The 57,671-nt window shown below is 62.5% G+C and carries 48 protein-coding genes and 2 tRNA genes (2 of these 50 only partly in view); 17 read left to right on the forward strand and 33 right to left on the reverse strand.

Annotated elements, in window-relative coordinates:
• Both ACFOW7_RS13335 and ACFOW7_RS13340 read left to right on the forward strand, forming a co-directional pair.
• Window positions 1–18: the 3' portion of an ABC transporter substrate-binding protein gene (locus ACFOW7_RS13335; protein ID WP_378165030.1), read on the forward strand. 1,104 nt of this gene lie to the left of the window's left edge; 18 of the gene's 1,122 nt are visible here — the last part of the coding sequence; its start codon lies off the left edge, out of view; the stop codon is at window positions 16–18.
• Window positions 19–106: 88 nt separating this feature from the next.
• Window positions 107–1,213, forward strand: coding sequence for a patatin-like phospholipase family protein (locus tag ACFOW7_RS13340; protein WP_378165032.1), 1,107 nt, complete (start codon window positions 107–109; stop codon window positions 1,211–1,213).
• Between the two features lie 81 nt (window positions 1,214–1,294).
• Here ACFOW7_RS13340 and ACFOW7_RS13345 read toward each other — a convergent pair whose 3' ends face one another.
• The 3 genes from ACFOW7_RS13345 to ACFOW7_RS13355 all read right to left on the reverse strand — a co-directional run bounded on the left by ACFOW7_RS13345 (window position 1,295) and on the right by ACFOW7_RS13355 (window position 2,506).
• Window positions 1,295–1,945: a class I SAM-dependent methyltransferase gene (locus ACFOW7_RS13345; protein ID WP_378165034.1), complete on the reverse strand. Its 651-nt coding sequence runs from the start codon at window positions 1,943–1,945 to the stop codon at window positions 1,295–1,297.
• Between the two features lie 401 nt (window positions 1,946–2,346).
• Window positions 2,347–2,422: transfer RNA gene (locus ACFOW7_RS13350), tRNA-Lys, on the reverse strand.
• An 8-nt stretch (window positions 2,423–2,430) separates the two neighbouring features.
• Window positions 2,431–2,506: transfer RNA gene (locus ACFOW7_RS13355), tRNA-Lys, on the reverse strand.
• Between the two features lie 175 nt (window positions 2,507–2,681).
• On the opposite strand from ACFOW7_RS13355, the gene gloA reads away from it, so the two are divergent.
• Complete coding sequence (gloA, locus tag ACFOW7_RS13360) at window positions 2,682–3,077, forward strand: lactoylglutathione lyase (RefSeq protein WP_378165036.1); 396 nt, start codon at window positions 2,682–2,684, stop codon at window positions 3,075–3,077.
• Window positions 3,078–3,241: 164 nt separating this feature from the next.
• Here gloA and ACFOW7_RS13365 read toward each other — a convergent pair whose 3' ends face one another.
• The 6 genes from ACFOW7_RS13365 to rsmA form a co-directional block, all read right to left on the reverse strand.
• The gene (locus ACFOW7_RS13365; protein ID WP_378165038.1) at window positions 3,242–3,976 is read right to left on the reverse strand and encodes an amino acid ABC transporter ATP-binding protein; all 735 of its coding nucleotides are present in this window, start codon (window positions 3,974–3,976) and stop codon (window positions 3,242–3,244) included.
• A gap of 13 nt (window positions 3,977–3,989) precedes the next feature.
• Window positions 3,990–4,649, reverse strand: coding sequence for an amino acid ABC transporter permease (locus tag ACFOW7_RS13370; protein WP_378165040.1), 660 nt, complete (start codon window positions 4,647–4,649; stop codon window positions 3,990–3,992).
• Complete coding sequence (locus ACFOW7_RS13375) at window positions 4,649–5,419, reverse strand: amino acid ABC transporter permease (protein WP_378165042.1); 771 nt, start codon at window positions 5,417–5,419, stop codon at window positions 4,649–4,651. The genes ACFOW7_RS13370 and ACFOW7_RS13375 overlap by 1 nt, the downstream gene beginning before the upstream one ends.
• Before the next feature lie 94 nt (window positions 5,420–5,513).
• Entirely contained in the window at window positions 5,514–6,404 is an 891-nt protein-coding gene (locus tag ACFOW7_RS13380) for a transporter substrate-binding domain-containing protein (protein WP_378165044.1), read from the reverse strand.
• 70 nt (window positions 6,405–6,474) lie between these two features.
• On the reverse strand, window positions 6,475–7,209 hold the full coding sequence (locus tag ACFOW7_RS13385; RefSeq protein WP_378168035.1) for an amino acid ABC transporter ATP-binding protein: 735 nt from the start codon (window positions 7,207–7,209) through the stop codon (window positions 6,475–6,477).
• Between the two features lie 81 nt (window positions 7,210–7,290).
• On the reverse strand, window positions 7,291–8,088 hold the full coding sequence (rsmA, locus tag ACFOW7_RS13390) for a 16S rRNA (adenine(1518)-N(6)/adenine(1519)-N(6))-dimethyltransferase RsmA (RefSeq protein WP_378165046.1): 798 nt from the start codon (window positions 8,086–8,088) through the stop codon (window positions 7,291–7,293).
• Window positions 8,089–8,176: 88 nt separating this feature from the next.
• On the opposite strand from rsmA, the gene dapF reads away from it, so the two are divergent.
• From dapF to ACFOW7_RS13430, 8 genes are all read left to right on the forward strand, one after another.
• Window positions 8,177–9,010, forward strand: coding sequence for a diaminopimelate epimerase (gene dapF, locus ACFOW7_RS13395; protein WP_378165047.1), 834 nt, complete (start codon window positions 8,177–8,179; stop codon window positions 9,008–9,010).
• 293 nt (window positions 9,011–9,303) lie between these two features.
• Entirely contained in the window at window positions 9,304–9,693 is a 390-nt protein-coding gene (gene gcvH, locus ACFOW7_RS13400) for a glycine cleavage system protein GcvH (RefSeq protein ID WP_378165050.1), read from the forward strand.
• A gap of 91 nt (window positions 9,694–9,784) precedes the next feature.
• Window positions 9,785–12,652 (forward strand): aminomethyl-transferring glycine dehydrogenase, encoded by a 2,868-nt coding sequence (gene gcvP / locus ACFOW7_RS13405; RefSeq protein WP_378165052.1) that lies wholly within the window; start codon window positions 9,785–9,787, stop codon window positions 12,650–12,652.
• 81 nt (window positions 12,653–12,733) lie between these two features.
• Window positions 12,734–13,180, forward strand: coding sequence for a tetratricopeptide repeat protein (locus ACFOW7_RS13410; RefSeq protein WP_378165054.1), 447 nt, complete (start codon window positions 12,734–12,736; stop codon window positions 13,178–13,180).
• 81 nt (window positions 13,181–13,261) lie between these two features.
• The gene (locus tag ACFOW7_RS13415) at window positions 13,262–14,701 is read left to right on the forward strand and encodes an aminoacyl-histidine dipeptidase (protein ID WP_378165056.1); all 1,440 of its coding nucleotides are present in this window, start codon (window positions 13,262–13,264) and stop codon (window positions 14,699–14,701) included.
• 132 nt (window positions 14,702–14,833) lie between these two features.
• Complete coding sequence (locus tag ACFOW7_RS13420) at window positions 14,834–16,027, forward strand: AAA family ATPase (RefSeq protein WP_378165058.1); 1,194 nt, start codon at window positions 14,834–14,836, stop codon at window positions 16,025–16,027.
• The gene (locus ACFOW7_RS13425; protein ID WP_378165060.1) at window positions 16,024–16,605 is read left to right on the forward strand and encodes a DUF4276 family protein; all 582 of its coding nucleotides are present in this window, start codon (window positions 16,024–16,026) and stop codon (window positions 16,603–16,605) included. Before ACFOW7_RS13420 ends, ACFOW7_RS13425 begins: the two co-directional genes overlap by 4 nt.
• Window positions 16,606–16,781: 176 nt before the next feature.
• Window positions 16,782–18,416: an amidohydrolase family protein gene (locus tag ACFOW7_RS13430; protein WP_378165063.1), complete on the forward strand. Its 1,635-nt coding sequence runs from the start codon at window positions 16,782–16,784 to the stop codon at window positions 18,414–18,416.
• A 171-nt stretch (window positions 18,417–18,587) separates the two neighbouring features.
• On the opposite strand, the gene ACFOW7_RS13435 is transcribed toward ACFOW7_RS13430, so the two are convergent.
• From ACFOW7_RS13435 to ACFOW7_RS13480, 10 genes are all read right to left on the reverse strand, one after another.
• On the reverse strand, window positions 18,588–19,382 hold the full coding sequence (locus ACFOW7_RS13435) for a CsgG/HfaB family protein (protein ID WP_378165065.1): 795 nt from the start codon (window positions 19,380–19,382) through the stop codon (window positions 18,588–18,590).
• Between the two features lie 195 nt (window positions 19,383–19,577).
• A complete protein-coding gene (locus ACFOW7_RS13440) occupies window positions 19,578–19,772 on the reverse strand; it encodes a hypothetical protein (RefSeq protein ID WP_378165067.1) in 195 nt (64 codons plus the stop codon).
• A gap of 168 nt (window positions 19,773–19,940) precedes the next feature.
• Window positions 19,941–22,241 carry a S8 family serine peptidase gene (locus ACFOW7_RS13445; RefSeq protein ID WP_378165070.1) on the reverse strand — a complete coding sequence of 767 codons (2,301 nt, stop codon included), beginning with the start codon at window positions 22,239–22,241 and terminating at the stop codon, window positions 19,941–19,943.
• 468 nt (window positions 22,242–22,709) lie between these two features.
• The gene (fba, locus tag ACFOW7_RS13450) at window positions 22,710–23,774 is read right to left on the reverse strand and encodes a class II fructose-bisphosphate aldolase (protein WP_378165072.1); all 1,065 of its coding nucleotides are present in this window, start codon (window positions 23,772–23,774) and stop codon (window positions 22,710–22,712) included.
• 84 nt (window positions 23,775–23,858) lie between these two features.
• On the reverse strand, window positions 23,859–24,695 hold the full coding sequence (locus ACFOW7_RS13455) for a DUF4349 domain-containing protein (protein ID WP_378165074.1): 837 nt from the start codon (window positions 24,693–24,695) through the stop codon (window positions 23,859–23,861).
• 7 nt (window positions 24,696–24,702) lie between these two features.
• Entirely contained in the window at window positions 24,703–25,872 is a 1,170-nt protein-coding gene (locus tag ACFOW7_RS13460) for a phosphoglycerate kinase (protein ID WP_378165076.1), read from the reverse strand.
• Window positions 25,873–25,969: 97 nt separating this feature from the next.
• Entirely contained in the window at window positions 25,970–26,983 is a 1,014-nt protein-coding gene (gap, locus tag ACFOW7_RS13465) for a type I glyceraldehyde-3-phosphate dehydrogenase (RefSeq protein WP_378165078.1), read from the reverse strand.
• Window positions 26,984–27,187: 204 nt separating this feature from the next.
• Window positions 27,188–29,185: a transketolase gene (gene tkt, locus ACFOW7_RS13470; RefSeq protein ID WP_378165080.1), complete on the reverse strand. Its 1,998-nt coding sequence runs from the start codon at window positions 29,183–29,185 to the stop codon at window positions 27,188–27,190.
• Between the two features lie 302 nt (window positions 29,186–29,487).
• Entirely contained in the window at window positions 29,488–30,429 is a 942-nt protein-coding gene (locus tag ACFOW7_RS13475) for a lipase secretion chaperone (protein WP_378165082.1), read from the reverse strand.
• Window positions 30,426–31,364: a lipase family alpha/beta hydrolase gene (locus ACFOW7_RS13480; protein ID WP_378165084.1), complete on the reverse strand. Its 939-nt coding sequence runs from the start codon at window positions 31,362–31,364 to the stop codon at window positions 30,426–30,428. Before ACFOW7_RS13480 ends, ACFOW7_RS13475 begins: the two co-directional genes overlap by 4 nt.
• Before the next feature lie 393 nt (window positions 31,365–31,757).
• Between ACFOW7_RS13480 and ACFOW7_RS13485 the strand changes: the two genes are divergently transcribed.
• Window positions 31,758–31,988: a hypothetical protein gene (locus ACFOW7_RS13485; RefSeq protein WP_378165086.1), complete on the forward strand. Its 231-nt coding sequence runs from the start codon at window positions 31,758–31,760 to the stop codon at window positions 31,986–31,988.
• A gap of 25 nt (window positions 31,989–32,013) precedes the next feature.
• Here ACFOW7_RS13485 and ACFOW7_RS13490 read toward each other — a convergent pair whose 3' ends face one another.
• The 3 genes from ACFOW7_RS13490 to ACFOW7_RS13500 are packed head-to-tail and all read right to left on the reverse strand — an operon-like array spanning window position 32,014 to window position 34,596.
• Window positions 32,014–32,808 (reverse strand): inositol monophosphatase family protein, encoded by a 795-nt coding sequence (locus tag ACFOW7_RS13490; RefSeq protein WP_378165087.1) that lies wholly within the window; start codon window positions 32,806–32,808, stop codon window positions 32,014–32,016.
• A gap of 46 nt (window positions 32,809–32,854) precedes the next feature.
• Window positions 32,855–33,400 (reverse strand): response regulator transcription factor, encoded by a 546-nt coding sequence (locus tag ACFOW7_RS13495; protein WP_378165089.1) that lies wholly within the window; start codon window positions 33,398–33,400, stop codon window positions 32,855–32,857.
• Window positions 33,397–34,596 (reverse strand): ATP-binding protein, encoded by a 1,200-nt coding sequence (locus tag ACFOW7_RS13500; RefSeq protein WP_378165090.1) that lies wholly within the window; start codon window positions 34,594–34,596, stop codon window positions 33,397–33,399. Before ACFOW7_RS13500 ends, ACFOW7_RS13495 begins: the two co-directional genes overlap by 4 nt.
• Window positions 34,597–34,921: 325 nt before the next feature.
• Between ACFOW7_RS13500 and ACFOW7_RS13505 the strand changes: the two genes are divergently transcribed.
• Window positions 34,922–35,953, forward strand: a complete 1,032-nt coding sequence (locus tag ACFOW7_RS13505; protein WP_378165092.1) for a Glu/Leu/Phe/Val family dehydrogenase — start codon at window positions 34,922–34,924, stop codon at window positions 35,951–35,953.
• A gap of 331 nt (window positions 35,954–36,284) precedes the next feature.
• On the opposite strand, the gene ACFOW7_RS13510 is transcribed toward ACFOW7_RS13505, so the two are convergent.
• From ACFOW7_RS13510 to gshA, 9 genes are all read right to left on the reverse strand, one after another.
• Window positions 36,285–36,791, reverse strand: coding sequence for a GNAT family N-acetyltransferase (locus ACFOW7_RS13510; protein ID WP_378165094.1), 507 nt, complete (start codon window positions 36,789–36,791; stop codon window positions 36,285–36,287).
• A gap of 331 nt (window positions 36,792–37,122) precedes the next feature.
• Window positions 37,123–43,797: a hybrid sensor histidine kinase/response regulator gene (locus ACFOW7_RS13515; protein WP_378165096.1), complete on the reverse strand. Its 6,675-nt coding sequence runs from the start codon at window positions 43,795–43,797 to the stop codon at window positions 37,123–37,125.
• Between the two features lie 57 nt (window positions 43,798–43,854).
• Entirely contained in the window at window positions 43,855–46,083 is a 2,229-nt protein-coding gene (locus tag ACFOW7_RS13520) for a methyl-accepting chemotaxis protein (protein ID WP_378165098.1), read from the reverse strand.
• Between the two features lie 122 nt (window positions 46,084–46,205).
• A complete protein-coding gene (locus tag ACFOW7_RS13525; protein ID WP_378165100.1) occupies window positions 46,206–46,721 on the reverse strand; it encodes a chemotaxis protein CheW in 516 nt (171 codons plus the stop codon).
• A gap of 27 nt (window positions 46,722–46,748) precedes the next feature.
• On the reverse strand, window positions 46,749–47,114 hold the full coding sequence (locus tag ACFOW7_RS13530; RefSeq protein WP_449252231.1) for a response regulator: 366 nt from the start codon (window positions 47,112–47,114) through the stop codon (window positions 46,749–46,751).
• A gap of 61 nt (window positions 47,115–47,175) precedes the next feature.
• On the reverse strand, window positions 47,176–47,559 hold the full coding sequence (gene pilG, locus ACFOW7_RS13535) for a twitching motility response regulator PilG (RefSeq protein ID WP_378165102.1): 384 nt from the start codon (window positions 47,557–47,559) through the stop codon (window positions 47,176–47,178).
• Window positions 47,560–47,724: 165 nt separating this feature from the next.
• A complete protein-coding gene (gshB, locus tag ACFOW7_RS13540) occupies window positions 47,725–48,675 on the reverse strand; it encodes a glutathione synthase (RefSeq protein ID WP_378165104.1) in 951 nt (316 codons plus the stop codon).
• A gap of 47 nt (window positions 48,676–48,722) precedes the next feature.
• Window positions 48,723–49,547 carry an HDOD domain-containing protein gene (locus tag ACFOW7_RS13545; protein ID WP_378165106.1) on the reverse strand — a complete coding sequence of 275 codons (825 nt, stop codon included), beginning with the start codon at window positions 49,545–49,547 and terminating at the stop codon, window positions 48,723–48,725.
• 110 nt (window positions 49,548–49,657) lie between these two features.
• The gene (gshA, locus tag ACFOW7_RS13550; protein ID WP_378165108.1) at window positions 49,658–50,956 is read right to left on the reverse strand and encodes a glutamate--cysteine ligase; all 1,299 of its coding nucleotides are present in this window, start codon (window positions 50,954–50,956) and stop codon (window positions 49,658–49,660) included.
• Window positions 50,957–51,141: 185 nt separating this feature from the next.
• Here gshA and mgtE point away from each other — a divergent pair, with 185 nt between their 5' ends.
• Together mgtE and prmC are read left to right on the forward strand one after the other, a co-directional pair.
• Window positions 51,142–52,581, forward strand: a complete 1,440-nt coding sequence (gene mgtE / locus ACFOW7_RS13555; protein WP_378165110.1) for a magnesium transporter — start codon at window positions 51,142–51,144, stop codon at window positions 52,579–52,581.
• Entirely contained in the window at window positions 52,578–53,393 is an 816-nt protein-coding gene (gene prmC / locus ACFOW7_RS13560; RefSeq protein WP_378165112.1) for a peptide chain release factor N(5)-glutamine methyltransferase, read from the forward strand. Before mgtE ends, prmC begins: the two co-directional genes overlap by 4 nt.
• On the opposite strand, the gene ACFOW7_RS13565 is transcribed toward prmC, so the two are convergent.
• A complete protein-coding gene (locus tag ACFOW7_RS13565; RefSeq protein WP_378165113.1) occupies window positions 53,381–54,118 on the reverse strand; it encodes a hypothetical protein in 738 nt (245 codons plus the stop codon). The two genes, prmC and ACFOW7_RS13565, sit on opposite strands and share 13 nt — an antisense overlap.
• 170 nt (window positions 54,119–54,288) lie before the next feature.
• Between ACFOW7_RS13565 and grxD the strand changes: the two genes are divergently transcribed.
• A complete protein-coding gene (gene grxD / locus ACFOW7_RS13570) occupies window positions 54,289–54,603 on the forward strand; it encodes a Grx4 family monothiol glutaredoxin (RefSeq protein ID WP_378165115.1) in 315 nt (104 codons plus the stop codon).
• 466 nt (window positions 54,604–55,069) lie between these two features.
• Here grxD and ACFOW7_RS13575 read toward each other — a convergent pair whose 3' ends face one another.
• Window positions 55,070–57,091: an oxidoreductase gene (locus ACFOW7_RS13575; RefSeq protein ID WP_378165117.1), complete on the reverse strand. Its 2,022-nt coding sequence runs from the start codon at window positions 57,089–57,091 to the stop codon at window positions 55,070–55,072.
• Between the two features lie 479 nt (window positions 57,092–57,570).
• Between ACFOW7_RS13575 and ACFOW7_RS13580 the strand changes: the two genes are divergently transcribed.
• Window positions 57,571–57,671, forward strand: partial view of a carbohydrate-binding module family 20 domain-containing protein gene (locus tag ACFOW7_RS13580; protein WP_378165119.1) — the 5' portion only. Its footprint extends 1,675 nt past the window's final position; the window shows 101 of its 1,776 coding nt (coding positions 1–101); the start codon lies at window positions 57,571–57,573; the stop codon falls past the right edge of the window.

Raw genomic sequence — 57,671 nt, forward strand, 5'->3', positions numbered from 1 at the left:
GGCGAATTCCGCCAATAAGGCGGCTTGAGACCAGGACGGCGGCCGTTCCGGCCGCCGGGAGGATAGATCGGCCGTCGCCACGGCCATGCCATAGGAGGAGGAAGAAATGGAAGCACCGCGCGAGCATGTACCCGCCGGGAAAAAAGCGTTGCTGATCAGCGGTGGCGCCCCCAATGCAACCTTGATGGCCGGCGCCCTGGTGGCGTTCATCGACCAGGGCGTCGAATTCGATGTGGTATCGACCTCGGGCGCCGGCGCTCTGATCGGCCTGCTCTATCAGGCCCCCGTCGGCGGCGATCCACGCAAGGCCCTGTCGCAGACGGTCAATATGGGCATCTCCGACCTGATCTACCGGGCCCTGCCGATCAACTACAAGGTCTTTATGAAGCCCGGCACCGGGGCCGAGCTGTACCGCAAGCTGCTGGCGATGAATCCGTTCGCCCGCGAGTTGCAGGAGCAGCTGGGCGACAATCAGGCCGAGCGACTGCTGAACGACTGGCTGCAACTGTGGTGGCAGACTCTGTCGCCGAGCAATCTGGGGCCGCAGAGCCTCGGGCTGTGCGCCCATGTGCCGTTTGCCAGTACCGTGATCGATTTCGCGGCGATCAAGCAGGTCAAGCCGTACTTCTATATCAACGCCTTCAACGTCAGCAAAGGCCAGATGGAGATCTGGACCAAGGAGGAGCTGAGCCTCGACCATTTCCTGGCCGCCCTGTCCTTCCCGTTGATCTACCCGCCCTATCAGATCGGCGAGGACTACTACATCGAAGGCGCGGCCATCGATACGATCAACTTCCGCGCCCTGGTCAGCGACAACCCGGCCGAGCCCGGTCTGCATACCGATCTCGATACCCTGGTGGTGTTCGATATCCTGGGCAGCGACAAGCTGATCCAGAAGCCGCGCGATCTGTACGACGCCTGGGTGCGCTCGATCATCACGCCACTGGTCGAGATTTCGCGCGACGATATCAAGCTGTTCGAATACCAGTACAACCTCAACCCCGACGGCACGCCGAAACGGCGTCTGCTCAAGGTGCCGCTGATGGCTGATATTCCGGCCGACCATTGGCCCAAGGTGCTCGACTGGTCAAGCTCCAATCTCGAACTGCTCTATAAGGTCGGCTATAACGCCGGGCTTAAGTTCTGCCATGAACACGCCGACGCGCTCAATATTGAGTTCAACGGACGTATTCCGCCGATGCAGTTATCTTGATTTGATTATTTCTGTTGGTTTCCCGCTGTAGATCTTGCACCTGTTTTGCTGATTATTTTCTATCAGCTTAACCGGTGCAGCTCAGCGGCGACGCAGCAAGGTCATGCCGTCGCCGATCGGCAGCATCACCAGCTCGACGCGCGGATCATGCGCCAACTTCATATTGAGGGCGCGCAATACCCCGACATAGGTGGGTTCGTCGAGCGCCGGCCGGGCGACCAGTCCTTCGAGCAGCACATCGTCGAGTACGATCAGTCCACCGGGCCGCACCAGTCGCAAGGCGGTTTCGACATAGAAGGGGTAGCTTGGCTTGTCGGCGTCGATAAAGATCAGGTCGTAGCGGTCAGCCTCGTCTTCGGCCAGCATGGTGGCCAGGGTGCGCTGGGCCGGGCCCAGCCTGAGATCGATCTTATGGCTGATATTGGCCGCTTCCCAATGCTGCTGCGCCACGGCGGCGAAACTGGCCGACAGGTCGCAGCACACCAGCTTGCCGCCTTCCGGCAGGGCCAGCGCCATCGCCAGCGCGCTGTAGCCAAGGAAAGTCCCGACTTCGAGACAGCGACGGGCGCCGCTGAGGCGAATCAGAAACGCCAGCAGGGCCGCCTGCTCGGGTGAGGTGCGCAGATGGGCCAGTCGGTGACCGGCGGTAGCTTCGCGCAATGCCTTGAGTGCCGGCGGTTCGCGCGTGCCGTAGGCCAGCAGATAGGCGGCGATATCGGGTTCTAGCGGCATGTGCGTACTCTTGCGACGGAACAGCCGCCGCCGGAGCGACGGTAAAGGGAACGAACCAGGGCGACCACAAAGCTGCATGGGCGCCGCATTATACCTTGGGGCTGCCATACCGCGCCGAATCAGGCTCCAAACCATTGTCATGGCGCTGGCGGCCGCAGTTGGACCAGGTGGGCCGAGCGACGTTCTCCCCTGCTGGGACTTTGTTTGCGTCCCGATGGATTTTGCAGCGGGTTTGCTAAAGCGTAGTTCAATCAGCGCCGGACAAGGGGCCAATCGGCGACAACGACGGCGCTATAGGCGGGGAAAAGGCTGGAAGTGCTGGACGGGACGTCCGGACCGTGAGGAAAGACGGGCATAAAAGCAAACGGCCCGGCAATCTAGATTGCCGAGCCGTTGATGTCTGGTGGGGCGTCACAGATTCGAACTGTGGACCTACGGATTAAGAGTCCGCTGCTCTACCAGCTGAGCTAACGCCCCGTTTCTCCTGGTGGGTCGTGCGGGACTCGAACCTGCGACCAACGGATTAAAAGTCCGCTGCTCTACCGACTGAGCTAACGACCCGGAGAAGACGCGCATTATAAACAGGCGGGAGAAACTGTCAAGCCTGTTTGCATAAAAATCCTGCTGAACGGCCCAGTGCCACAGCCTGGGTAGGACCGGCAAAGCCCTTATAATAACTGGATTTCAGAACTGCCCAGCCGGGTGGCCCGGCTCTTTTCCCGAAAGGAACCCTGCGATGCGTCTCCTTCATACCATGCTTCGCGTCGGCGATCTCGACCGTTCGCTGCGCTTTTACACCGAAGTGCTCGGCATGCGGCTGCTGCGCAAGCAAGACTATCCCGAAGGTCGCTTTACCCTGGCCTTTGTCGGCTATGGCGACGAATCCGAGCACAGCGTGATCGAGCTGACCCATAACTGGGATACCGACCACTACGACCTCGGCACGGCCTTTGGCCATATCGCGCTCGAAGTCGACAACGCCCAGGCCGCCTGCGATGCCGTGCGTGCCCTGGGCGGCCGCGTCACCCGCGAAGCCGGTCCGATGAAGCACGGCACCACCGTGATCGCCTTTGTCGAAGACCCGGACGGCTACAAGATCGAATTCATCGAGAAGTCCAGCACTTCGGCGTGAGCCGTGGCCTGACCAGGTCAGGCCGAGGCCGGGATAGCCTGGCCATGCGTCGCCATGAAAAAACGGCCGGGTCACCCCGGCCGTTATTATTTATGCTTATTGCAAGATCTTTTGATTTTTCTTTTATAAAGAATCTGGCTCTTGCAAAGAATTTGCAGATTATTTTAGTGGTGCAGGATCTTCGACAGAAAGGCCTGGGCCCGGTCAGAGCGTTGGCTCAGGTCGCCAAAGAACTGCTCCTTGGGGCAGTCCTCGATGATGCGGCCCTGGTCCATAAAGATCACCCGGTGCGCCACCTTGCGGGCGAAGCCCATTTCGTGGGTCACGCACATCATGGTCATGCCTTCCTGGGCCAGTTCGACCATCACATCGAGCACTTCATTGACCATTTCCGGGTCAAGCGCCGAGGTGGGCTCGTCGAACAGCATCACGATCGGGTCCATCGCCAGCGCCCGGGCAATCGCCACCCGCTGCTGCTGGCCGCCCGACAACTGGCCGGGGAATTTGGCGGCATGGGCCTTGAGGCCGACGCGGTCGAGCAGCTTCATGCCCTTGTCGCGTGCTTCCTCGCGGCTGCGGCCCAGCACCTTTTCCTGGGCGATCGACAGATTGTCGGTAATGGTCAGATGCGGGAACAGCTCGAAATGTTGGAACACCATCCCCACGCGCGAGCGCAGCTTGGGCAGATTGGTGCCCGGGGCGGAGATCGAGGTGCCGTCGACCACGATATCGCCCTTCTGGAACGGTTCGAGCGCGTTGACGCACTTGATCAGGGTACTTTTGCCCGAACCGGACGGGCCGCATACCACCACCACATCACCCTTCTTCACTTCGGTGGAGCAGTCGGTCAGCACCTGGAAGCTGCCGTACCACTTGGAAACCTGCTTGATCGAAATCATCGGGGAACCCCTCTTAACGTATCACCGCGATCCGCGCATGCAGTCGCTTGACCAGGAAGGACAGCGAGAAGCTGACCACGAAGTAGACCACTGCCACCGCCATGTACATCTCGAACAGCGTGCCGTCGCGGTGGGCGACCTTGTCGGCCGCGCCGAGCAGGTCGGTGGCGCCGACCACATAGACCAGCGAGGTATCCTGGAACAGGATGATGGTCTGGGTCAGCAACAGCGGCAGCACATTGCGGAACGCCTGCGGCAGCACGACATAGCGCATGGTCTGGCGATAGGTGAAACCCATGGCATAACCGGCATTGACCTGGCCACGCGGAATCGACTGAATACCGGCCCGGATGATTTCGCAGAAATACGCGGCCTCGAAGATCGAGAAGGTCAGGTAGGCCGATTTCTCGGCGCCCACATCGACCCCGGTCAGCAAGGGCACCAGGATATAGAACCAGAAGATCACCAGCACCAGCGGCAGCGAACGGAACAGATTGACGTAAGCCGACGCCAGCATCGACAGCCACTTGATGCTCGACAGCCGCGCCATCGCCAGCAGGGTGCCGAAGAAGATCCCCACCACGGTGGCAAAGGCGGTCAGCGATACCGAATATTTGAAGCCCTGCCACAGGAAGTCCTGGGCACGGCCAATGGCGGCAAGATCGAATTCCATCATTTACCTCCGGCGATATAACCGGGCACCTGCACCCGCCGTTCAACCCAGGCCATCAGCCGGTTGACGCTGAACGCCACGGTCAGATAGAGCAGACTGGTGACCGTCATCACCTCGATCGGATTGGCCGGGGCGTACTCACCGGTGATCTGCCGCATCTGGAAGGTCAGTTCGGTCAGACCGATCGCCAGCGCGACCGCCGAGTTCTTGAACACGTTCATGAATTCTGAAGTCAGTGGCGGCACGATGATCCGGTAGGCCATCGGCAGCAGCACATAGCGGTAGGTCTGCGGCAGCGTGAAGCCCAGCGCCAGACCGGCGTTGCGCTGACCGCGCGGCAGCGCCAAGATGCCGGTGCGCACCTGCTCGGCCACCCGGGCCGAGGTATAGAAACCGAGCCCCAGCACCGCAAACACGAATTCCGGCAGATGGTCGGTGAACTCGACCACGAAACGCATATCCTGCTTGACCCAGGTCTTGAGCGGCTCGGGCAGCAGATCGGGCACAATCCAGTACCAGATGAACAGCTGCACGATCAGCGGGATATTACGGAACAGCTCGACATAGGCCGTCCCAAGGCCCGCCAGCCATTTCGACGGCGCGGTGCGGGCAATGCCGACCAGCGACCCGACCGTCATGGCAATCATCCAGGCCAGCAGCGCCGTCACCACGGTCCAGCCAAGCCCGGTCGCCAGCCACTGGTAGTAATGCTCACCAGTGCCAGCCACCTCCTCGAGGATCACGCCCCAGTTCCAGTTGTATTGGCTCACTGTCAATCTCCTTGGCCACCCACGGGCGGCCGACCGCCCCGAAACAACGGGGGGCCTGGCGGCCCCCCGTACAGAGCTGTCGATCTATTGAAACTCAGACACCCGTGTCATTGGGGTTCTTGATCGCTTCCTTGAGCTTGTCGCTCATCGGCAGATTGAGGTTGATGTTCTTCGGCGGGATCGGGCTCATGAACCACTTCTGGTACAGCTTCTCGACCTCACCGGACTTCATCAGGCCCTTGAGGGTATCGTCCACCAGCTGTTTGAACTCGGGATCATCCTTGCGCAGCATGATGCCGTAGGGCTCGACCGACAGGGCCGGGCCGACGATGGCGAATTCCTTGGGGTTCTTGGCGTTGGCGATCGCACCGGCCAGCAGCACGTCATCCATCACAAAGGCGGCGGCACGGCCGGTCTCGACCATCAGGAACGACTCGGCGTGGTCCTTGCCGTACAGGTTCTTGACGTCGATCGCCTTGCCCTGCTCGTTTTGCTTGATATAGCGGTCGGAAGTGGTGCCGGTGGTGGTCACCACGGGCTTGCCGTTGAGGTCGTCGAGCTTGCTGATGCCCGAATTGGCCTTGACGGCCATCCGCACCGAGGTGACGAAGGTGGTGACACCGAAGGCGACCTGCTTTTGCCGTTCCTTGCTATTGGTGGTGGAGCCACACTCGAGGTCGATGGTGCCGTTGACCATCAGGGGAATGCGCGTCTGCGAGGTCACCGGCACCCGCTTGACCACCAGGCTCGGCATCTTGAGCTTGGCCTTGACGGCCTCGACCACGCGCCAGCACAGGTCCATCGAATAGCCGATGGGCTGCTGCTTCTCGTCGAGGTAGGAGAACGGGGTGGACGATTCACGATGGCCGAGAACCAGGACTTTGCTGTCCTGGATCTTCTTGAGCGTACCGGTCAGCTCGGCGGCCTGGGACGGCAGGGCGAACGCGCCGGCGACGGCAGCGGCAAGAACGAGGGCTTTGCGCATTCCTGTTGACTCCTTGTTGTGATTGAAGCTGGTAGTTTCGCGGTTTATCGACTATAGGCCAGCCATCCGCTCAGTGCATGGGCGACAGCACCTGCTGCAAGAACTGGCGGGCGCGCTCGGACTTGGGCGCGCTGAAGAATTCGGCCGGCGGCGCCTGTTCGACCACCCGGCCCTGTTCGAGGAAGACCACGCGGTCGGCCACCTCGCGGGCAAAGCCCATTTCATGCGTGACGCACATCATCGTCATGCCCGACTCGGCCAGATCCTTCATGACCTTGAGCACCTCGCCGATCATTTCGGGGTCGAGCGCCGAGGTCGGCTCATCAAACAACATGATCTTGGGCTGCATCGCCAGACCGCGCGCAATCGCCACCCGCTGCTGCTGGCCGCCCGACAGTTGCGACGGATAGGCGTCCTTCTTGTGCGCCAGGCCGACCTTCTGCAACAGGGCCACCCCTTGCTCACGCGCCAGCTGCGGGTCGGTCTTGCGCACCTTGATCGGGGCCAGGGTCACGTTCTCCAGCACGCTCAGATGCGGATAGAGATTGAAATGTTGGAACACGAAACCGACATCGGCCCGCACCTTGTTGATATCGACCTTGGGACTGACGATGTTCTCGCCATTGACCCAGATCTCGCCCGAATTGATCTGTTCGAGCTGATTGGCGGTACGGATCAGGGTGCTTTTGCCCGAACCCGACGGCCCGCACACCACCACGACCTCGCCCTGCGCCACCTCCAGATTGATGTCCTGGAGCACATGCAGGTCTTTGAACCATTTGTTGACATTGACGAAGCGGATGATGGACATGGCGGTTTCCGGTTTAAGGACAAGTGTAACGGCGAGAAACAGGGTCGCAATCGGGGAAACCCATAACGCCCGTGTTCAGGCAGACGCGCGTGGCCCGAGATGGTTGGCCAGTCGCACATAGTCGGCCACGCTGACATTCTCGGGGCGCAGTCCCGGCTCCAGGCCGACGGCGGCGAAGTCGGCATCGCTCACCAGGCCCTTGAGGTTATTGCGCAGTGTCTTGCGCCGTTGGGCAAACGCCGCGGCCACCAGCTTGGCCAGGCCCTCTGGGTCGGCCGCTGTGACGTGGAACGGGCGCGGGATCATCCGCACGATGGCCGAATCGACCTTGGGCGGCGGATAGAAGGCTGTCGGCGGCACATCGAGCAGCTTTTCCATCTCGAACAGGTATTGCAGCATCACGCCCAGCCGGCCGTAGTCGGCGCTGCCGGGCTCGGCCACCATCCGCAGCACCACTTCGTTTTGCAGCATGAAGTGGGCATCCTCGATCCGGTCGGAGAACTCGGCCAGATGAAACAGCAGCGGGGTGGAAATATTGTAGGGAAGGTTGCCGACCAGCCGGATCTTGCTGCCCGGCGCCATCTGGGCGGCCAGGGCGCCGAAGTCGAACTGGAGCGCATCGGCGTTATGCAGCACCAGTTGTTCGGGACTAAAGCGGCGCGTCAGTTGCGCCACGATATCGCGGTCGATCTCGACGGCGTGCAGGCGGCCCAGGCGGGCGATCAGCGGCGCGGTCAGGGCAGCAAGGCCCGGGCCGATCTCGACCACGGCCTCGCCGGGACGGGCGCCGATGGCGCTGAGGATATCGTTGATCACGCCCTGGTCCTGGAGAAAGTTCTGGCCAAAGCGCTTGCGGGGTTGGTGGCTTTTCATCGCTGTACTCGAAATCAGAAAACTGCCGGCGCAGCGCTGCGCCGACGCCGCGCTATACTGCCGCATTCCTTTGGCGGATGTGCGGTTTATGCGATTGCCTTTTACCAAGATGCAGGGTCTCGGCAACGATTTCGTGGTGCTCGACGGCGTGCGTCAGACGCTCGCGCTGGACCGGGCACAGCTACGCCGGCTGGGCGACCGGCACTTCGGTATCGGCTGCGACCAGATCCTGCTGGTCGAGCCGCCAACGCGGCCCGATGCCGATTTCCGCTACCGTATTTTCAACGCCGACGGCAGTGAGGTCGAGCAATGCGGCAACGGCGCCCGCTGCTTTGCCCGCTTTGTGCGCGAGCAGGGCCTGAGCGATCAGGCCGAGATCCGGGTCGAGACCGCACGTGGTCTGATCGTGCCGCGGATCGAGGCCGACGGCCAGGTCACGGTCGATATGGGCCTGCCCGATTTCACGCCGGCCGCCCTGCCGTTCATCGCCGACACCGACCTGCCGCTCCATCCGATCGAAGCGGCCGGCGAACGCTTCGAGATCGGGGTGGTCTCGATGGGTAATCCCCATGCCGTGCTGCTGGTCGATTCGCTGACCAGCGCCCCGGTAGAGCGGCTCGGACCGGCCTTGCAGGCCCATCCGCGCTTTCCTCGTCAAGTCAATGTAGGCTTTATGCAGATTCATCACCGTGGCCGGATCGGGCTGCGGGTCTATGAACGCGGCGCCGGCGAAACCCTGGCCTGCGGCACGGGCGCCTGTGCAGCGGTGGTCAGCGGCATCCGGCGCGGGCTGCTCGACTGGCAGGTCACGGTCGAGACGCGCGGCGGCGAACTCAGCGTACGCTGGGCAGGTCCGGGCCAGCCCGTGGCGATGACCGGCCCCGCCGTCACCGTATTCCACGGCGTGATCGAGCTAGACTGAACGGCACTCCTAAAAAAAGAAAATATTCAGAAAAATAAGTACAAGATCTGGGGTAGATATAACAAGAAAATAGCCTTTTCAGGTCATATACTCTATTGATCTCCGCGCAGCGCGCTGCCAGGCGGCCTAAACTGGACGGATTCCCTGCAAGGCAGGGAGCTTTGGCCGCAATCTGGTAAAATCCGCGCCGTCGCGGCGGCCGCTTGTAGCGGACCGTGCGCGGACTACACGCAAAAATCGGGGCCGGCGCCACGGCGTCACCCACTCCCAGCCAAGGACAAGTCGAGGACGACATGAGTACCCACATCCCCAGCGATCTCAAGTATGTGACCAGCCATGAGTGGCTGCGCCTGGAAGCCGACGGCAGCGTGACCGTGGGCATCACCGACCACGCCCAGAGCCTGCTTGGCGACGTGGTATTCGTCGAACTGCCGACCGTGGGCGCCAAGCTGGCCCGTGATGGCGCAGCCGGTGTGGTGGAGTCGGTCAAGTCGGCTTCCGACGTCTACGCCCCGATCGCCGGTGAAGTCGTGGCCGTGAACCAGACGCTGACCGACGCCCCCGAGACCGTCAACAGCGCCCCGTACGGCGATGGCTGGTTCTTCCGGATCAAGCCGGCCAATCCGGCCGATCTCGATGATCTGATGGACGCAGCCGCCTACGCGGCGGAAATCGGCGCCTGAGCGCCGTCGCCCTGCCCGACGCGCAACGCATGCTTGTCACCGGCCGCCACGAGCGGCCGGTTTGCCATTGTCCGTATCCCAGAGGTCGCCCATGACATCGCTGTTCCAGCTCGAGAACCATCAGGAATTCATCCATCGCCATATCGGCCCTGACCAGGCCGAGATCGACGCCATGCTCCAGGTCGTCGGCGCCGAGTCGCTCGACGAGCTGACCCGCCAGACCATCCCCGCCGGCATTCTCGGCGGCAGCCCGTGCCGGCTGCCCGATGCCGTGGGCGAAGAGGCCGCGCTGGCCCGTATCGGGGCCATCGCCGCCAAGAACAAGCTGCCGAAGTCATTCATCGGTCTGGGTTACCACGAGACGGTCACCCCCAAGGTGATCCTGCGCAATGTGTTCGAGAACCCGGGCTGGTATACGGCCTACACGCCCTATCAGGCCGAGATCTCGCAGGGCCGGCTGCAATGCCTGCTCAACTATCAGCAGGTGGTGCTCGACCTGACCGGTCTTGAACTGGCCAATGCCTCGCTGCTCGACGAAGCCACTGCCGCCGCCGAAGCGATGGCCATGGCACGCCGGGTGTCGAAATCGGCCTCGAACCGCTTCCTGGTCGACCGCGACGCCCTGCCGCAGACCATCGATGTGCTCAAGACCCGCGCCAGCGCCTTCGGCTTCGAGCTGATCTACGGCACGCCGGCCGAGGCGGCCGAGCACGATGTGTTCGGTGCCCTGTTCCAATATCCCAATGTCGATGGCGAGATCGGCGACATCGAAGGCGCGATTGCCGCGGTCAAGGCCATGGGCGGCCTGGTCACGCTGGCCTGCGACCCGATGGCACTGGTGCTGCTCAAGTCGCCCGGCGCGCTGGGCGCCGATATCGCGATCGGCTCGATGCAGCGTTTCGGCGTACCGATGGGCTTTGGCGGCCCGCACGCCGCCTTCTTCGCCACCCGCGACGAATACAAGCGCTCGGTGCCGGGCCGGATCATCGGCGTCTCGGTCGACGCCCAGGGCAACCCGGCGCTGCGGATGGCGCTACAGACGCGCGAGCAGCATATCCGGCGCGAAAAGGCCAATTCGAATATCTGTACCTCGCAGGTGCTGCTGGCCAATATCGCCTCGCTCTACGCGGTCTACCACGGCCCGGAAGGACTGCGCCGGATCGCCCAGCGCATCCACCGGCTGGCGGCGATCTTCGTCGAGGGCTTGAAGCGCCTGGGCATCAAGGTGCAGACGCGCCGCTTCTTCGATACGGTGGTGGTCGATCTGGGCGCCCGCGCCCATGAAGCATTCGAAGCCGCGCAACAGGCCGGCTACAACCTGCGCCATGTGTCGTCGAGCCAGCTTGGCATCAGCTTCCACGAGAAGGCCGGCCGTGCCGATGTGATGGCGCTGTGGCGTGCCCTGGCCGGCGACGCCGCCCGGGCGCTCGACATCGACCAGCTCGACCAGGACTGGCCGGCCGCGCTGCCCGAGACGCTCAAGCGTCACGACGCCATCCTGACCCATCCGGTATTCAACGCCCATCACACCGAAACCGAGATGCTGCGCTTTATCAAGAAGCTGCAGAACAAGGACCTGGCACTCGACCATTCGATGATCTCGCTGGGCAGCTGCACCATGAAGCTCAATGCCACCAGCGAAATGATCCCGGTGACCTGGCCGGCCTTCGGCGATGTGCACCCGTTTGCCCCGACCGAGCAGACCAAGGGCTATCTCGAACTGATCGAGGGCCTGGCTGAACAGCTCAAGGCGATCACCGGCTTTGACGCGATCTGCATGCAGCCCAACTCGGGCGCCCAGGGCGAATACGCCGGCCTGCTGGCGATCCGCCGCTACCACGAGGCACGCGGCGAAGGCCATCGCAATGTCTGTCTGATCCCCAAATCGGCCCACGGCACCAATCCTGCCACCGCGCAGATGATGAGCATGCAGGTGGTGGTGGTCGAGTGCGACGCCAACGGCAACGTCGACGTCGAGGACCTCAAGGCGCGCGCGGCCGAGCATGCCGAGCGGCTGGCCTGCCTGATGATCACCTACCCGTCCACCCACGGGGTGTTCGAAGAGGCGATCCGCGAGATTTGCGAAGTGATCCACCGCCACGGCGGTCAGGTCTATATGGACGGCGCCAACCTCAACGCCATGGTCGGGCTGGTCAAGCCGGCCGAGATCGGTGCTGACGTCAGCCATATGAATCTGCACAAGACCTTCTGCATTCCGCATGGCGGCGGCGGCCCGGGCATGGGTCCGATCGGTCTGAAGTCGCATCTGGCGCCGTATATGGCCAACCATGTGGTGGTGCCGATCGACGGCCCGCACCGTGGCCAGACCGCCGTCTCGGCCGCCCCGTTCGGTTCGGCCTCGATCCTGCCGATCTCGTGGATGTATATCACCATGATGGGCGGCGAAGGTCTGCGCCGGGCCACCCAGGTGGCGCTGCTCAACGGCAACTACATCGCCACCCGCCTCGCCGAGCACTATCCGGTGCTCTACCGTGGCAAGAACGGCCGGGTCGCCCACGAGTGCATCATCGATCTGCGCCCGCTCAAGGCCACCACCGGCATCACCGAGGTCGATATCGCCAAGCGGCTGATGGACTATGGCTTCCATGCCCCGACCATGAGCTTCCCGGTGCCCGGTACCTTTATGATCGAGCCGACCGAGTCCGAATCGAAGGCCGAAATCGACCGCTTTATCGAGGCAATGATCGCCATCCGGATGGAAATCGCCTCGGTCGAGTCGGGCGAATGGCCGGCCGACAACAACCCGCTCAAGCATGCGCCGCATACCCAGTCAGTGCTGCTGGGTCAGTGGGAGCGGCCGTATAGCCGCGAACAGGCTGCCTTCCCGCTGCCGTGGGTGCGCGACAACAAGTTCTGGCCCAGCGTGGGCCGGATCGACGATGCCTACGGCGACCGCAATGTGGTCTGCTCGTGCCCGAGCATCGACGCCTATCGTTAGGCGGGGTCTATCCCCGTCCCTGGACCAAACCCGGCGCAAGCCGGGTTTTGTCCGTACTTCAGCCAGCCGGAGCGAATTCCCATGAGCATTCTCCCGAGCATCCTGCATGAACCGATCGAAGCGCTGTGCGAGCAGGGCGACAAGTTGTTCGAGCAAGGCAACTATGGTGCGGCCCTCCAGAAATATCAGGAAGCGGAAACCCTGCTGCCCAGCGACCGCGAGCGCTGGGAAGCCACCACCTGGGTAATGGCCGCCCTGGGCGATGCCCGCTTTTTCCTCGGCGATATCGAAGGCGCCGCCGAAGCCTTTGCCACGGCGCAGCGCTGCCCCAATGGGCTGGGCAATGCCTTTATCCATCTGCGTCTGGGTCAGTGCGAACTCGAACTGATGCGGCCAGAACGGGCGCTGGAGCAGCTGGCCGAAGCCTACCGCCAGGGCGGCATTGAGATCTTCGAGGATGAGGAAGACAAATACCTCGACTTCCTCAAGACCCGGGTCGATCTGCCCGAGTTTTCCGGTCAGGCCTGAAAATATTCATTTTTTGATGTAATTGGCTGCAAGTCTTGCAGAGTATTTTCCTTTTATTTTAATTAACGACTGCTTCGACCCATGACCTTTCCGCTTCCCAACGCCAATCCGGTCTGGCCACATTTCCAGGCGCTGTGCGCGATTCCGCGTCCCTCCAAACACGAGTCGCGGTTGCGCGACCATCTGTGTTCCTGGGCCAGGGCGCGTGAGCTTCACCACGAGGTCGACGCGGCCGGCAATCTGCTGATCCGCAAGGCGGCAAGCCCGGGTAAGGAAAACTGCCCCGGCGTCGCGCTGCAAGGCCATCTCGATATGGTGTGCCAGCAGAACGAAGGAACCGGACACGATTTTCATCGCGACCCGATCCGCCCAGTGATCGAAGATGGCTGGCTGGTGGCGCGCGATACCACGCTGGGCGCCGACAACGGCATCGGCGTCGCCCTGGCGCTGGCCGTGCTCGATAGCCGCGAACTCCGGCATGGTCCGCTCGAAGTGCTGTTCACCGTGGACGAGGAAGCCGGCATGGGCGGCGCGCGCGGTCTGGCGCCCGGCTGGTTGCAAAGCGCCATGCTGATCAATCTCGATACCGAGGAATGGGGCAGCTTCTATCTGGGCGCGGCCGGCGGGGTCGATGTGGTGGCGAGCCGGGGCTATGCCGAAGAGGCCATCCCGGCCGGACACGAGGTGCTGCGGCTATCGGTGTCGGGCCTGGTCGGCGGCCATTCGGGCGGCGATATTCATCTGGAACGCGGCAACGCCATCAAGCTGCTGGCCCGGGTGCTCGAACGGCTCGGCCACGACTGGCGACTCGCCCGTCTGCAAGGCGGCACCGCCCGCAACGCCCTGCCGCGTGAAGCCTGGGCGGTAGTGAGCCTGCCTGCGGCGGCGATCTCAACGGTCCGCGCCGACATTGCCGCGATCGAGACCGAATTCCGCGAGGAGCTGGCAGGCGTCGATGGCGGCGTCACGGTGCGGCTCGAACCGGACTGTGCCGACCAGGTCCTGGTCGCGGCCGATCAGGCTACCCTGCTCAACCTGCTGCGCGCCCTGCCGCACGGGGTACATCGGATGAGCCGGCGGGTCGAGGGTGTGGTCGAGACTTCCAATAATCTGGGCGTTGCCAGACTCGCCGAGGGCCGCTTCGACGCCACCTTGATGGTGCGCTCGCTGCTCGCTTCGGGCACCACGGCCCTGAGTGGCCAGATCGTCAGCATCCTCAAGCTCGCCGGCGCCAGTGCCGAATTGCGCGGGGCCTATCCTGGCTGGGCGCCCGATCCCGACTCCCGCCTGCTGACGCTGATGCGCGAAGTCTACCGGCGCGAATTCGCTGCTGAGCCGGAAATCCGGGTGATCCATGCCGGCCTCGAATGCGGCCTGTTGGCGACCAAGTACCCGCATCTGCAGATGGTGTCGTATGGCCCGGATATCCGTGGCGCCCACGCACCGGGTGAACGGGTCGAGATCGCTTCGGTCGACCGTTGCTGGCAGTTGTTGACGGCGACGCTGGCGGCGATCAGCTGACTTCAGTCCTAGCCATAAGTGGCGGATGGCCAGAACTCATAGCAGAAAAATTATTCTCCCTGAGTTTGAAGATTACCCGATCATTCAAGCCATGCAGCCTGCACCTAGCCATTGTGCGTGGAGGAAATCATCATGAAAATCGAATCCATTCGCCTGAAGAACTTCAAGGTATTCCGAAATGTCCACCTGAAGAATATTCCGTCCTTTCTGGTAGTGGTCGGTGCTAATGGCTCGGGGAAATCCACCTTATTTGACGTATTCGGCTTTCTGCACGATTGCTTAAAGGGCAATGTACGCCATGCACTCGATAAGCGTGGACGGTTTGGCGAGGTAATCAGCCGTGGCTGTGACCCCAAAAAAGATTCCATCCTAATAGAAATTCAATACCGGATGGAAATCAGCAATGTTGAACGCCTAGTCACTTACTCGCTAGAAATTGGCGAGCAAGGTGGAGCGCCAATAGTTCTGAAAGAACTGTTAAAGTATAAGCGTGGTCGTTATGGCAGCCCGTATCATTTCCTCAATTTCTCCAATGGGGAAGGATATGCAATCACCAACGAAGAGGATTTTCAGAAACCAGATGAGGAACTGGATCGAGAAACACAAAAAGTATCCCCTGATACCTTGGCAATCAAGGGGCTTGGCCAGTTCGAGCGGTTCAAGGCAGCCAATGCTTTTCGTCAATTGATCGAGAACTGGCATGTTTCTGATTTTCATATCAATGCTGCACGTGGACGTAAAGATGCTACCGGAGAAAATGAGCATTTGTCGGAAACAGGAGAAAATCTCCCCCTTGTAGCACGCTATCTTCATGAACAGCACGAGGAGGTTTTCCAGCGCATCCTGGATACGATGAAAGAGCGTGTACCTGGAGTCACTTCAGTAGAACCCAAGCTGATGGATGACGGTTATTTAACGCTACGTTTTCAGGATGGCTCATTCAAGACACCTTTTCTTGATCGCTACGTTTCTGATGGCACGATCAAGATGTTTGCTTATCTGGTCTTGCTATATGATCCAAAGCCTCATCCACTGTTATGTGTAGAAGAGCCGGAGAATCAGCTATATCCCAAGCTCATGGCCGAGCTCGCTGAAGAATTTCGTAGCTATGCCAATCGAGGTGGACAGGTTTTTGTCTCTACTCATTCACCGGACTTCTTAAATGCGATGGAATTGGAAGAAGTCTGCTGGTTGGTAAAGAAAGAAGGCCGTACAGAAATCCAGCGTGCCCAAGATGATCAGCAGATCGCCAGATATGTTGCCGAAGGAGATCAGCTTGGTTATCTATGGAAACAGGGTTTCTTTGAGGGAGTGGATCCGCAATGAGGGAGTTGGTGTTTCTTCTGGAAGAGCCTTCTGCTCGTGCCATGTTGGAATCTCTCTTGCCGCGAATATTGTCAGAAGAAATTAATTTTCGGCTGATAGCTTTCGAGGGCAAGCAGGATCTGGAGAAGCAGATTACCCGAAAAATTCGAAGTTATCTGAACCACCATGCTCGCTTTATCGTACTGCGAGATCAGGATAGCCACCCGCAATGTCAGAAATTAAAACAGAACTTGCTTGACCTATGCCATGCCTCTGGAAAAGGCACCCACTGTATGGTTCGGATCGCCTGCAGAGAGTTGGAAACTTTTTATCTTGCTGATCTCCAGGCAGTTGAACAAGGGCTGAAAATTAGAGATTTAGCCTCGAAGCAATCCTCCTCAAAATTCAGATCTCCTGATTATCTTGGCAGCCCGAGCCATGAACTTAAAACACTGACCAAGCAGCGCTATGAAAAAGTTTCCGGCTCAAGAGAAATTGGAAAATACTTGAAACTGGAAAATCACCGTTCACCCAGCTTCCGCAATCTGATTGCAGCAATTTATCGTCTCCAGCGGGATCTGCTAGCCATTGATCTTTAGTAAACTCCAGCCCATCATCGATTTCCCCTGGAAATCTCTGCATTCTCCTCAATAAGAAATTCAATCTCAAATCATCGAAAAGCCGTATAGACGTAACTGGCCAGCAATTTAGTAAATCGGTAAGTTCACACCACCCAAATTACAAGCAAATTATTCATCTCAAGGGAGAAACGCCCATGAACAAGTCCCTGCTGCTCACCCTGGCTGCCACGCTGGCCGGTTGTGCCCAGTTGCCGCGTCCACAGCCCGGTGTGGCGTTTGATGGTGCGGGATATCCGGTCGAAGTGTGCGATGCGGCCTATGCCGGTCGTGCGGCCCGCTGTGAATTGAGCGGCAGCGGGACGGCGCAGCGCTTCAAGGGGATGGTGCTGAGCGACGGCAAGCTGCTGGTGGGTGGTGAAATCCGGATCGAGGCCGACGGTCGGATCAGTGCCGTGGCCTGTCGGGTGCCGACGGAGCAGGCCGTGAGCATCGATTGCCCGGGTGCAGTGATTTCGGCTGGATTTATCAATCTGCACGAACACATCGATTACTCCTATCAACAGCCGCCACAAGCGCCGACCCTGCGCTGGGACCACCGTCATCAATGGCGCCAGCTGGCCGCCTCGGCACGTGGTTTCGAGGGCGATGCGCCCAAGGACGAGACGGTACGCACCGAAGTCAGCGAACGCGCCATGCTGCGCCATCTGCTCGGCGGCACCACGGCGCTGTCGGGAGCCAAGGACTACCGCGCCTTCACCCGCAATCTGAAGCTCGCCGACGGCGCACTGGGCGTGCCGGCCGGTCTGCCGGTGATCGACAATACCTTCCCGCTCAACGACGGCCGCACTTACGCCACCCCCACCGCGCCTTGCAATGCCGAGCAGGCCGGGGCGGTGAAGTTCAATCCGGCCAATCCCTTTGTGCCGCATGTCGGCGAAGGGGTGAATCCTGGCGCACGGTTTGAAGTCGATTGCCTGCTCGATGCGCTCCAGAGCAAGACCACGCCCAATGCCTTTATCCATGGCGTCGCCATCAGCGAAGCGCAGATCGAGCGGTTGAAGCAGCAGAATGTCGCCGTGGTGCTGTCGCCGCGCTCCAATCTGGAACTGTATGGCGCCACCGCCCCGATTCCCGCCCTGCGCCGCGCCGGCGTGACACTGGCGCTTGGTACCGACTGGTCGCCGTCGGGTTCGCTGTCGATGTTCGACGAGATGCGCTGCATGGCTCGCTACAACCAGCAGAATCTGAACGGTCTGCTGAGCTGGGCCGACATCCACCGCATGGCGACGGCCGGTGGCGCCGATGCAGTCGGGCTCAAGGGTCGGATCGGCCGCTTGCTGCCTGGCGAGAATGCCGATCTGGTGCTGATCGACAGCCAGGGCGCCAATAGCCTGGCCCGGGTGCTCGAAGGTGCCGCACTCAGGGAGACGCTGGCGGTGTTTATTGGTGGACGTGCCGCCATGTTCCCGACCGACTGGGATAGCCGCCTCACCGCCAAGCAGGAACGCTGCGAAACCGACCCGCGTCAGTTGTGCGGGCAGAGTCGGGTGGTATGCGGAGCCAATCCGCAACGGCCGCTGGCACGACTGCTGGCCCAGGCGACCTACAGCATCGACGACGCCCGTCTGTGCCGCCCGGCCCCGACCGATGATTGCGTGCCGCAACGGCCCGGCCAGTACGATGGCCAGCCGCGACCCGATGATCGCGACGGCGACGGCGTGAAGGATGCCGAAGACAACTGCCCGGCCCTGTTCAACCCGCCGCGTCCCGATGAAAACGGCCGCCAGCCGACCATGCAAGGTGTGGCGGGCTGTCAGACTCGCGGATAAGCAAGCTGTCGATGCCTTGCCTTGGCGGCGACGCTGGTAGTGGCTCTTCCTCGTTTCCGATCAGAGGATGGAAAAACGGCGCCCCATCCGGATAGAGGGGGCGCCGTGGTGTTGAGTGGGATCGGTGGTCAGCGCTGACCGGACCGTGCAGACACAGCCTTGATGGCTGACTCAGGGTTTGGCCGCATCGGCCCGGGTCGCCACCGGAGGCGGCATGGACTTGCGGGCCAGCACATCGGTCTGGGGCACCAGCTTGTTGATGGCGTCGAGCATGGCGGCGGCGATGACCTTGCCTTCGTTGGACGATTCCCAGCCCAGGGCGCCGGCACCACCGCCACCGATCGCCAGACCGCCGGCACCGAGATCAGTGATCCGCGCACTGCCCTCGGCGGCGCTGAGCTGCTCGGTGGTTTCGTTGTCGGTCAGGAACAGCACCACCTGGGCTTCCTTGATGGTGACGCCGGCCACCGCACCGGCGATTTCCGCCAGGCCCGGGATCATCCCGGCGATGCCGGCTGCCTGCTCGCCGGCCTTGGTTTCGCTGAAGGCCAGATTGGGCGTGATGCTGTACTGCGCTTCGATACCGCGCTGTTTACGCACGGTCTGACCCGGCCGCAGCACGCCCTTGTCGGCCAATTCCTGCTCGCGCTCGGCCGCAGCCAGACCGGCAGCGCGGTCAACCACACGGAAACAGCCGCTTTGCTGCATAAGCAGCCGCAACAGCGGCAAGGGCGACTCTGGCAGGTTGAAGCGCGACAACTGGCCGCCATAACGGTTGGGATCTTCGACCAGGGCCACCGTTGCCACCGGCTGCTGGCACTTGACCAGCTCACGGGCGGCCCCACGGGTACCGGCACTGCCGGCCGAACCGCTGATGATCGAGCCGCCCTGGCCCAGTTCGGTCTTCTCGCCACACGCGGTCAGCGCCAGGGCTGCCGTCAGCAAGATCATGCTCGGAACTCGCATCGTCGTTTCTCCTGCTCCATGTCAGGCGCATCGTAACAGGACCGCCCACCGCCCGGTGGTACAGCGACTGCGCCAAATTTTAGGCCACCGACCCGGACAGGTCGGTGGCCCAACGTATTCGACAGCGATTTGAAACTATTCCTCGGGTACTGCTTCGCTCACTACTTGATGACTACCTCGACGGATCAGACCCACTTAACCATGTTGACCACTGCCTTCGAGGCCGGACAGTTTCACCGTGGCGGGCGTCTGGGCTTCCAGAACCGGGCCGATGGCGACTGCCAGTTTGTCCATCGAACGATCGACGAAGTGGCCGAATCCTGCCAGCGCCGCCAGCGACAACAGCACTGCGGCGCTGAAGCGGACGATGCGGGTGGACAGGGTAGACATGGTTGGCTCCAAGGGTTGGTTGAAATTTGATAAGCGGAGTATGGCCAGTCGCCTCCGCTGCCGCGACCGGCTTGCGACCAACGACGGAGAAGCAGGCGTGAACGACGATAGGTGGAAACGAAAACGCCGCTTCAGAACCTGAAGCGGCGCTAGCGGCGCATGGACGGCTTAGCGGAAGGTATAGATGGTGTCGTACTTCTTATTGACCAGCATATCGTTGTCATCGACCCCATAGCCTGCCAGCACCGAGATACCGGCCAGCAGGCGGGCGTCGAACTCGCTCAGGATCGGGAATTCGATCCGCTCGGTCGCCGTCTCGGTCTTGGCGACACCCAGCGGCAGCTGGAACGGTTCCCAGCGGCCGTTATTGAGCACGAACAGCGCCCCGCCCGGCAGCATCGCAGCGATATACAGCCGGACCGGCTTGCCGACGTCGGTGCTAAGCGGGGTGAATACCGCTTTGAGGCTCAGCTTGTCGGACGTCCCGGTCGCCACGCCTTCGATCTTGGCCAGCGTCACACCGCTATTGACGGCCTGATAGGCCCGGTTGGCGTCGAGAATGCCGTAGCCCCAGGCATGGTTGGGATTGGCCGGCATCAACACCCCATGGCTGTACTGCGGCAGCGTGCCGGTGAACTGGTTGGTCTGCACATTACTGAACAGCACCCGTTTGACCTCATCGGGCGTGAGATTGGGGTTCTTCTGCAATAGCAGGGCAATCGCCCCGCTGACATGCGGGGTGGCCATACTGGTGCCGTTGTAGGCCACATGCTGGTCGTCGGCCTCGATCACCGTCTTGTCGTCGCGTTTGGCGTCATGGGCCAGCGAGGCCATGATCATGGCGCCCGGAGCGGCGATCTCGGGCTTCATGATTGCCGGGCATTTGCCCAGATTGCTGCAATTGCGCCGTGGACCACGGCTGGAGAAGGCGGCCACATCGCCGAGCGCACCGTGGTTGGTGTTGCTGCTGGGGCCGTTGAGGCTGTTCCAGTTGGTCTTGGTGACATAGGCCGCCACCGCGATCACCTGGGTGGCGCTCGCCGTGTCGGTCAGAATCTGATGCGTCACCGCCTCGGTATGGTCGGTAAACACTCCGTTATTGCCATCGTCCGCCCCGACCATGCTGAAGCTGCTGCCTGCCGCTGCCACCTTGGCGGTGAGCTGGATCGACCATTGGCCCGGCATCAAGGGGCTGCTGCCCGGATTGAAATTGACCCGGATCTGCCGGTCGTCATTGGTCGGATTGATATCGGTCGAAGTCATCACCAACTGGCCGCACGGGGTCTCTTTGGTGACGACGCCGCCGCCTGCGTCGAGGGTTTCGCTGGCGCATTCGGCCTGCGGGCCGACGATCTTGATCGAATACTGGTTGGTGCCCGGATACCAGATTTCCACCGTCTGTGCCTTGTCGTGCGGCAGCCGGTAACCCACGGTGACGGTCTCGCCCTGGGTGATATTGCCGAAGGCGCGGATCTTGTCGGTCGATTCGTTGCCGGCGGCGCCGACCAGGATAAACCCGGCACTGGCTGCATTACTGAGCGCCCGCTCATAGTTGGAAGTACCGTCGCGCGCGCCGTAGTAGCTGCCCAGCGATAGATTCACCACGGCCGGCTTACCGAGCGCCTTGGCTTTCTGCTTGATGTAGTTGACCGCATCGACCACCGCATTGCCGGTGCTGACGCCACCGCCGATCGAATTGGCCACGATCAGATCGGCCATCGGGGCCATGCCGACAAAGCGGTAATTCGACTGACTATTGCCCGAGGCCGCGCCATTGCCGGAGGCGATCCCGGCCACATGGGTGCCGTGGTTGCCGCTCGACGGTTGCCGACAGGCCATCGAGCTCACGCCTTCGCTGATCGCCTGATTGATCATCGCCTGGGTGCATTCGCCGCCATAGTCGAAACCGCTGGGCGGGCTGCCGGCAGTGCCGCTGGCGCGCTGGTCCCACAGGGCGAGAATGCGGCTGGTGCCATCGGGCTTGCGGAAGTCGGCATGGCGGAAGTCCACCCCGTCGTCGATCACCCCGACCACCACCCCCTGGCCGGTAACTCCGCCCCAGTTGGGTGCGCTGCCGGTGCGCAGAGTGTCGGCGCGGGTGGCCGGAACGCTGGCGTCTAACCTGGCGCGCATCTCGCGTGCCGCCTCGATATAGATCACCTCGGACAGGGCCGTGAGCGGCCTGAGTTTGGACAGCGGAATTTCCACGCTGGCCACGTCGCCCGATACCGAGCGCACCTTGACGCCCAACGATCGCGCGGCTTCGAGGCCGCGTCCTTGATAGCGCAGCAGCGCCAGCACCGAGGGTTCCGCCGCAAAGGCCGAGCGCGCCAGCGCCGCCTGCGGCAACACCCGACCAGCCAGCGCCGGTTGCTGCTGAACGGCCAACAGCGCCGCGTCGAGTTTCCCGGCATGCACTGCCGGGGCCAGGGCGGCCACAATGGCCAGACAGATCAGACGACGCTTCATGGTAGTCAGGACTCCCGGGGGTGGTCGGTGGATATCCACCGAGTTATAGGTCAAGCATTTGATAGCACCCAACCAAGGTTTGCCAGCCACGGCCCGCTGGCTTCGGCCGACAGCCTGTCGCGGGCTTGCGCCGAGCGGTCCACGGCGCTTATCTATCCCACTCCCTATGGGAAGTCATATTTATATGAAGACTTATTTTTATATTTTTCCTAAACATTGCCACCTATCTTGTGCTATTTAGTCCGAATAATTGATTTTTCTTCCAGAGGGAGAATCGGCTCGCGCGCCCAATAGACACCCAATAGAAAAAGCCCGCTTCTTATCAAAGCGGGCTTTTTTCGGCTCGGCGATTAAAGCCGACGGCTAGCGCATGTCCAGACCATTCGGTGTCCGCGGGTCCGGACCTCGACGCGCCGGCCAGGCTTGGCGGCGACACTCTCTAAATGGACAGGCTCTATTTGCACCCGATCAGCGCACGATGGCAGCCAATTCACCTTTCTTGTAGCGCTCGGCCATCTTTTCCATGCTGATCGGCTTGATCTTGGCGGCCTGACCGGCCGAACCGAAGGCTTCGAAGCGCAGCTTGCAGATGTCGCGCGCCGACAGCATGGCGTCCTTGAGGAATTTGCGCGGGTCGAATTCGCTCTTGTGGGTGGCCAGATGGCGGCGGATCGAGCTGGTCATGGCCAGGCGGATATCGGTATCGATATTGATCTTGCGCACGCCATGGCGGATGCCGGTAACGATTTCCTCGACCGGCACGCCGTAGGTTTCCTTCATTTCGCCGCCGAATTCGCGGATCACCGCCAGCCATTCCTGCGGCACGCTGGAGCTGCCGTGCATCACCAGATGGGTATTGGGGATGCGGTCGTGGATCGCCTTGATCCGCTCGATGGCCAGGATGTCGCCGGTGGGCTTGCGGGTGAACTTATAGGCGCCGTGGCTGGTACCGATGGCGATGGCCAGGGCGTCCACCCCGGTCTGCTTGACGAAGTCGGCGGCCTGCTCCGGGTCGGTCAGCAGCTGGTCGTGGCTCAGCAGGCCTTCGGCGCCGTGGCCGTCTTCCTTCTCGCCCATGCCGGTTTCCAGCGAACCGAGGCAGCCCAGCTCACCTTCGACCGACACGCCGATCGCATGGGCCATTTCGACCACCTGACGGGTGACGCGCACGTTGTAGTCGTAGTCGGACGGGGTCTTGGCGTCTTCGAGGAGCGAGCCGTCCATCATCACGCTGGAGAAGCCCGAGCGCATCGCCTGGATGCAGACGGCGGGGCTGGCGCCATGGTCCTGGTGCATTACCACCGGAATATGCGGATAGGCTTCGACGGCCGCCAGAATCAGATGGCGCAGGAAAGGCTCGCCGGCGTATTTGCGGGCACCAGCCGAGCCTTGCATGATCACCGGGCTGTCGCACTCGTCGGCAGCCTGCATGATGGCCTGGACCTGTTCCAGATTGTTGACGTTGAAGGCAGGCAGCCCGTAGCCGTTTTCGGCGGCGTGGTCGAGCAATTGGCGCATCGAAACGAGGGGCATGGTTCACTCCGGAAAAACGGGTTGATCGATCAGGAATTGGAAATAAGCGCAATCACCAGCCAGCGCCGGCCGGGGAGGCACGGCTCAGCCGGCATGCCGTCTGGCTTCACGCCGACGCCGCCAGGCACGCCGCAGCGGCCACGACAGCAGATAACCCAGCAGCAGCCAGGGCAGCGTGATCACCGTAAAACTCAGCAAAGCCGCCAGACTGGACGCAAACAGATGGCCGGTTTCATTCCAGGCGTCGCGCAGCGGCTCAAACGCGCTGCGCTCAAGGGCCGACGGCTCGACCTGGAGCTGCACGGTGATCCGCTCCAGCTCGGTCAACTGCGCCAGCACCTTGCGCTGGGCCGCCAGACTGTCGAGCTGCGACTGGGTTTCGGTCAGGGCCTTTTGCACTTCGAGCACATCGGCCAGCTTGGTGGCCGGCGTGGCCAGCATGCTGCGCAGCCGGTCGCGGGCCTCGGTCAGATTCTTGAGCCGGGCTTCGACATCGATCACCTCGGCGGTCTTGTCCTCGCTGTCGCGCCGGCTGTCGATCAGCCGGCCACCCTTGGCCAGCGCAGCATGGAACGCCGCGACCCGGGCCGGCGGCAGACGCAGGGTCAACTCGGCCTCGGGCCGGCTGCCTTCGCGCTGCGAGAAACGGCTCGATACCACTTCGCCGCCCAGGGCCAGCGCCTGGGCTTCGATATCGCGGTACAGCGACTCGATCCGGGCGGCGGTGGTCTGCACCAGCAGATGGTGGCTCACCGCCAGATAGCGGCCGCTGCCTCGGCTCGACTGGGCCGCTGCCGCACCGGCCGGCGCGGCAGCGGGTGCCGCGCTGTCCGGAACGGACGCCACCAGCTTGGCGTCCGAACAGCCGAACAGGGCCGTCAGCGCCAACAGCAGACCGAGCAGTGCAGCGGCAAGGTTCATCGTGGGCTCAGGCTCGCTCGGCCAGGATTTCCAACGCCGGCAGGGTGCGACCTTCGAGGAATTCCAGGAAGGCGCCGCCACCGGTGGAAATATAGGAAATCCGTTCGGTGACACCGTATTTGGCCACTGCCGCCAAGGTGTCGCCACCTCCAGCGATCGAGAAGGCGGAACTGGCGGCGATGGCCTCGGCCAGCACCTTGGTGCCGTTGCCGAACTGGTCGAATTCGAATACCCCGACCGGGCCGTTCCACACCACGGTACCGGCGCGGGCCACCACCTCAGCCAGCGCCTTGGCCGACTGCGGACCGACGTCGAAGATCATCTCGTCGGCTTCGACTTCGGCCAGCGGCTTCACCACTGCCGGCTCGGCGGCATCGAAACGCTTGCCGACCACCACATCGGTGGGCAGCGGCACATCGCCGCCGCGCGCCCGCAGCTTGGCCATCACCTGGCGGGCCGCTTCGACCAGATCGGGTTCGGCCAGCGACTTGCCGATGGCGTGGCCTTCGGCCAGCAGGAAGGTATTGGCGATGCCGCCGCCCACGATCAGCTGGTCGACCTTGTCGGCCAGCGATTCGAGAATGGTCAGCTTGGTCGATACCTTGGAGCCCGCCACCACCGCCACCAGCGGTCGCGCCGGCTGGGCCAGCGCCCGGCCCAGTGCTTCGATCTCGGCCGCCATCAGCAGACCTGCCGCCGCCGCCGGGGCGAACCTGGCCACGGCATGAGTCGAAGCTTCGGCGCGGTGGGCAGTGCCAAACGCATCGTTGACGAACACATCGCACAGGGCAGCGTAAGCCTGACCCAGCTCCTCACTGTTCTTCTTCTCGCCCGGATTGCAGCGCACGTTTTCCAGCAGCACCAGCTGACCCGGCTCGACCCGATAGCCGCGCCAATCCTGAATTACTGGCACCTTACGGTTCAAAAGCTCACCAAGCCGCTCTGCGACTGGCGCGAGTTTGTCCTCTTCATTGATCTGGCCTTCGGTGGGTCGCCCCAGATGGGTCATGGCGATCACCCCGGCGCCGGCGGCGAGGCAGTGTTCAATGGTGGCGAGGCTGGCGCGGATACGGGTGTCGTCACCCAGGCGCCCATCCTTGACGGGCACATTCATATCGACGCGGATCAGCACGCGCCGGCCAGCGAGGTCGAGATCGGTGAGTTTGGTGAATTCCATGGCGTTCACGGGCAGGAGTGGAAGACGGGCGCACTGTAGCAGCGGCGCCCGCCGTAGTGGCCGCGACCCGCCTACGGGCGGATGCGGCCGCTGCGCCTTAGGCGGCGCGCATCATGGCGAGGGCGGTGTTGAGCATCTGCACCGAGAAACCCCACTCGTTGTCGTACCAGGTGCCGATCTTGACCAGATCGCCGTTGGATACCTTGGTCAGGGTCGAGTCGAAGATCGAGGCTTCGTTGGTGTGGTTGAAGTCGATCGACACCAGCGGCAGATCGTTATAGCCCAGCACTCCCTTCATCTCGCCGTGGGCGGCGTCGCGCATCAGGGCGTTGATCTCTTCCTTGCTGGTGGCACGGGCAGCCTGGAACGTCAGATCGACCATCGACACATTGATGGTCGGCACCCGCACGGCAAAGCCGTCGAGACGGCCGTTGAGTTCGGGCAGCACCAGCCCCACGGCGGCAGCGGCACCGGTCTTGGTCGGGATGATGCTCTGGGTGGCGGAACGGGCACGACGCAGGTCCTTGTGCCGCACATCGGTCAGCACCTGGTCGTTGGTATAGGCATGCACCGTGGTCATCAGGCCCTTGACGATACCGATATGGTCGTTGAGCACTTTGGCCACCGGGGCCAGACAGTTGGTGGTGCAGGAAGCATTGGAAACCACGGTCATCGCCGAGGTCAGTATCTGATGGTTGACGCCGTAGACGATGGTGGCATCGACATCCTTGTCGCCTGGGGCCGAGATCAGCACCTTCTTGGCGCCGGCATCGAGGTGGGCTTGGCATTTGGCCTTGGAAGTGAAGGCACCCGTGCATTCGAGCACCACATCGATCCCCAGGTCGCCCCAGGGCAGCTCGGCCGGGTTGCGGGTGGAGAAGAAGCGGATATTTTCGCCGTTGATGCGCAGCCAGTCGCCATCGGCCTTGACGTCGGCGTTGAAGCGGCCGTGGACGGTGTCGAATTTGGTCAGGTGGGCATTGGTGGCGAGATCGCCTGAGGCGTTGATCGCCACGATCTTGAAATCTTCGCTGCGACCTAGTTCGTACAGCGCGCGCAGAACGTTGCGACCGATGCGTCCGTAGCCGTTGATGGCAAGGCGGATGGACATGCTCGAATTCTCCTGAGGCTGGCTTTCGCACCACCACCGCGACGGCATGTAGTTGCGAAAAAATGACTACAAAGTTGCGATTTTACCCGGCCCGGGCGCTGGAGTGCGACTACATTGCATCATCCGCACCGCGTCATCATTACCACGCAGAAACGCCCCGGTCCTGGCGCAGGACTGGGGCGTTTCCGTTCAGGTCAGTGCCGCTTACAGCAGCGAACGACCGGCGGCGACCACCGCCTCGACCGTGATGCCGAAATGCTTGTACAGCGCCGGCGCCGGCGCCGATTCGCCGAAGGTGTCGATACCGACCACGGCGCCCTCGCCTTCGAGACCGACATACTTGCGCCAGAAATCGCTCACTCCGGCCTCGACCGCCACGCGCGGCACGCCGCGCGGCAGCACGCTGGCCTTGTAGGCGGCGTCCTGGCGGTCGAACACATTGGTCGACGGCATCGATACCACCCGGACGCGCACGCCCTCGGCCGCCAGCTGTTCGCGCGCCTTGAGCGCCAGATCGAGCTCGGAGCCGGTGGCGATCAGCACCAGTTGCGGCGCGCCGCCGTCGGCCTCGCGCAAGACATAGCCGCCACGGGCGATCGATTCGATCTGGGCCGCGTCGCGGGCCACGAAGGGCAGGTTCTGCCGGCTCAGAATCAGGCTGGCCGGCCGCTGACGCGATTCGATCACCTCGGCCCAGGCTACGGCCGTTTCGGTGGTGTCGGCCGGACGCCAGACATCCATATTGGGCACATAGCGCAGCGTGGCGGTCTGCTCCACCGGCTGGTGGGTCGGACCGTCTTCGCCCAGGCCGATCGAGTCGTGGGTGAACACGAAGATCGGGTTGATCTTCATCAGTGCCGCCATCCGCAGCGCATTGCGGGCATATTCGGAGAACATCAGGAAGGTGCCGCCATAAGGCCGCAGGCCGCCGTGCAGCGCCACGCCGTTCATGATGGCGGCCATGCCGAACTCGCGCACGCCATAGCTGATGTAGTTGCCCTGGCCTTCGTCGGTCAGCCACTTCGAGCCCGACCAGTTGGTCAGGTTGGAACCGGTCAGGTCGGCCGAGCCGCCCAGCATTTCCGGCAGTGCCGGCGAGAAGGCTTCGATGGCGATCTGGCTGGCCTTGCGGGTCGCCACGGTCTGACCGGCTTCGGCGATCTTGTTGATCGCGCCACGGCGCACTTCCTGCCAGTTGGCCGGCAGTTCACCGCGCAGACGGCGCTCGAGCTCGGCGGCCAGTTCCGGATGGGCGGCGCGGTAGGCGGCAAAGCGGCTGTTCCAGTCGGCTTCGCGCGCGGCGCCGGCCTCGCGGGCGTTCCAGCCGGCGTAGACGTCTTCGGGCACCACGAACGGGGCATGCGACCAGCCGATATGGGCGCGGGTGGCCTCGATTTCGGCCGCACCGAGCGGCGCGCCGTGCACATCATGGCCGCCCGCCTTGTTGGGCGAGCCTTGACCGATCACGGTCTTGCAGCAGATCAGGGTCGGGCGGTTGCTTTCGGCCTTGGCGGCCACGATGGCGGCGTCGACCGCGTCGATGTCGTGGCCGTCGACGCCGGCAATCACCTGCCAGCCATAGGCTTCGAAGCGTTTCGGGGTGTCGTCGGTAAACCAGCCCTCGACATGGCCGTCGATCGAGATGCCGTTGTCGTCCCAGAAGCAGATCAGCTTGCCCAGGCCCCAGGTGCCGGCGAGCGAGCAGACTTCGTGGCTGATGCCTTCCATCAGACAGCCGTCGCCGAGGAAGACATAGGTATGGTGGTCGATCACTTGATGACCGGGCCGGTTGAACTGGGCGGCGAGCAGTTTTTCCGCCAGCGCCATGCCGACGGCGTTGCTGATGCCCTGGCCGAGCGGGCCGGTGGTGGTTTCGATGCCCGGGGCGTAGCCGTATTCGGGGTGGCCCGGGGTCTTGGAATGGAGCTGGCGGAAGGACTTGAGATCGTCGATCGACAGCTCGTAGCCGGTCAGGTGCAACAGCGAATAGAGCAGCATCGAACCGTGACCGTTGGAGAGCACGAAGCGGTCGCGGTCGGCCCAGCCCGGGTTGGCCGGGTTATGGCGCAGATGGCGGTTCCACAGGGCAAAGGCGATTTCGGCCATGCCCATCGGCATGCCGGGGTGGCCCGAGTTGGCTTGTTGCACGGCATCCATGGCGAGGGCACGGATAGCGTTGGTCAGATCGGTACGGGAGGCCATCGAGATCTTTCTTGCGCTGGTTGGCAGGGAAAAGGCGCGCGGCCCGACGGCGCGGACCGCGAGAAGCGGGCGCATTATCGCCGACCCCGCCACGAGCGGCAAGCTAAGTCTTTGTATATCAAGCGGATTGCCAGCAAAAAAGTAGTTTTGTTACAGACAGCTCAACGGCAAAACTTGAGCCGCACTACCAGTCGGGTCGGCCATAAAAAAGGACCGGCATGGTTGGCCGGTCCGCAAGGTTTCAGCAGTAATTATTAGATTCCTGACATTTGCCCCTACAGGTCTAGAACCTATTTTGCATATTATTTTGCTGTGGTGGATTCTGCCGCAGCATAGGCCGCCAGTCGGCGCTGTTCGTCGGCCGAAAAACGCTCGTCGTCGAGCCGGCGTAGCTGCACCTCGCGCGTGGCGGCATCGAGGCTCGGATCGGCCAGGATGCGCTCGCGATCGGCACGCCAGGTGGTGATGCGCTGCTGCCAGGCCGCCTCTTCACGGTCGAGCACGGCCAGCCGGTCGGCTGCGGCAGCCCCGACATTGGCACTGCGCAGCCGGTGGATTTCCGCGGCATCGGCCCCGCGCGCCCGGGCCGCTTCGACCGCCTGGGCCAGATTGGCCTGCTGCATCGGCGCCTGACGCGCCAGCCGGATTTCCGGTGCCGCCGCTGCATCGAGCTCGGCCAGTTGGCGGGCCCGCTCGCTCGGGCTCAGGCTGCTGTCCTGCTGCACCCGCAGCCGGGCCAGCGCATCGCGGGCATAGGACTCCTCCAGCCCGAACATCGCACGCGCCTCGGCGGGACTGAAGAACTGGGCCCGCAGGGCGGCAACCGCATCAAGTCTGGCCTGGATGGCATCGAGTCCATTGCCGGCCAGCTTCGGGTCCTGATCGAGCGCAACCAGGGCCCGCTTGAAGGCCAAATAGCGCTTGAGCACGCGCCGCGCCTCGGCTGCCGCCTCAGGTGGCAGCCGGCGGTCGAGTTCGGCGCCGATCTCGGTCTCGATCTGTTCCAGGCTGCGCTCGCCGTAGCTCGACAGGTAATAGTCGAACAGCTCGCGCAAGCGGTCGTCGACCACCAGTCGGCCGCCTTCCTGCCGGGCCTGGCCGTCCACCGTGGTGCCACGCAGCGACGGGGCGAATTCCACCGTGGCATTGATGGCCGGCGGCTCGGCCGGCCGCCACAGCAGCACGGCCCCGGCACCGAGCAGCGCGGCGGCCGCCGCCGCGGTGAAGGCGTGACGGTTGATCACAGTCCGGCGTTCCGCAGACGGTTGGCGTGCTCGCGGTACACCGTGACCGGGCTGGTCTCAAACAGATGGACGATGCCGAAGAAGCCGTTGATCTCGTCCAGATGATTCATCCTGTAGTTGTTGCGGATCACCTGGCCCAGATGGGTGCTGCATACCGGCACCAGGCCGTCGCTGCTCTCGCTCATCGCCAGCGAGATCAGGCCAAGCGGCGCATCGGCCGGATCGAACACATTGGTATAGGCGCTGCTGCCGGTCCAGGAGTAATAGCGCACGCCGCGAGCCTCATAAGCCCCTTCGCCGCAGGCGCTGCTCGGCAATCCCTCGGGATATTTGCTGTTGAATTTGGCCATGCCCTGGGTGGTCAGCGATTCGAGCGCCTTGAGCGGGTCCTGCGGCAGATCGCGTCCGCCCGAAGCGAGGCTGATCAGGCCGGCGAGCCCTTTGGCAAGGCCCGCGGCGATGGTTTCGGATACCGAACCGCTGGGCGCCGTCTTGCGCACGATGTCGGCAATCGGCGAACCCTTGTTGACCCCGCCCACGCTGGTGGCCGACGCCACCAGATCGGGCCGCACCGAGGCGACATAACGGATGGTCGGGCCGCCGTGGCTGTGGCCGATCAGATTGACCTTCTTGGCGCCGGTGATGGCCAGGATTTCCTTCACCTGCCGCAATAACTGCTCGCCGCGCTCTTCACTGCTGTTGACCGCCGATACCTGGGCCACATAGACCTTGGCGCCGTCTTTCTGCAATTCGGCCGGAATCCGATAGAAGTAATCGACCCCAAGTGCCTGATCGAAGCCAAACAGGCCATGTACCAGCACGATCGGATATTTGGTCTGGGTGTAGTTCGCCGGCGTCGGGGACGACCAGAACCAGGCATTGGCAGGGGCACAGGCCAGACCAGCTACCAGCAGCATTGCGGCGATGCGTTTCATGCTTTGTCTCCTCTGTTTTTCACTGTCGATCCATCGGCCGTCGGTGACGACAGGGGCAAAGCTAGCAGCAAAGATCAGCAACGCATAGAGCAAACGCTCGATTTATTTTTGTCCAATCAGAGCAAATGCTCTCTATGCCGCAGCCAGCCTGATAAGCGCTTGCTTGACGGTCTGGCCGTTGTTGCACCTTAGCGACAACAAAAGCGCGACAGGGAAATCAACCGGGCGAGGAGGAGAATTCCTGGTGCAAATCAAGCATGTTTTTTATATTTGCCTGATTCATCAGAAAATTCGCCGACACGTAATGTCTCTTTGTTTTACAAAACACCGATTTGCCAGTCAGGCGGCAGCAGTGTCATCACCATGGAGAAAGACGGGATATGGCGAGCTTCGATGTCCGGACAAACGAACCGCCCACGCAGAAAGGACCAGACGCTCGATGCGCCAATGCACCATTGTGGAGCAAGAGGAGGCGGAGACTGGAGAAATAGGGAAATGCAGAATAAAGGAAAATATTCTGCAAAATATCTGCAAGGTTCAATGCTGAAAAATAAAGAAAATAAATATCTCTTATTTCCAGTCTATCCGATCATCAGACTGATGACCAATGGTCCGGCTCAATGAAAAACGGCCGCTGAGCGGCCGCATTTCACAGATTGTATTTGACCCACTTGAGCCACTGCGAGAACAGGCTGGGGTCGAGCGCGGCGATCACCGAGCGCTGCCATACATCATCGTCCCAGTAATCGTCGTGGTAGAGGCTGGTCATCCGGCCGCCGGCCTCGGTCAGCATCAGGCAGCCGGCGGCGTAATCCCACAGCCGCTGACCGCCGTGGACATACAGGTCGAAGCGGCCGGCCGCGATATAGCACCAATCGAGCGTGGACGCCCCGAGATTGCGCTGGCTGCCGAACGGCGCCACCGAGGCCAGCCGCTGCGGCAGACGCCCACCCAGCCATTTGACCTCGACCCCAGCAATCGCCTCGGCCATCTGTGGCACATGGCGCTTGAGCGGCAGCCGCTGACCGTTGAGATACGCGCCCTGGCCCAGTTCGGCATGGAACATCTCGTCGGCGATCGGGTTATAGATCACCCCCAATAAGGGCCGGCCGTTCTGCATCAGGGCGACCGATACCGCGAAATACGGCAGGCCATGGACAAAATTGGTGGTACCGTCGATCGGGTCGATCACCCACAGCTTGTCGTGGTTGTCCCATAGCGCCAGCTGCTCCTCTTCGCTCATCTCCTCGCCCAGCACCGGACAGGGAACGATAGCCGGCAGACGGCGCTCGAGCGCGCGCTGGCATTCGACATCGGCTTCGGTGAACAGCGTACCGTCATCCTTGCGATTGGCGCCGACACGCAGAAAACGCGGCATCACCTCGGTGCGGGCGACTTCACGAACCGTGGCAATCAACTGGTCGAGAACGGAAAAGACGGGCATGACAGGCTTCCTGCTGGCGACCCGGCATTCTACCTTGGAAGCCCGCTCAAACGCGCGGCGGCGGATTGGGACTCGGACGCTTGGCCAGTTTTCGTTGCAGGGTGCGCCGATGCATATTGAGGGCGCGGGCCGTGGCCGAGACATTGCCGTCGTGCTCGCTCAGCACCTTCTGGATATGTTCCCATTCGAGCCGCTCGACGCTGAGCGGCTGCGCCGTGACGGGCACCCCGGCATCGCCGTTCTGGCGCTCGAATGCCGCCACGATCTCATCGGCGCTGGCAGGCTTGGCCAGATAGTGGACCGCCCCCAGCTTGATCGCCTCGATGGCGGTGGCGATGCTGGCGTAACCGGTCAGCATCACGATGCGGCAGGCGGGATGGTGCCGATGGAGCGCTTCGATCAGCCGCAGGCCCGACTCGGCGCCGAACTTGAGATCGACCACCGCACAGACTGGCGCCTCGGCTTGCACCAGCGCCAGGGCCGCGGCCATGTCGCCCGCCACGCTGACCGTAAACCCGCGCCGCCCCAAGGCACGCGCCAGCACCTGGGCCAGCGCCGGATCGTCATCGGCGATCAGAAGTGTTTGGCTCATCGCGCCTCCCTCGACGGTAATTCGACCTCGACCCGGGTGCCGCCACCGGGCCGGGCCAGCCAGGCCACCCGACCGCCGGCCCGCTCGATGGCCGAAACGGCCAGGGCGACGCCGACGCCCAAGCCTTGCCGCTCCACTACCCGACCGTCGAAACCCGGCCCGGCGTCCTCGACTGCCAGCACAATGCGGTCTGCCGCCCAGTCAAGCTGCAGTCCCTGCCAGTCGGGACTGGCATCAGCGGCGTTATCGAGCAGATTGAGCAATGCCTGGCGCAGCGCAAAGCCCCAGGCCACGGCGGGGGCAGCCCCGGGCGGCAGGCTCAGTTCGGCTTGCACCTGCAGGCGCACCAGACGCCAGTCGTCCAGGAGTTCACGCACGGCCTGATCGGCCGGTCGGGGCACCGGGACGTCGCCATCGGCGCGCAGTCGCGCCAGTTCGCCCCGGCAGGCGGCCAATTGCTCGGCCATCAGGTCGAGATCGGCTTTGAGCGTGGGCTGCGCCGCATGCTCGTGCCGCAATTCATCGACCAGCAAGGTCAGCGTCGCCAGCGGCGTGCCGAGCCGGTGTGCCGCGCCGGCCGCTTGCAGGGCGATGCCAAATAGTTGCTGATCACGCAATGCCGCCTCGCGGGCGCCAGCAAGCTCAGCTTCACGTTCGCGCAACTGGCGGCCGATCCGCGCCACCAGTCCCGCCAGGATCAGGGCCGCGCCGACAAAAGCGAGCCACATGCCGAGGGTGTGCAGATAGAAAGCCTGCGCCAGGGCGGCATCGGGAATGGGCAGCGGTAGATAGAAAGTCAGCAGCAGGCTGTAGGCGACCACGGTCAGACCGGTCAGCAGCCACACCTGGCGCGAAGGCAGGCTGGCGGCAGCAATTGCCAGCGGCAGCAGAAACCAGGCAGTCAACGGATTGGTCGCGCCGCCCAGAAAATACAGCCAGACCGCATGGCCAACCAGATCGACCGCCAGTTGGCGCCCGACTTCGGCTGCCGGCACCGGAAAACGCGGCGCCAGTCGCAGCCGGACCAGCGTCGCCAGGCCATAGACGGCCAGCGCCACGGCATTGAGCAGCAGACCCGGCCACGGCAGAACCAGGCCAAAGCCCCAGATGGCCAGCACAGCGGCGCCCAGATGGAGCGATAAGGTGATCCAGCGCAGCCACAGCACGCGGACCAGGGTAGGTCGAAAATCAGGCATGGCGCCGATTGTAGCAGGGGCGACGAACGGGCCGCCTCAGCTCAGCCGTATGGATTCATTCCAAATCGAATGGACTATGAACCGGTTCTAGCGAGTGTTTTGCATAAAACGATTCATTCGTCCAGAGAACGGCATTTTTGCTGCGGCGTGCCTTGGCGCGGCGTCAGTGGGCGGCTACGATGCAGGGCTGATCGGCGACACAATCGCCGGCCTTGTCGCGTCGGCCCCATCCGGGTCGGCGCATCCCGGAAAACACGATTTTTTGCGGATGTTTCGCCATGCCCAACCTTCCTTCGCGTCGGCGGACCCCGCGTGGAGTGCACGCATGACCGCCTTCGTCTTCAGCGATATCAATTACGACGCCCACGAACAGGTCGTCTTCGCCAGCGAGCCGCGCAGCGGCCTCAAGGCCATCATTGCCATCCACAACACGCATCTCGGCCCGGCCATGGGCGGCTGCCGGATGTGGGAATACGTCAACGAACGCGCCGCCCTCGTCGATGCCCTGCGCCTGTCGCGCGGAATGACCTACAAAAATGCTGTCGCCGGCCTGCCGATCGGCGGCGGCAAGACCGTGATTCTTGGCAATCCCAAGACCGACAAGACCCCGGCGCTGTTCGAAGCGCTCGGTGAAGCGCTGGAGCGCCTGGGTGGCCGCTATGTCACGGCCGAGGATGTCGGCACCAGCCCGGCCGATATGGCCCATGTCGCCCGCCGCACCAGCTTTGTCGCCGGCCTGGGCGACAGCGGCGACCCCTCGCCGTTTACGGCGCTGGGCTGCTTTGTCGGCGCCCAGGCAGCCGTCCGCCACCATCTGAAGCGCGACAGCCTCGAAGGGTTGATCGTGGCGCTGCAAGGGCTTGGCCATGTCGGTTTCGATTACGCCCGCCGTCTGCGCCAAGCCGGGGCCCGTCTGGTGGTGGCCGATATCGACCAGGGTGCGCTGGAGCGCGCCCGCAGCGAACTGAGCGCCGAAGTGGTGCCGGTCGATTCGATCTACGATGTCGAAGCCGATATCTACGCCCCGTGCGCGCTCGGCGCCACTCTCAACGAAGACACGCTGGGCCGCCTGCGCGCCAAGATCGTGGCCGGCGCTGCCAACAACCAGCTCGCCACGCCCGATATCGGCGACAAGCTGCGTCAGCGCGGCATCCTGTACGCGCCGGATTTCGTGATCAACGCCGGTGGCATCATCAAGGTCTGCTACGAATACTTCCAGAAACCGGACAGCGAAATCGAAGGCCATGTCTGCCGTATCGCCGATACCCTGACCGAAGTGTTCCAACGCGCCGACCGCGAGCAACTGCCGACCAGCGTGGTCGCCGACCGGGTGGCCGAGTCGCGCTTCAAGGCGTAAACCGCCGGTCAGGCCAAAGCTGACGATCCACAGCCCTGGCCCACAGAAAACCCCGCCGTAGCAGCGGGGTTTTTGCTTTCTCCTGCCGCTTCAGCCTCCAGCACAGCGTCCCCGCCTCCACCCAGCACATTTGCATTTAACCCGGTCGCCGCCAAGCCTGCTGGAGCGCTGTACGCCTGCGCCTTGCGGTCCGGATACGCTGACGCCGCTTTGGCTGGAAATGCGCTCGCAGCGCGCCATTTGCATCAGACTCGTCCGCGCCGCTCACGGAAGGGCCTGGGCCTGACACTTTGTGTCCGGACGCCTGGACGCCACATTTTCCGGCACTGCACTAAGCGGTCGCCGCAAACGCCCGGTGATACTGCACCGTCCCAAGCGGCCACTCCTCGCTGAACGACAGCGCCTGGAAATACTGCTGCGGCACACCGGGCAGCTCCAGCCCCGGCTGGTGCCTGAAGCCGAAACGTGCGTAATAGGCCGGATCTCCCAGCAGCACGCAACCGCGTCCCCCGCGCCCACGCAATTCAGCCAGGGCTGCTGCCATCAATTGGGAACCGATGCCTTGTCGCTGCCGCGCCGGCGCGACCGAAATCGGCCCCAGGCCATACCAGCCCGCAGCACCCGAAGAAATCGTCACCGGCGAAATCGCCACATGGCCGACGATCACCCCGTCCTCTTCGGCCAGCAGCGAAACCGTCAACTGCCCGGCCCGGCGCAGGGCCGCGACGATGAATTGCTCGGTATGGCTCGAATACGGCAGATCGCGGAACGCCGCCGCGGTCAAATGGCCGATCGACTCGGCATCACTGGCCGTTTCAGGCCGGAGGGTCAGATTCATGGTGGATTGTCCCGGTTGATAAGCAGGTCCATCGCGGCAAAGCGGATCATACGATGACGAGGCACAAGGCGGACGCAGCGGTAGCGCCTCGCTTTACCGCGTGTCCACGACCGCCAGACCGCCTTCTGGCACGGGCTTTGAAGTGAGGTCTTGTGGAGAAGGGGAGGAGCCGTTGCAAAGGGGAGACTTGGATCGCTGGAATTGGCCTGATAAAACTTTTGTGCAAAATATTTGCAAGATGACAGGACAAAAATATCCAAAATGGTCATCTATCTGCCAAACAAAAACCCCGTCCTTGCAGACGGGGTTTGTTGTTGGCCAACAAGGCAGCTTAGTGCAGTGCAGCCACTTCGCCACCGATCAGGCGCCGGATATGTTCGAGCAGCTCGTCTTCCTGATAGGGCTTGCCGAGGAAGACATTGACGCCCAGTTCCAGCGCGTAGTTGCGGTGCTTATCGGCGGTACGCGAGGTGATCATGATGATCGGAATATCGCGAGTACCGGGGTTGGAGCGGATATTGCGGGTCAGTTCGAAACCGTCCATCCGGGGCATTTCGACGTCGAGCAGCATCACGGCCGGTTTGATGTCTTGCAGTTGTTGCAGGGCATCGATACCGTCCTTGGCCGTTTCGACCTGATAGCCTTCGCGCGCCAGCAGACGACCGGTGATCTTGCGCACCGTCAGCGAATCGTCGACCACCATCACCACCGGCGCCTGCATCAGCTCCTCGGCAGCGGGCTGGGCGGCGGCCATGGCGACGTCGAAATCGGCAACCGGGGTTTCCATCCGGCGTTGCGACAGTTGCAGCGGGTTGAGGATCAGCACGATCTCACCGTTACCGAGCACGGTCGCGCCACCGACACCGGCCACCCGCACCAGTTGCGGGCCGATGTTCTTCACCACCACTTCCTGGTTACGCACCAGTTCATCGACGTGGAGCGCGATGCGCTGCACGCCGCTGCGCAGCAGCAGGACGGTGTTGTAGCGCTTCTGCTCGGGCTGGTGTTCGTTGTCGCCCAGCAGGCGCGGCAGGTAGTGGAAGGGGTAGATATTGCCCATCCATTCAAGGCGCCGGCTCTGATACAGCTTCTCCAGCACTTCGAGCTTCAGTTCCTGTACCTGCTCGACCATCACCGAGGGAATGGCGTAGTTCTTGCCGGCCACCTTGACCAGCACGGTCTGGGTAACGGCCAGAGTCAGCGGCAGATGGATCACGAACACCGTGCCCTGACCGGCTTGCGAAGTCACTTCGATCCGGCCGCCCAGGTCTTCGATCTCGGTCTTGACCACGTCCATGCCGATGCCACGGCCCGACAGCTGGGTCACGGCGCTGGCGGTGGAGAAGCCGGCTTCGAAGATCAGATGCATGATCTGGGCGTCGCTGTACTGCTCGTCGGCCCGGATCAGCTCGCGCTCGATACCTTTCTGGCGCAGACGCTCGATATTGAGACCGGCCCCGTCGTCGCGCAGGGTCAGGACCAGTTCATTACCTTCCTGACGCGCCTCGACCACGATTTCACCGAACTCGTTCTTGCCTTGCTGCAAGCGGGCATCGGGCCTTTCCAGGCCATGGTCGATGGCGTTGCGCAGCATATGCTCGAACGGCGACACCATCTTTTCCAGCACCGAACGGTCGATCTCGACGCGGCCACCACGGATTTCCAGGTTGACCTTCTTGCCGGTTTCCTTACCGGTCTGACGCACCAGCCGGTACAGACGCTCGGACACCGAAGAGAACGGCACCATGCGAACCCGCATCAGTTCCTGTTGCAGGTCCTTGGTCATGCGCGCCTGCTGTTGCAGCGCGGCAGCCGATTCGTCGAAGTTCTTCAGCAGGTTGTGCTGGATCGTGCCGACGTCGTTGACGCTCTCCGCCATAAAGCGGGTCAGTTCTTGCAGACGGGTGAAGCGGTCGAATTCGAGCGGGTCGAAGCCCATCTCGTCGGTGCTGTGGCTCAGGCGCGATTGCATCTGCGATTCGGCCTGGATTTCGATCTCGCGCAGCTGGGTACGCAAGCGGCCGACGTTATCGGTCAGTTCAGTCAGCGACTGCTTGAGCGCCAGCATTTCGGCTTCGATACGCGAGCGGGCGATCGACACTTCACCGGCCTGGTTGACCAGACGGTCCACCAGATCGGCACGCACCCGGATACTGGCCTTGGCCGCTTCAGGGTCAACCAGACCGAGCGCCGCCTGAGCGGGCGCCGCACGCGCACCGGCCGCAGCAGCCTGGGCCGGTTGGGTGCCGGCTTCGGGCGCGGCGGGAGCAGCCGGCTCGCCGTGGATCAGGCGGTCGTACAGCTCGTTCACCAGATCGAAGTCGGCGTCGAGTTCTTCCACCAGCTCGGGCAGCAGATGCTCACCGGCGTTGATCAGCCGGGTTTCCATATTGTGGGTGGCTTCACCTAGCCGCATTGCACCGGCCATCCGGGCGCTGCCCTTCAGGGTGTGCAGCAGACGACGCAGCGAATCGAGCGAACCCTTGGCATTCGGGTCTTCCGACAGCACGCGCAGATCGGTACTGATCTGCGGCAGCAGCTCCTGCGCCTCTTCCTCGAAGATGGGCAGCAACTGCTCGTCGATTTCATCCTGGACCGTGATTTCGGCCAGTCGGCTATCGGTCGAGATCAGCGAACCGACGCTGCCGACCCCATCGGCCTCATTGAGCGAAGGTTCGGCAAAGGCGCTGGGCTGTTCAGGCTGAGCGGCCAGATCGGCTTCGTCGAGTTCGATATCGATATCGATGTCTTCGCTGACATCGATCGGAGCCGGTGCCACCCGGGCCAATTCGGCCACAGTCGCAGCCGGCACCACGATTTCCGATACCGGCGGGGCCACCACAGGCGGGGCCACCACAGGCGGGGCCACCACAGGGGCGGGCACGGGCGCCATGGCCGAAGGCGGCAGCGATTCGGGCGCAGGTTCGACTTCGATACCGGTCGGCACGCCGATCAGTTCTTCTTCGGTCAGCGGCTCATCCGTCTCAAGGACCAGATCGGCCGTTTCCTCAGCGAGGGCCGGCGCGACCACGGCTTCTTCAGCCGGCATATCAAGATCGAGCGAAAGGTCCAGCTCATCGGCTGGGGCCGTGGCTGCCACCACTTCGGCTTCTGCCGCGGGCTCCAGGTCGAGCGACAGATCGAGTTCTTCAGCCGGCGCCGTCGCCGCGACCACTTCGGCTTCTGCCGCCGGTTCGAGATCGAGCGACAGGTCGAGTTCTTCGGCTGGCGCCGTGGCCACGACCACTTCGGCTTCTGCCGCCGGTTCAAGGTCGAGCGACAGGTCGAGTTCTTCGGCAGGCGCCGGCGCCACGACAGCTTCAACGTCCGCAGTCGGCTCCAGGTCGAGCGACAGATCAAGTTCTTCGGCAGGCGCCGTCGCCACAACCACTTCAGCGTCCGCAGCGGGCTCAAGGTCGAGCGACAGATCAAGTTCTTCGGCAGGCGCCGTCGCCACAACCACCTCGGCTTCTGCCGCGGGCTCAAGGTCGAGCGACAGGTCGAGTTCTTCGGCAGGCGCCGTGGCCACAACTACTTCGGCGTCCGCAGCCGGTTCAAGGTCGAGCGACAGATCGAGCTCTTCAGCCGGGGCCGCTGCCACGACCACTTCTTCGGTCTGGACGGCCGGCGCTTCGAGATCGAGCGACAGATCGAGTTCTTCGACCGGGGCCGTGGCGACCACTTCCTCGGCTTCGGCAGCCGGGATGGTAAGGTCGAGCGACAGGTCGGGTTCTTCAACGGGCGCGGTGGCCACGACCACTTCTTCCGCTTCGACAGCCGGGATGTCGAGGTCAAGCGACAGTTCAGGCGCAGGCGTCGGAGTGGGTGCAGTAGCCGGGGTATCGAAATCAAGCGACAGGTCGAGGGTATCGGCCGGGGCCGTCGCCACCACTTCTTCAGCCGTGGTGCTCGGCAGGTCGAGATCGAGCGACAGGGCGGGAGCCGGGGTCGTCTCCGACAGGTCCAGACCCAGATCGAGCATGGGCGGCTCGTCAGCCGGACGCTTGGGCGGAGCCGACTCGTCGGCCAGCGACAGATCGAGTGCCGGTGCAGGCGCCGTACCGAGGTCGAGATCGAGGTCCAGCGCAGGCGCGGTATCGGCAGCCGGGGCCGGGCTCAGATCGAACGGAGCGAGTTCGACCACCTCGGCCTTGCTCGGCGTTTCGACGAAATCGAGCGACAGGCCGAAGGTCGAATCGGCATCCATCGGCGACATGGCCGGCTGGGGCTGGGCAGCCTTGTTGGCTTCGCCCTGCGCCTTGAGGCGCTGACCCAGTGCCTGCAAGGTGGCCACGGTGGCCGGCTCGGCCTCGGGGAAGGCGTGGCTCGAAATCCGGCCCAGCATGGCGCCGACCTGATCGATCGCCACGGCGATATTGGCCAGATCGGTCTGCTCGGGCGTGAGTTGGTGGCGGTCGTAGCACACCAGCACCTGCTCGATGGCATAGCCCAGTTCGCCCAACTGGTAGAAGCCGGTGGTATTGGCGATGCCGCACAGGGTATGGGCAGCATGGACAAAGGACTTGTCGACCGCGCCCTGGCTGCGGAAATCGGCGTAGGCGTGATTCAGGGTCGAGAAGTGCTTGTGCGCCTCATCAAGGAAGATGCCAAACAGGGCCCGCGAGATCGACACCGGGCCGATCTGTAGTTCGGCGCTGTCGGCCGCTTCGTGGTCGAGCGCCAGGTCGAGTTCGACCGATGGCGCAGGCTCGACAGCTGGGGTCGCTTCGACAGCGACAGCGGCCGGTGCGGCATCGACCAGCGGATCGACCCCGTTCTTGAGGTCTTCGGCCAGGGCCATCAGGGCGCTGGCTTCGACCTGGGCTTCGCCGCTGGCCTGGAGCTGTTCCACCCAGCCAGAGAAACCGGCATGGGCCATTTCGATCAATTGCAGCAGACCGGGGCCGGCGCGCCGCTCATCCTGCAACCACTTGTTCATGACCTGCTCGACCGCCCAGGCCACCTCGCCCAGATTATTCAGGCCGACCATCCGGCCCGAACCCTTGAGGGTGTGGAAGCTGCGGCGGATTACCGTCATGGCGTCGCGGTTGCCTGGCTGCTCGCGCACGGTTTCCAGGTTTTCCGCGATATTGGCCAGCACTTCGACAGCTTCTTCGAGATAGACCTCGAGCAGTTCGGCATCGACCGCTGCATCGCTGACCGGCAGCGGTGCACCACTGGCGGGCGCGGCGACTGCCGGCACCGGTTGCGGCGCTGGGGTCGGACTGGCGACTGCCTGCGGTTCTGCGGCGGGTGCCGGCGCGGCAGCCGGGCTGGGCGCGAGTACCGGCGGTTCGACTTCGAGCGCAGCTTCTTCTTCGGGTGCGCTCGGCTCCTCGAAGAATTCGCCCTTGAGACGACGCAGCACTGGATGGAGGATCTTGGCGCGATCGCTTTCCTCGCGTTGCAGCGCGTCGATATAGAAACCCAGGGTGGACAGCGACTCGGCCAGGAACTCCAGCTCTTCGACCGAGGCTTGATAGCCTTCTTCCTGGCATTTGCTGACCACGATGGCGCTGGCGTCGATAATCTCGGCGGCTGCCTGCTCGTCGAGCATGGTCAGGGCGCCGCGGATCTGCCGCATCGGTCCTTCGATGCTGGCCAGCTCGCCCCGGGTGGCCGGGTCGCGGAAGAAGGTGTCGAGGATTTGTTCGATCTGGCGCAGATTGGCCTGGATTTCCTGGGCCACCTGCGACACCAGCATGCGCTCCTGAGCCCGGCGCGACACTTCGTCGAGCAGGGTCACTTCGGGCGCGGCGCTGGCGCCGGCAGTCAGGCGCTTGACCATCGCTGCCGCCTGCTGCGGGAAATCGGCCGACTGTTCGGGGTAGACCAGTACGGCGTTCTCCACCAGCAAGAGGGCGGTCGCCACTTCGAGCGCAGCGGCTTCGTTGGGGTTGCCGCCCAGATTGGCGACCACCCGGCCCAGTGCTTCGATCAGATTGTCAAAGCCCGGCAAGGCCAGTTGCTTGCCGCGTTTGGCCAGTTCGGCCAGCTGTTCGCGAAATACCGGCAGGCGGTCGGCGCCGCCGCTATTGAAGCGGGCCCAGCTATCCTTGGCGTGGTTGACGATATCGCGGAGTTCGCGGGCCAACTGTTTCTTGGCCAGCTGCTCGGCGTCGTCGGTGAGGTTGCGTTGCGGTTTGAGTTCGTCGAGGGCGAAGGCCTTGCGCACGCCCTGGCAATGCGGGCTGCGCGTCTGCATATGGGCCACGGCGTAGAGCACGTCGCGGAACAGCCGCTCGGCCACCTTGCCGCCGCCTTCGGTCAGACGACGAATCTGTAGATTGATACGGGTCAGCAGTTGCTGCTGGTTAAGGTCGAGACCGACGGTATTGTCGGCCAGGCCCTCGGCAAAGGCCGATGCCGCCCACCAGAAGCCGCGTTGCAGGCTGCCCGACTGGCTGCGCGCAATCCCGAGCAGCGCCTGGGCCATCCATTGCGCGCCTTCGGCCTTGGGACCGCGCAGGAATTTGAGCAGGCCCGCTTCGAAACGGCCGCGAGCGTTCTTGAGTAATTGAGCGAGGCCCGCTGCGTCGAGTTTGACGGCGGTCAGCCCGGCCGGCAGTTCACCGGTCAGATCGGGGAAGAACAAATCGGCGCCGCTCGCCTCCTTCTCGCCACGGGCGTGCCGTACCTGGCGGTAACTCGGCAACAGCTTGAGCGGGACATCGGCAGCGCCATTGATCAGGGCTTCGAGATATTGAGCCAGTTGCTTGCCGGCCATCTCGACGGCCGGCAATACGACCGCTCCATCGGCCTCGCCGCGCTCGACAGCGCCGACCGCGACCTCAAGCTCCTCGGCGAAACGGGCAGCCCCATCGAGGCCGACCATTTCGATCGCCCCCCGCACCTGGTGCAGGTGGGTCTGACAGAACTTGAGTTCGGCAACGTCATTGCTGTTGCCATACTTGGCGATGCATTCCCGCGCCCGTTCCAGGACTTGGTCAATCTCGCCTTTGACCCAGATCAGCGATCCCAGGTCGAATTCGGTATGCGTGCTCATAGCTACGTTTGGTTCTCGCTGGTCGGCCAGTGGCGATGGGGCGCGGTCCCGCCGCCCTTATAGCTTGAAGCCCGCCACCGAACCTTTCAGTTCGGAAGCAAGACCGGTCAACTGGCCGATCTGGACGGCCGTCTGCTTGGTACCGGCGGTGGTCTGCTCGGTAATGCGCAGAATGTCCTGCATCGATTCGGCCACCTTATCGGCCAGGGCACGTTGCGACTGGGTTGCCTGGGCAATCGAGGCAATGATGTTGGCCAGATCGTTCGACACCTTGCCGATCTCACTCAGCGCCTGACCGGCGGCGTCGGACAGCTTGGCACCCTCCACCACACCCTGGGTCGAGATTTCCATGGCCGCCACGGCATCGTGGGTATCGGCCTGAATGGTCTTCACGATCGCACCGATCTGCTTGGTAGCCTCGGCCGAACGTTCGGCCAGTCGCTGCACTTCTTCGGCCACCACCGTGAAACCACGGCCGGCTTCACCTGCCGAGGCCGCCTGGATGGCAGCGTTCAGGGCCAGCACGTTGGTCTGCTCGGTAATGTCGGAAATCAGTTCCACGATTTCACCGATCTCCTGCGAGCTTTCACCGAGTCGCTTGATCCGCTTGGCGGTTTCCTGGATCTGCTCGCGGATTTCATTCATACCCTTGATCGAGTCCTGCACCGCGTTGGCGCCCTTCTGGGCGGCATCGAGCGACTGCTGGGCCACACGGGCCGACTCGGCGGCGCTGGCGGACACATTACCGATCGAGCGGGTAATCTGCTGCACCACCTCGTTGGTCTCGACGATTTCCTGCGACTGACGCTGGGCAGCTTCAAGCAGCTCGCTCGAAATCGCCTGGGCCTGTTGGGAGGCCGCCGTCACCTGCTCGGTGGCGCGGTTAATCCCGATAATCAGGTTGCGCAGCTCATCGATGGTGTAGTTCATCGAGTCGGCGATAGCGCCGGTCAGGTCTTCCGTCACCGAGGCGCGTACCGTCAAGTCACCGTCAGCGAGGTCCGACATTTCGTTCAGCAGCCGCAGAATGGCTTCCTGGTTACGCTTGTTCTCGGCTTCGATCTCGGCCCGACGGCGTTGGGTTTCCGCGTTGTACACCCGGATCAGGAAGTACAGGGCCAGCAGGGCGATCACAATAAACGCCACCTGGAACACCGTTGCCACCACACCGCCGCCGGTCGATTCATAGGCTTCGGTCAGGCGCTGGGCGTCGCGCAGCAGGTTTTCGCTTTCCTTGTAGATGGTCTGGTTGGCAAGACGGGTGTTCACCAGGTTCTGCATGTTGCGCGAGAAGGCGCCCACCACGGTTTCGAAATCCTTGAACATCGTGCGGATTTCTTCGAGCTTCTCGCGAACCTCGGGGCTCTTGGCGGCGGGGATGCGCAGTTCCTCGCTGCCTTCGATCATGCCGGCCAGGGTGTCACGGAAGGTGTTGGTGTCCTTACCGAGCAAGAACACCACCTCAGGGTTGATGATCTCGCCGGCCAACATGGCGTTGGCGTTCTTGGCCATCCGCTGCGACAGCATCACCTGCTGGTTGGCCAGTTCGATTTCGTGGGTGGTGGCGTTGGATTCGCTGAGCAGCGACACCAGCTGTTGGGTCAGTTCAAGCAGCTTGGCATCGTTGCTGTTGATCGCGCTCACGTTCTTCGTCACCGCGATCAGGGTTTCCTTCTGCTTGATGATGGTTTCAACCGTCGGCTTCTTCGGGTTGGGGCGGAAGTTCACATCCCAGTTGGCCTTGATCTTTTGCAGGATCTCGGCCGGGGCACCCGAAGTGGCCGGCAGACCCGGACCGCCGCTGAGCAGCAGGTTCAGGTCTTCATCGAATTTCTTGTAGGCCTGCTCCAGCAGCGGGAAGGCCGAGTCGTTACCCTGGATGGCCTGGGCCGAAGCACGCGCCATCCGTTGCGACAACATCTGCATTTCGGTCGAGGTTGCCCGGTAGACCGCGCTGTGGTTGGACGACTGGATAGCGAAATAGGTCGAGCCGAAGAACAGCAGGATCGACGCCACCATGGTCCAGATAAAGACCGACATCTGCCGCTTGGCCGGCAGATGTCCAAGCAGCGGGATTGGGCTGAAGCCGCCTCCCTCGCCGTCCATCGGTCGCATGCGCTCGATGATGGATACCGTGCGCAGGGGATCGTAGGTCTTGTCGTCGCCGCCTTTGGATTTCTTCTTAAAGGCGCCGAGCACAGTATCGAGGAAGCCAGTCTTGGCGGGTTCGGGCGCAGCCGCCCCTTTCCCACCCTGTTTCGAGAAGCCCGGTTTGAGTTTCTCCATGAAAGCCATTCTCTTTCTCTCCCCGCCACAGTAATGCGGCTTCGCTCGGTCCTAGCCACAAAGGCATCATGCCGCCTGCCGGCAGGCAGGGCCGCATGTCATACCCATTAAAGGAAAAAATCCTAGATGATGCCGACTTGCAGAAACGGTGTTTGTTGCACCAGCTCTGCCAGTTTCAGTTCGCGCCACTCACGTCCCTGTTCGTCCCGCCAGGTCGGTCCGCACCATGGAATGGCCGGATTGGCGGGTGCGATCTCCTGCATATGCTCAACGTTACGCAGACCGAGCATGCGGTTGACCAGCAGGGCCGAGTTGAAAATATGTTTGGAGTGAATCAGCAGCAGACGGCTGCTGACCCCGACTGTCACCGATTCGCCACCGAGAAAGCCTGGTAGATCGACGACGCTGAACAGATTCCCCCGCACATTGGCCACACCCTTGAACCAACGCTGGGTCAGCGGCACGCCGACGATCTGCGGCACCGGCACTACCTCGCTGACGTCGGTCAGATCGACCAGCCAGTTGGCATCGCCAACCAGAATGCCGAGCTTGGAGGAAGAACTTTGCGTTGCCACCATCGACTTCAGTCGGGCGACTACGCTTTCCTGGAATTCCCGCAAACTGATGCGTTTGGCCATGGCGATGGTCGATGTCGGTGGGCTGGATTAACTGAGTGCGGCGATCTGTTCAAGCAACTCCGCCGGATTGACCGGCTTGACCACATAACCCTTGGCGCCCTGGCGTTTGCCCCAGACGACATCGGTTTCCTGGCCCTTGGAGGTGCACATAATGATCGGGATATGCTTGGTCGCTTCGTCCTTGGAGATGGTACGGGTGGCCTGGAAGCCGTTCAGCCCGGGCATGACCACGTCCATCAGGATCAGATCGGGCATCAGCTCCTTGACCCGGGAAACCGCCTCTTCGCCGCTTTCGAGCGTCATGACCTGGAAGCCGTTCTTGGTCAACAACTCACCGAGGAAATGCCGCTCGGTGGGAGAATCGTCAACGATCAGGATTTTCTTGATTGCCATGTCGGTATTCCTCCCGCGCGCTTTCGCGCGGTCCTATCTTCTGTAACGTCGTCGGATCAGATCAATGCTGGCCGGCATGTGCCCCAACCGCCTGCAGCAGGCTGTCTTTGGTGAATGGTTTGGTCAGATATTCGTCCGAACCAACCATCCGCCCCCGTGCCCGATCAAACAAGCCGTCCTTGCTGGACAGCATGATGACCGGCGTAGACTTGAACTTCGGGTTTTTCTTGATCAAAGAGCAGGTCTGGTAGCCATCGAGCCTGGGCATCATCACATCGACAAATATGACGTCGGGATGATGATCGCTAATCTTGGCCAACGCGTCAAAACCGTCCTCAGCCAGGATCACTTCGCAGCCAGCCTGTCCCAGAAAGATTTCGGCGCTTCGGCGTATGGTATTGCTGTCGTCAATCACCATGACCTTGACGCCGGCGAGATTACTCATCGACCACTCCTCGCTGTAGTAACGCGACCGGCACATGCCGCGTAGATTGTCCCAGCCCGTAAAATATCACAGTGTCAATAAATCCACTACGCCGTCCCAGCGCGAATGCATGAATATTTCGCACACAAGTACGAATTGCAAAACCGGTCAATACTCCCCTCCCCGTCAGTTTTTTAGTGTGAGATTTTCCTCCAGTGCATCGATAAACAGCGCAGCCACATCGATGCCGGACTGCGCTGAAATCTCCTGGAAACAAGTCGGGCTGGTGACATTGACCTCGGTCAGGCAGTCGCCGATCACGTCGAGTCCTACCAGCAATAAGCCCTGGGCCACCAGATCGGGACCGAGTGCACAGGCGATTTCACGGTCGCGTTCCGACAGTGGCCGGGCCACTCCCGTACCACCAGCGGCAAGATTACCGCGCGTCTCGCCCTGTTTGGGAATCCGTGCCAGACACCATTCGACCGGCCGGCCTGCGATCAACAGCACCCGCTTATCGCCTTCCGTGATGGCCGGCAAATAGCGTTGCGCCATTACCGTGACGCGGCCGAAATGGGTTTGGGTTTCGAGGATCACACCGAGATTGGGATCGTCATGGCGCAGCCGGAATATCCCGCTGCCTCCCATACCGTCGAGTGGCTTGAGCACGATATCGCCATGTTCGGCCAAGAAGGCGCGGATATCGTCGGGCCGGCAGCTGACCAGCGTGGGCGCGATAAAGGCGGGATAGCGCAGAATGGCCAGCTTCTCGTTGAAGTCACGCAGCGCCCGTGGCCGGTTGAACACCCGGGCACCCTGGCGTTCGGCGTGTTCGAGCAGATGGGTGGCGTAGAGATATTCCTGATCGAATGGCGGGTCTTTGCGCATCAGCACCGCGTCGAACTGCGTGAGGCCAAGTTCAGCCCGGTCGAGTACCCGATACCAGTGATCGCCGCCCTCGTGCAAGGCAAGCGCTTGGGCGTGGGCGACCACCCGGCCATCCTGCACCCGCATTGCCTCCTGTTCGAAGGCCCAGACCTCGTGGCCACGGCGAGCAGCCTCACGCATCATGGCGTAGGTCGAGTCCTTGTAGATCTTGAAGCTGTCGAGCGGGTCGGCGAGAAAAGCGATGCGCATGGGCTGGCTATGACTCCGTAAAAGCGCCGCTGGGGCGCGAGACCGATTTATAACAGGTCATCGACCGCCATACACTGTTCGCGGATCTTTTCGAGATCCGGACCCAGCAGTTCGGCCGATACGCCGAGCTTGTCGAGCAGATTGGCCGGCAGGGTATCGATGACTCCGGCATCGTCGATGCCTTTGACGAATTCCGTCACCAGCAGATCGGCCAGCGCCACCACGCCGGCCAGCGGCTCGAACTGGGGAAAGGCGGTCGGGTTCTTGTGCTGACGGATGGCCCGCTGGATTTCCTCAGGGAAATGCCAGCGCTTTGCCAGCTCCTCGCCCACCTGGGTCAGATCAAGCCCGATCACCATATTCTCGACCTGGATGCGATCGGCCCCGGTATCGACCAGCCGGTCGATCTTGACCGATTCGGTTGGGAAGGCCACATGGATCAGCAGCTCGCCGATATTGTGCAGCAGACCGACGGTATAGGCGGTATTGGCGTCGATGCGGGCATAGCGGGCCACACAACGGGCGGCCGTGGCCACCTGGAAGCTGCGGCGCCAGAAGGCCTGGCGATCAAAGCCCGGATTGGGCGCCGACATCGACGAAACGCCCGAAGCCACCACCAGCATGCGCAGGTTATCAAACCCCAGCAGCACCACCGCATCCTCGATGCTGCGAACCGCCCGGCCGCCGCTCATCCGGGCGCTATTGGCCAGACGCAGTACCTTGGCACTCAGTACCTGATCGTGCGACACCTTGTCGGCGATCGAATCCACATCGGTATTGGCGCGATCGAAGCTGGCGATCAGCTCCTGCACCACCTTGGGCACCATCGGCATGCGGCCGGCAGCGCGGTCGAAGATGTCCCCAAGTTCCATAGCCCCGTTCTCCTTTGCCAGCGACATCCGCTATCGAGATTTCATGCTAGGCGGCTGATACCGTTTTGCCAAAGCTGATCTGGAGGAATTCGACCGGCCTAGGCACGCTACTAGGCCATCTCCGCCAGCTCGACCGGACGGGTCGCTTCCAGCTCGCGCGAGCCGGCCAGCAGTGCCAGCCGGGCCACCACACCATAGGCGTAGAAGCGGTTGGGGGCGCAATCGGGCTGGGCCGAGCTATCGGGCATCGAACAGGGGGTGTCGAAAGCCAGCGGCTTGAAGTACATGCCCGGAGCGTTGAGGTTCTGATCGATGCCGCGCTCGGTATGAACCCGATAAAAGCCCCCCACCACGAAGCGGTCGATCATGTAGACCACCGGTTCGGCCACCGCCTCGTCGTCGACCGTCTCGAAGGTCGGCACGCCTTCTTGCACGATCACATCCGATACTTCGAGCCCTTCCTTGACCACCGCCATCTTGTTGCGCTGCTTGCGGTTGAGCGACAGCACTTCCTCGGGCGAGCGCACGCTCATCACCCCCATGCCGTAAGTGCCGGCATTGGCCTTGACGATGGCGTAGGGTCGCTCGTCGATACCGAGTTCACGATACTTGGCCACCGTCAGCGCCAGCACCCGCTCGACCTCGGCCGCCAGCCGCTCTTCGCCTTCGCGGCTTTGAAAGTCGAGTCTGTCGACATGGCCGAAATAGGGATTGATATACCAGGGGTCGATGCCGATCAGCTCGGCAAACTCGGCCGCCACCCCATCGTAGGCCTGGAAATGGTTGGTCTTGCGCCGGCTGAACCAGCCGGCATGCAGAGGCGGCAGCAGATCCTGTTCCAGCCCTTTGAGCACTGCCGGCACGCCGGCCGACAGATCGTTGTTGAGCAGGATGAAACACGGGTCGAAGCCATCGACCTTGATCCGGTTGCCTTCGCGCCGTACAGGCTCGAGCGTCAGGCTGCCGCCGTCGGGCAGCTCGAAGGTGGTGGGAGCGGTGATCTCGGGATTGATCGTGCCCAGATGCAGATTGAAGCCGGCAAAACGCAGGATACGGGCCAGCGTCGCCACATTTTGCAGATAGAACTGGTTACGGGTGTGGTTCTCGGGGATCAGCAGCAGTCGGCGCGCCTCGGGACAGGTCTTTTCCAGCGCCATCTGTGCCGCCTGGACGCAGAGAGAAGTGAAATCGGGATTGAGATTGTTAAAGCCGCCCGGGAACAGATTCATATCGACCGGCGCCAGCTTATAGCCAGAATTGCGTAAATCGACCGAACCATAGAACGGCGGCGTGTGGTCGAGCCATTGTTCTCGGAACCAGCCTTCGATATCGGGCTGGGCGGCCAACATTTTGCGTTCAAGATCGAGCAGCGGGCCGGTCAGGGCGGTGGCAAGGCGTGGAACGGTCATGGCGCGAACCTGTGAAGTCTGCGGGCGGCGGCCCGGAACGATAAGGATAGCCGATAGCCAGGTCAGCAAGACAGCAGCCACCAGGTCGGCCGCCTGCAAATGGGTCCGGCCCGGCCGATTTCAAGCAGCGGCCGTGCTACACTCGCGCCGCCCGGCCTGGGCAGCGTTCCATCGAAGAGGTTGCCATGACCACTCCCGCCCCCAAGCAGACGGAGAGCTTGCAAGAAAGCCTGCAACAGGTGGTGCGGATCTTGAACCGCCACAAGCTGGTGGAATCGCTGGTCCACAAGCAGGATATGCCCAAGCAGGAGCTGGTCGAGACCCTGGTCCACCGCCAGAATCTGGCCGAGCTGGAAAAAAAGCTCGAACAGCTCCACCCCGCCGATATCGCCTTTATTCTCGAAGCGCTGCCGCTGCCTGATCGCCTGACCGTATGGGGGCTGGTCAAGAGCACGATGGAAGGCGACATCCTGCTCGAAGTCTCCGACTCGGTGCGCGAGACCCTGCTGGCCGATATGGACCGGGAGGAAATCCTGGCCGCCGCCGGTCAGCTCGATACCGACGAATTGGCCGATCTGGCGCCCGACCTGCCGCAGAATGTGATGAGCGAGCTGATCGGCTCACTCGAAGAGGAAGAGCGCGCCCAGCTCGAATCGGCACTGTCCTATCACGACGACCAGGTCGGGGCGCTGATGGACTTCGATATGGTGACGATCCGCGATGACGTCACCCTCGAAGTCGTGCTGCGCTATCTGCGCCGCTTCAACGAACTGCCGCACCATACCGACAAGCTGTTCGTGGTCGACAACGACCACCGGCTCAAGGGCGTGCTGCCGATCAAGCGGCTGCTGGTCAACGATCCCGACAAGCAGGTCGCCGAGATCGTGGCACGCGAGGTGGTGTTCTTCCAGCCCGACGACGATGTCGGCGAAGCCGCCCAGGCCTTCGAGCGCTACGATCTAGTTTCGGCCCCGGTGGTCGATTCGACCCATAAGGTCATCGGCCGTCTGACCGTGGATATGATGGTCGATGTGATCCGGGAGGAATCGGAAGCCGAAGTGCTGTCGCTGGCAGGTCTCAAGGAAGAGGAAGACCTGTTTGCCTCGGTATGGAAATCGGCCAAGAACCGCTGGCCATGGCTGGCGATCAATATCGTTACCGCCGTGGTGGTATCGCGGGTGATCGGCAGTTTCGAGGCCACGACCGCCCAGATCGTGGCACTTGCCGCCCTGGCGCCGATTATCTCGGGCATCGGCGGCAACTCCGGCTCGCAGACCGCCACCATCATCATCCGGGCGATGGCGCTGGGCCAGGTCACTGCTGCCAATACCCAGCGCCTGGTGGCCAAGGAGTTCGGCATCGCACTGCTCAACGGCATCCTCTGGGGCACCATGCTGGGGCTGGTCGCCCTGCTGATCTACGGCAAGCTCGGCCTGGGCCTGGTGATGGCGCTATCGATGATGCTGAACTTCCAGGTTGCCGCCGCCGTCGGCCTGTTCGTGCCCTTGGGAATGCATAAGCTCGGCCGCGACCCGGCTTTTGGCTCCAGCGTTTTCCTGACCTTTATGACCGATGGCATGGGCAATCTGATCTTCTACGGACTTGCCACCCTACTGCTGCTATGAGCTCCTCTATTGCCGACCTGCTGGCCGAATGCGGCCTGCCCCGCGCCGAGGCGCGCCTGTTGCTGGGCGCAGTCGCCTCGCTTGGTCCGACCCAGATGCTGGGTTTCCCGGAACGTCTGGTCGAACCGGCGGCCGCCGCGCGCTTTCGCGAACTGGCGGCGCGCCGGCTGGCAGGCGAGCCGATTGCCTATCTGCTGGGGAGCCGCGAGTTCTACAGTCTTGAATTCAACGTCAGCCCGGCCGTGCTGATTCCGCGTCCCGATACCGAGCTGCTGGTCGATCTGGCACTCGAGCGGCTGCCGCTCGATGCCTGCCGCCGGGTGCTCGACCTTGGCACCGGCTCGGGGGCCATTCCGGTGGCGATCAAGAAGCATCGCCCCGATGCTCAGGTCAGCGCAGTCGATCTGTCGCCGGCCGCGCTGGAAGTGGCACGCGGCAATGCCGCACGCCATGGCGTGACGATCCGTTTCTTGCAGAGTGACTGGTTTGCCGCGCTGGGCGATGAATGCTTCGATCTGATCGTGTCGAATCCGCCTTATATCGCGGCGGGCGACCCGCATCTGGAGCAGGGCGATCTGCGTTTCGAGCCGGCCGGCGCGCTCAGCGATGGCGGCGATGGGCTGGAACATCTGCGCAGCATCATTGCCAAGGCGCCTGCCCATCTGGAGCCGGGTGGCTGGCTGCTGTGTGAACACGGCTACGATCAGGCCGAAGCCTGCCGTGCCTTGTTGGCAGCGGCAGGCTTCGGGGCGGTGCGCAGCTGGTGCGATCTAGCCGGGATAGAACGCGTCAGCGGCGGTCAGCGCCAGTGACGGGGCGGATCGGCCACAAAGCCCTGATCGCGCGGAAAGGGGTTGGGTTCGTCCTGGTCATGGTAGCGGCGCCGATCGGGAATCACCCCGGCGGCCACCAGGTTGCGGCGGCTGTCGTAGCGGATCGACAGGACTTCATACGGGTTGCTGCTCTCGCGCTCGAAATGGGTGCGGTTGACGGCCGAATCCTCGATCGCGCCATGGCCGGTACCGAGCTGCGGGCCGGCGGCCATCGGCGGTGCGCTCTCGGCCTGCGGCCGGGCGCGGTCGCGGCGCAGGTGGACTTGCGGCCGCTGCTCGCGGAACACCGCCGCACCGATCACCCCGACATCGTCAGGCCGGCCGGTACGGGCGGCGTAGCTGTCGCCCAGACTGGTGAAGTAGAACTGTGCCACCTGATCGAGTGATTTGCGCCAGCCCGTGACCACCGTAGTCTGACGCGGGTTGAGCACATAACCCGATTGCTGGTAGCCAGCGGTCTGGCCGCTCACGGCGTTGACGCCATCGACCGACAGCACCACCATCACCCGTTCGTTGCTCATATTGCGCAGCTTGATCTGATAGGCTTCGCCCGGGTCGCCGGCGATATGGGCCTGGCCACGGTGGCGGTATTCGCGATAGTCGGCGCCGTCGCGTGCCTCGACCTTGATTTCGACCAGACGGCCGGTTTCGGCAAAGGCCGGCACGGCCAGTGCAAGCAACAGAGGAATCAGAGCGGTTTTCATGACAGTTCTCCGAAAGTGGGTGTCCATGAAACGGCTTTGTACGCGGCTTCGGGTTAACGCGCGCTGAATGGCGCGAGCTATCGACGATTGCATCGACAGCAGGCCGCCGCGTAAAATTGTTGACTGTTTTAATCGACTATTACGGGCGGTTCGCCCGAAAAGGATGAGCAATGAGCGAACGCGATATTCAGGCCGAAATCCACGCCACGGTGACCGCCAATCCGGTGGTGCTGTATATGAAGGGCACGCCGACCTTCCCGCAGTGCGGCTTCTCAGCTAATGCCGTGGCCATCCTCAAAGCCTGCGGCGCCCAGGTCCACGCCGTCAATGTGCTGGCCGACGACGACATCCGCCAGGGCATCAAGGAATACGCCAACTGGCCCACCATTCCCCAGCTCTATATCAACGGCGAATTCATCGGCGGATCGGACATCATGAAGGAGATGTACCAGTCGGGCGAACTGCAAAAGGTTCTGGGCAACTAAGCCCCAGGTCTTTCGCAGGCAGGACCCAGAAGGGATGAGGCCAGCACTGGCCTCATCCCTTCTTTTTACCGCGCGGATGGGTAGCGACCAGGAATGTCTTCTCAAAAGTTTTCTCATACCTCTCTTCAAAAACAAGACAAATACAAATAATAACGATCAGCAGCCCAGCGCAGAGTCTGGCAGGAGGCATGCAAAGCGGCTTTGCTGTTCTGGGAACGGGCAACCAAGGATGGCCGGATCAGTTCTGCGTTCCGTGGGCTGTGTCGAGCCAATCGGCAGACGCTGGAAGAGGTGGCGGCACTGGCTTAAGCATAAATATTTATTTCTATTTATTCCTAGCCAATTGTCTTGCAGACATTTTTCCTAATTTTTTAATAAAAAGGACGAACCCGTTAAAAGGTTCGTCCTTTTGCCCATCGTGAGCACTCAGCACCCCTTCGCTCAGCGCGAAGATCTCACTTCAGCCTCAGACGCTGGCAGCGAGGCGGGTGCCCTGGTCGATGGCGCGCTTGGCGTCGAGTTCGGCGGCGACGTCGGCGCCACCGATCAGATGGACCTTGATGCCACGGGCGTTCAGGCCGTCTTCGAGTTCACGCAGCGGTTCCTGGCCGGCGCAGATCACGACATTATCGACCGGCAGCAGCTGCGGCTGGCCCTTGATCGAGATATGCAGGCCCTCGTCGTCGATCTTGTCGTAGCTCACGCCCGACAGCATCTCGACCTGCTTCATCTTCAGGGTGGTGCGGTGGATCCAGCCGGTGGTCTTGCCCAGGCCGTCGCCGACCTTGGAGTTCTTGCGTTGCAGCAGCCAGACCTTGCGAGCCGGCTTCTCGGGGTGCGGGCCTTGCGGCAGCAGGCCGCCCTTGTTTTCCAGGGTCGAATCGATCCCCCATTCACGCAGGAAGCCATCGACATCGAGGCTGGTCGGCGTGCCTTCGTGGGTCAGGTACTCGGCGGTGTCAAAGCCGATGCCGCCCGCGCCGATGATCGCCACGCGCTTGCCGACTGGCTTGCCGTGCTTCAACACATCGAGATAGTTCAGCACCTTGGGATGGTCGATGCCGGGAATATTCACCTGACGCGGCACGATGCCCGTTGCCAGCACCACTTCGTCGAAACCGGCCAGCATCTCGGCATCGGCGCGGGTGTTGAGGCGGACTTCCACGCCGGTCAGTTCGAGCTGTTTGGCGAAGTAGCGCAGGGTTTCGTGGAATTCCTCCTTGCCCGGAATCTTCTTCGCCACATTGAACTGGCCGCCGATCTGGCCGGACGCTTCGAACAGCGTCACCTGATGGCCACGCTTGGCCGCGCTGGTGGAGAAGGCCAGACCAGCCGGACCGGCGCCAACCACGGCAATGCGCTTGGGCGCGGCAACCGGCTCGAGATTGAGTTCGGTTTCGTGGCAGGCGCGCGGGTTGACCAGGCAGGAGGTCATCCGGGCCACGAAGATATGGTCGAGACAGGCCTGGTTGCAGCCAATACAGGTGTTGATCTCGTCGCGGCGGTTTTCGGCGGCCTTGTTGACCCAGTCCGAGTCGGCCAGGAAAGGACGGGCCATCGACACCATATCGGCGTCACCCCGGGCCAGCACCTCTTCGGCCACTTCGGGCATATTGATCCGGTTGGTGGTCACCAGCGGAATACCGACCTTGCCCTTGAGCTTGCGGGTCACCCAGGTGAAGCCGGCGCGCGGCACCATGGTGGCGATGGTCGGGATACGCGCCTCATGCCAGCCGATCCCGGTATTGATGATGGTGGCGCCGGCCGCTTCGACAGCCTGGGCCAGTTGCACGGTTTCGTCGAAGACCGAGCCGTTGTCGACCAGGTCAAGCATCGACAGACGATAGATGATGATGAAGTTGGTGCCGACCCGCTCACGCACGGCCTTGACCACTTCGACCGGGAAACGCATCCGGTTCTCGAAGCTGCCGCCCCAGCGGTCGGTCCGCTTATTGGTCTTTTCGGCGATGAACTGGTTGATCAGATAGCCTTCGCTGCCCATTACCTCCACCCCGTCGTAACCGGCTTCGCGGGCCAGCTCGGCACAGCGGGCGAAGTCTTCGATGGTGTCGAGGATCATCTGCTCGCTCATCTCGACCGGCTCGTAGAAGGCGATCGGGCTGGCGATCGGCGACGGCGCCACGGGCTTGGGCTGGAAGGAGTAACGGCCGGTATGGAGGATCTGTAGACAGATCTTGCCGCCTTCACGATGCACGGCATCGGTGACGACGCGGTGATGGGCCACTTCCTCGGCGTTATGCAGCATGGCGCCGCCTTCATACACCCGGCCGGCATCGTTCGGGGCCACCCCGCCCGTCACGATCAGCGCCACGCCACCACGGGCGCGTTCGGCGTAGAAGGTCGCCATACGCTCGAAACCGTTGGGTGCCTCTTCAAGCCCGGTATGCATCGAGCCCATCAGGGTGCGGTTCTTCAGAACGGTGAAGCCCAGATCGAGCGGGGCCAGCAGATGGGGATAGGCGGTCATGGAGTGTCTCCGGGTCGGTTGCATGGGCGCGATCGGGGGTGCGCGTGGGGCGAACGGTACTTACTACTTAGTAAGTTGTCAATTCGATCTGATTTTACAGGGTTTTTCCGAAACCGCCCCTGTTGTATCGGGCACCACCGCGATTGGTGCAGTGCGAGGCGGCCTTCCGTAGTCATGGGCAAACAAACTACGGAGTAGAGAATTTTCGATAACGTTATTTCCTTGCCGTACAAAGGTCTCAGCAGTGGCCGAATCCCTGATTCAGCCAAATGTAAGTAATTGGAGAAACAGGACTACAGGGATTTCCAGGCTTGCTTTGCGCAACGCAAAATGACTTATCAATCAATCCATTAAATCTCCAGCCCTCGCTTGAAAGCCCGGATTCGAGTTGCTAGCCTTGCGCCCGCTGCGCCGCCGATAAGGCGCGGTCGGCGCCGGTAGCGGTGGCCGCCATCACAACGATTGCATACGGAGTGAGCATGACCCCCACTACACCCACCCGCCTGCTGGCGGCGCTGGCGCTGGCTTTCTGTCTCGATGCCCAGGCTGCGGACTATCCCAAGGACGCCCCGCGCTCGGC

This window comes from Chitinimonas lacunae (genome assembly GCF_042650885.1).
GTDB classification, from domain to species: Bacteria; Pseudomonadota; Gammaproteobacteria; order Burkholderiales; family Chitinimonadaceae; genus Chitinimonas_A; species Chitinimonas_A lacunae.

What these genes read in the sequence shown, in the direction of transcription:
- gcvH (WP_378165050.1), top strand. Translation starts at nt 9,304, where the DNA reads ATGAGTACCCACATCCCCAGCGATCTCAAGTATGTGACCAGCCATGAG.
- ACFOW7_RS13485 (WP_378165086.1), top strand. Translation starts at nt 31,758, where the DNA reads ATGTCCGGACAAACGAACCGCCCACGCAGAAAGGACCAGACGCTCGAT.
- ACFOW7_RS13490 (WP_378165087.1), bottom strand. Translation starts at nt 32,808, where the DNA reads ATGCCCGTCTTTTCCGTTCTCGACCAGTTGATTGCCACGGTTCGTGAA.
- gcvP (WP_378165052.1), top strand. Translation starts at nt 9,785, where the DNA reads ATGACATCGCTGTTCCAGCTCGAGAACCATCAGGAATTCATCCATCGC.
- ACFOW7_RS13440 (WP_378165067.1), bottom strand. Translation starts at nt 19,772, where the DNA reads ATGTCTACCCTGTCCACCCGCATCGTCCGCTTCAGCGCCGCAGTGCTG.
- gshA (WP_378165108.1), bottom strand. Translation starts at nt 50,956, where the DNA reads ATGACCGTTCCACGCCTTGCCACCGCCCTGACCGGCCCGCTGCTCGAT.
- ACFOW7_RS13495 (WP_378165089.1), bottom strand. Translation starts at nt 33,400, where the DNA reads ATGAGCCAAACACTTCTGATCGCCGATGACGATCCGGCGCTGGCCCAG.
- fba (WP_378165072.1), bottom strand. Translation starts at nt 23,774, where the DNA reads ATGCCCCTCGTTTCGATGCGCCAATTGCTCGACCACGCCGCCGAAAAC.
- ACFOW7_RS13525 (WP_378165100.1), bottom strand. Translation starts at nt 46,721, where the DNA reads ATGGCCAAACGCATCAGTTTGCGGGAATTCCAGGAAAGCGTAGTCGCC.
- ACFOW7_RS13510 (WP_378165094.1), bottom strand. Translation starts at nt 36,791, where the DNA reads ATGAATCTGACCCTCCGGCCTGAAACGGCCAGTGATGCCGAGTCGATC.
- mgtE (WP_378165110.1), top strand. Translation starts at nt 51,142, where the DNA reads ATGACCACTCCCGCCCCCAAGCAGACGGAGAGCTTGCAAGAAAGCCTG.
- ACFOW7_RS13345 (WP_378165034.1), bottom strand. Translation starts at nt 1,945, where the DNA reads ATGCCGCTAGAACCCGATATCGCCGCCTATCTGCTGGCCTACGGCACG.
- ACFOW7_RS13500 (WP_378165090.1), bottom strand. Translation starts at nt 34,596, where the DNA reads ATGCCTGATTTTCGACCTACCCTGGTCCGCGTGCTGTGGCTGCGCTGG.
- ACFOW7_RS13515 (WP_378165096.1), bottom strand. Translation starts at nt 43,797, where the DNA reads ATGAGCACGCATACCGAATTCGACCTGGGATCGCTGATCTGGGTCAAA.
- ACFOW7_RS13445 (WP_378165070.1), bottom strand. Translation starts at nt 22,241, where the DNA reads ATGAAGCGTCGTCTGATCTGTCTGGCCATTGTGGCCGCCCTGGCCCCG.
- ACFOW7_RS13575 (WP_378165117.1), bottom strand. Translation starts at nt 57,091, where the DNA reads ATGACCGCCTATCCCCATCTGCTGGCCCCGCTCGATCTGGGCTTCACC.
- ACFOW7_RS13435 (WP_378165065.1), bottom strand. Translation starts at nt 19,382, where the DNA reads ATGCGAGTTCCGAGCATGATCTTGCTGACGGCAGCCCTGGCGCTGACC.
- ACFOW7_RS13380 (WP_378165044.1), bottom strand. Translation starts at nt 6,404, where the DNA reads ATGCGCAAAGCCCTCGTTCTTGCCGCTGCCGTCGCCGGCGCGTTCGCC.
- ACFOW7_RS13340 (WP_378165032.1), top strand. Translation starts at nt 107, where the DNA reads ATGGAAGCACCGCGCGAGCATGTACCCGCCGGGAAAAAAGCGTTGCTG.
- ACFOW7_RS13565 (WP_378165113.1), bottom strand. Translation starts at nt 54,118, where the DNA reads ATGAAAACCGCTCTGATTCCTCTGTTGCTTGCACTGGCCGTGCCGGCC.
- ACFOW7_RS13430 (WP_378165063.1), top strand. Translation starts at nt 16,782, where the DNA reads ATGAACAAGTCCCTGCTGCTCACCCTGGCTGCCACGCTGGCCGGTTGT.
- ACFOW7_RS13505 (WP_378165092.1), top strand. Translation starts at nt 34,922, where the DNA reads ATGACCGCCTTCGTCTTCAGCGATATCAATTACGACGCCCACGAACAG.
- ACFOW7_RS13410 (WP_378165054.1), top strand. Translation starts at nt 12,734, where the DNA reads ATGAGCATTCTCCCGAGCATCCTGCATGAACCGATCGAAGCGCTGTGC.
- ACFOW7_RS13420 (WP_378165058.1), top strand. Translation starts at nt 14,834, where the DNA reads ATGAAAATCGAATCCATTCGCCTGAAGAACTTCAAGGTATTCCGAAAT.
- ACFOW7_RS13545 (WP_378165106.1), bottom strand. Translation starts at nt 49,547, where the DNA reads ATGGAACTTGGGGACATCTTCGACCGCGCTGCCGGCCGCATGCCGATG.
- rsmA (WP_378165046.1), bottom strand. Translation starts at nt 8,088, where the DNA reads ATGAAAAGCCACCAACCCCGCAAGCGCTTTGGCCAGAACTTTCTCCAG.
- ACFOW7_RS13455 (WP_378165074.1), bottom strand. Translation starts at nt 24,695, where the DNA reads ATGAACCTTGCCGCTGCACTGCTCGGTCTGCTGTTGGCGCTGACGGCC.
- gshB (WP_378165104.1), bottom strand. Translation starts at nt 48,675, where the DNA reads ATGCGCATCGCTTTTCTCGCCGACCCGCTCGACAGCTTCAAGATCTAC.
- prmC (WP_378165112.1), top strand. Translation starts at nt 52,578, where the DNA reads ATGAGCTCCTCTATTGCCGACCTGCTGGCCGAATGCGGCCTGCCCCGC.
- ACFOW7_RS13530 (WP_449252231.1), bottom strand. Translation starts at nt 47,114, where the DNA reads ATGGCAATCAAGAAAATCCTGATCGTTGACGATTCTCCCACCGAGCGG.
- ACFOW7_RS13480 (WP_378165084.1), bottom strand. Translation starts at nt 31,364, where the DNA reads ATGAAACGCATCGCCGCAATGCTGCTGGTAGCTGGTCTGGCCTGTGCC.
- ACFOW7_RS13520 (WP_378165098.1), bottom strand. Translation starts at nt 46,083, where the DNA reads ATGGAGAAACTCAAACCGGGCTTCTCGAAACAGGGTGGGAAAGGGGCG.
- ACFOW7_RS13415 (WP_378165056.1), top strand. Translation starts at nt 13,262, where the DNA reads ATGACCTTTCCGCTTCCCAACGCCAATCCGGTCTGGCCACATTTCCAG.
- tkt (WP_378165080.1), bottom strand. Translation starts at nt 29,185, where the DNA reads ATGGCCTCCCGTACCGATCTGACCAACGCTATCCGTGCCCTCGCCATG.
- ACFOW7_RS13370 (WP_378165040.1), bottom strand. Translation starts at nt 4,649, where the DNA reads ATGGAATTCGATCTTGCCGCCATTGGCCGTGCCCAGGACTTCCTGTGG.
- dapF (WP_378165047.1), top strand. Translation starts at nt 8,177, where the DNA reads ATGCGATTGCCTTTTACCAAGATGCAGGGTCTCGGCAACGATTTCGTG.
- ACFOW7_RS13425 (WP_378165060.1), top strand. Translation starts at nt 16,024, where the DNA reads ATGAGGGAGTTGGTGTTTCTTCTGGAAGAGCCTTCTGCTCGTGCCATG.
- grxD (WP_378165115.1), top strand. Translation starts at nt 54,289, where the DNA reads ATGAGCGAACGCGATATTCAGGCCGAAATCCACGCCACGGTGACCGCC.
- ACFOW7_RS13365 (WP_378165038.1), bottom strand. Translation starts at nt 3,976, where the DNA reads ATGATTTCGATCAAGCAGGTTTCCAAGTGGTACGGCAGCTTCCAGGTG.
- pilG (WP_378165102.1), bottom strand. Translation starts at nt 47,559, where the DNA reads ATGAGTAATCTCGCCGGCGTCAAGGTCATGGTGATTGACGACAGCAAT.
- ACFOW7_RS13460 (WP_378165076.1), bottom strand. Translation starts at nt 25,872, where the DNA reads ATGGAATTCACCAAACTCACCGATCTCGACCTCGCTGGCCGGCGCGTG.
- gap (WP_378165078.1), bottom strand. Translation starts at nt 26,983, where the DNA reads ATGTCCATCCGCCTTGCCATCAACGGCTACGGACGCATCGGTCGCAAC.
- gloA (WP_378165036.1), top strand. Translation starts at nt 2,682, where the DNA reads ATGCGTCTCCTTCATACCATGCTTCGCGTCGGCGATCTCGACCGTTCG.